The sequence below is a fragment of the Xanthomonas albilineans genome (assembly GCF_009931595.1).
GTDB classification, from domain to species: Bacteria; Pseudomonadota; Gammaproteobacteria; order Xanthomonadales; family Xanthomonadaceae; genus Xanthomonas_A; species Xanthomonas_A albilineans.
In genome coordinates this window covers 2,391,542-2,449,212 of sequence record NZ_CP046570.1, presented here as the reverse complement: position 1 = coordinate 2,449,212, position 57,671 = coordinate 2,391,542, and the positions used below count along the sequence as shown (strand labels likewise).

General features: G+C 62.4%; 43 protein-coding genes, 1 tRNA gene and 1 pseudogene (2 of these 45 running past the window's edge). 26 read left to right on the top strand and 19 right to left on the bottom strand.

Annotated features, from left to right (window positions below):
- The 8 genes from XaFJ1_RS10240 to XaFJ1_RS10205 form a co-directional block, all read left to right on the top strand.
- Positions 1 to 176: the 3' end of an IPT/TIG domain-containing protein gene (locus XaFJ1_RS10240; RefSeq protein ID WP_012916597.1), read on the top strand. Its footprint begins 3,484 nt before the window's first position; the window shows 176 of its 3,660 coding nt (coding positions 3,485–3,660); its start codon lies beyond the left edge, outside the window; its stop codon occupies positions 174 to 176.
- Positions 112 to 4,821, top strand: coding sequence for a beta strand repeat-containing protein (locus XaFJ1_RS10235; protein WP_155393683.1), 4,710 nt, complete (start codon positions 112 to 114; stop codon positions 4,819 to 4,821). Before XaFJ1_RS10240 ends, XaFJ1_RS10235 begins: the two co-directional genes overlap by 65 nt.
- Entirely contained in the window at positions 4,808 to 10,147 is a 5,340-nt protein-coding gene (locus XaFJ1_RS10230) for an RHS repeat-associated core domain-containing protein (protein WP_012916595.1), read from the top strand. Before XaFJ1_RS10235 ends, XaFJ1_RS10230 begins: the two co-directional genes overlap by 14 nt.
- A gap of 1 nt (position 10,148) precedes the next feature.
- Positions 10,149 to 10,511 (top strand): hypothetical protein, encoded by a 363-nt coding sequence (locus XaFJ1_RS10225; protein WP_012916594.1) that lies wholly within the window; start codon positions 10,149 to 10,151, stop codon positions 10,509 to 10,511.
- 202 nt (positions 10,512 to 10,713) lie between these two features.
- Positions 10,714 to 11,241, top strand: a complete 528-nt coding sequence (locus XaFJ1_RS10220) for a DUF3828 domain-containing protein (protein WP_155393682.1) — start codon at positions 10,714 to 10,716, stop codon at positions 11,239 to 11,241.
- Positions 11,242 to 11,289: 48 nt separating this feature from the next.
- A complete protein-coding gene (locus XaFJ1_RS10215) occupies positions 11,290 to 13,248 on the top strand; it encodes an RHS repeat-associated core domain-containing protein (protein WP_012916592.1) in 1,959 nt (652 codons plus the stop codon).
- Between the two features lie 93 nt (positions 13,249 to 13,341).
- Positions 13,342 to 13,692: a hypothetical protein gene (locus tag XaFJ1_RS10210; RefSeq protein WP_155393680.1), complete on the top strand. Its 351-nt coding sequence runs from the start codon at positions 13,342 to 13,344 to the stop codon at positions 13,690 to 13,692.
- 67 nt (positions 13,693 to 13,759) lie between these two features.
- Entirely contained in the window at positions 13,760 to 13,990 is a 231-nt protein-coding gene (locus XaFJ1_RS10205) for a hypothetical protein (protein WP_012916591.1), read from the top strand.
- On the opposite strand, the gene XaFJ1_RS10200 is transcribed toward XaFJ1_RS10205, so the two are convergent.
- Complete coding sequence (locus XaFJ1_RS10200) at positions 13,939 to 14,925, bottom strand: aspartyl/asparaginyl beta-hydroxylase domain-containing protein (RefSeq protein WP_012916590.1); 987 nt, start codon at positions 14,923 to 14,925, stop codon at positions 13,939 to 13,941. The genes XaFJ1_RS10205 and XaFJ1_RS10200 overlap by 52 nt on opposite strands.
- 145 nt (positions 14,926 to 15,070) lie before the next feature.
- Between XaFJ1_RS10200 and XaFJ1_RS16205 the strand changes: the two are divergent.
- From XaFJ1_RS16205 to XaFJ1_RS10160, 8 genes and pseudogenes are all read left to right on the top strand, one after another.
- A pseudogene (locus tag XaFJ1_RS16205) lies at positions 15,071 to 15,356 on the top strand (transposase); the annotation flags it as partial.
- 221 nt (positions 15,357 to 15,577) lie between these two features.
- Positions 15,578 to 17,080 carry an aldehyde dehydrogenase gene (locus XaFJ1_RS10190; protein WP_012916588.1) on the top strand — a complete coding sequence of 501 codons (1,503 nt, stop codon included), beginning with the start codon at positions 15,578 to 15,580 and terminating at the stop codon, positions 17,078 to 17,080.
- 402 nt (positions 17,081 to 17,482) lie between these two features.
- A complete protein-coding gene (gene fdhD / locus XaFJ1_RS10185; RefSeq protein ID WP_012916587.1) occupies positions 17,483 to 18,322 on the top strand; it encodes a formate dehydrogenase accessory sulfurtransferase FdhD in 840 nt (279 codons plus the stop codon).
- Positions 18,319 to 20,664, top strand: a complete 2,346-nt coding sequence (locus XaFJ1_RS10180; RefSeq protein WP_012916586.1) for an FdhF/YdeP family oxidoreductase — start codon at positions 18,319 to 18,321, stop codon at positions 20,662 to 20,664. Before fdhD ends, XaFJ1_RS10180 begins: the two co-directional genes overlap by 4 nt.
- A complete protein-coding gene (locus XaFJ1_RS10175; protein ID WP_012916585.1) occupies positions 20,654 to 20,926 on the top strand; it encodes a hypothetical protein in 273 nt (90 codons plus the stop codon). Before XaFJ1_RS10180 ends, XaFJ1_RS10175 begins: the two co-directional genes overlap by 11 nt.
- A gap of 286 nt (positions 20,927 to 21,212) precedes the next feature.
- Positions 21,213 to 26,072 (top strand): PAS domain S-box protein, encoded by a 4,860-nt coding sequence (locus XaFJ1_RS10170; RefSeq protein WP_012916584.1) that lies wholly within the window; start codon positions 21,213 to 21,215, stop codon positions 26,070 to 26,072.
- Positions 26,069 to 27,004, top strand: coding sequence for a diguanylate cyclase domain-containing protein (locus XaFJ1_RS10165; RefSeq protein WP_012916583.1), 936 nt, complete (start codon positions 26,069 to 26,071; stop codon positions 27,002 to 27,004). Before XaFJ1_RS10170 ends, XaFJ1_RS10165 begins: the two co-directional genes overlap by 4 nt.
- Positions 27,005 to 27,119: 115 nt before the next feature.
- Positions 27,120 to 28,373, top strand: coding sequence for an MFS transporter (locus XaFJ1_RS10160; RefSeq protein ID WP_230596787.1), 1,254 nt, complete (start codon positions 27,120 to 27,122; stop codon positions 28,371 to 28,373).
- Here XaFJ1_RS10160 and XaFJ1_RS10155 read toward each other — a convergent pair.
- The 3 genes from XaFJ1_RS10155 to XaFJ1_RS10145 all read right to left on the bottom strand — a co-directional run bounded on the left by XaFJ1_RS10155 (position 28,312) and on the right by XaFJ1_RS10145 (position 32,785).
- Complete coding sequence (locus tag XaFJ1_RS10155; RefSeq protein WP_161525219.1) at positions 28,312 to 29,685, bottom strand: diguanylate cyclase; 1,374 nt, start codon at positions 29,683 to 29,685, stop codon at positions 28,312 to 28,314. The genes XaFJ1_RS10160 and XaFJ1_RS10155 overlap by 62 nt on opposite strands.
- Before the next feature lie 315 nt (positions 29,686 to 30,000).
- Positions 30,001 to 31,323 (bottom strand): NAD(P)/FAD-dependent oxidoreductase, encoded by a 1,323-nt coding sequence (locus tag XaFJ1_RS10150; protein WP_012916580.1) that lies wholly within the window; start codon positions 31,321 to 31,323, stop codon positions 30,001 to 30,003.
- Between the two features lie 94 nt (positions 31,324 to 31,417).
- A complete protein-coding gene (locus XaFJ1_RS10145) occupies positions 31,418 to 32,785 on the bottom strand; it encodes a glutamine synthetase family protein (RefSeq protein ID WP_012916579.1) in 1,368 nt (455 codons plus the stop codon).
- A gap of 230 nt (positions 32,786 to 33,015) precedes the next feature.
- Between XaFJ1_RS10145 and XaFJ1_RS10140 the strand changes: the two genes are divergently transcribed.
- The 7 genes from XaFJ1_RS10140 (at position 33,016) to XaFJ1_RS10110 (ending at position 41,402) form a co-directional block, all read left to right on the top strand.
- Positions 33,016 to 33,774: a gamma-glutamyl-gamma-aminobutyrate hydrolase family protein gene (locus tag XaFJ1_RS10140; RefSeq protein ID WP_012916578.1), complete on the top strand. Its 759-nt coding sequence runs from the start codon at positions 33,016 to 33,018 to the stop codon at positions 33,772 to 33,774.
- Positions 33,775 to 33,778: 4 nt separating this feature from the next.
- A complete protein-coding gene (locus tag XaFJ1_RS10135) occupies positions 33,779 to 35,161 on the top strand; it encodes a glutamine synthetase family protein (RefSeq protein WP_012916577.1) in 1,383 nt (460 codons plus the stop codon).
- 275 nt (positions 35,162 to 35,436) lie between these two features.
- Positions 35,437 to 36,570 (top strand): polyamine ABC transporter substrate-binding protein, encoded by a 1,134-nt coding sequence (locus XaFJ1_RS10130; RefSeq protein WP_012916576.1) that lies wholly within the window; start codon positions 35,437 to 35,439, stop codon positions 36,568 to 36,570.
- A gap of 368 nt (positions 36,571 to 36,938) precedes the next feature.
- Positions 36,939 to 38,087, top strand: a complete 1,149-nt coding sequence (locus tag XaFJ1_RS10125; RefSeq protein ID WP_012916575.1) for an ABC transporter ATP-binding protein — start codon at positions 36,939 to 36,941, stop codon at positions 38,085 to 38,087.
- A complete protein-coding gene (locus XaFJ1_RS10120; RefSeq protein WP_012916574.1) occupies positions 38,084 to 39,049 on the top strand; it encodes an ABC transporter permease subunit in 966 nt (321 codons plus the stop codon). The genes XaFJ1_RS10125 and XaFJ1_RS10120 overlap by 4 nt, the downstream gene beginning before the upstream one ends.
- Complete coding sequence (locus tag XaFJ1_RS10115; protein WP_012916573.1) at positions 39,046 to 39,897, top strand: ABC transporter permease subunit; 852 nt, start codon at positions 39,046 to 39,048, stop codon at positions 39,895 to 39,897. The genes XaFJ1_RS10120 and XaFJ1_RS10115 overlap by 4 nt, the downstream gene beginning before the upstream one ends.
- Before the next feature lie 140 nt (positions 39,898 to 40,037).
- A complete protein-coding gene (locus XaFJ1_RS10110; RefSeq protein WP_012916572.1) occupies positions 40,038 to 41,402 on the top strand; it encodes an NAD-dependent succinate-semialdehyde dehydrogenase in 1,365 nt (454 codons plus the stop codon).
- A gap of 96 nt (positions 41,403 to 41,498) precedes the next feature.
- On the opposite strand, the gene XaFJ1_RS10105 is transcribed toward XaFJ1_RS10110, so the two are convergent.
- From XaFJ1_RS10105 to XaFJ1_RS10080, 6 genes are all read right to left on the bottom strand, one after another.
- Positions 41,499 to 42,491 (bottom strand): magnesium and cobalt transport protein CorA, encoded by a 993-nt coding sequence (locus XaFJ1_RS10105; RefSeq protein ID WP_012916571.1) that lies wholly within the window; start codon positions 42,489 to 42,491, stop codon positions 41,499 to 41,501.
- Positions 42,492 to 42,528: 37 nt separating this feature from the next.
- The gene (locus XaFJ1_RS10100) at positions 42,529 to 43,800 is read right to left on the bottom strand and encodes a lipoprotein N-acyltransferase Lnb domain-containing protein (RefSeq protein WP_012916570.1); all 1,272 of its coding nucleotides are present in this window, start codon (positions 43,798 to 43,800) and stop codon (positions 42,529 to 42,531) included.
- Positions 43,797 to 44,678 (bottom strand): CorC family transporter, encoded by an 882-nt coding sequence (locus XaFJ1_RS10095; protein WP_012916569.1) that lies wholly within the window; start codon positions 44,676 to 44,678, stop codon positions 43,797 to 43,799. The genes XaFJ1_RS10100 and XaFJ1_RS10095 overlap by 4 nt, the downstream gene beginning before the upstream one ends.
- A 112-nt stretch (positions 44,679 to 44,790) precedes the next feature.
- Positions 44,791 to 45,375: a hypothetical protein gene (locus tag XaFJ1_RS10090; protein ID WP_012916568.1), complete on the bottom strand. Its 585-nt coding sequence runs from the start codon at positions 45,373 to 45,375 to the stop codon at positions 44,791 to 44,793.
- Positions 45,376 to 45,560: 185 nt separating this feature from the next.
- Positions 45,561 to 46,046 carry an rRNA maturation RNase YbeY gene (gene ybeY, locus XaFJ1_RS10085; protein ID WP_012916567.1) on the bottom strand — a complete coding sequence of 162 codons (486 nt, stop codon included), beginning with the start codon at positions 46,044 to 46,046 and terminating at the stop codon, positions 45,561 to 45,563.
- 382 nt (positions 46,047 to 46,428) lie between these two features.
- Positions 46,429 to 46,504, bottom strand: a tRNA-Ala gene (locus tag XaFJ1_RS10080).
- A 268-nt stretch (positions 46,505 to 46,772) separates the two neighbouring features.
- Here XaFJ1_RS10080 and XaFJ1_RS10075 point away from each other — a divergent pair.
- Complete coding sequence (locus tag XaFJ1_RS10075; RefSeq protein WP_012916566.1) at positions 46,773 to 47,180, top strand: H-NS histone family protein; 408 nt, start codon at positions 46,773 to 46,775, stop codon at positions 47,178 to 47,180.
- A gap of 102 nt (positions 47,181 to 47,282) precedes the next feature.
- Here XaFJ1_RS10075 and rnd read toward each other — a convergent pair whose 3' ends face one another.
- Complete coding sequence (gene rnd / locus XaFJ1_RS10070; protein ID WP_012916565.1) at positions 47,283 to 48,368, bottom strand: ribonuclease D; 1,086 nt, start codon at positions 48,366 to 48,368, stop codon at positions 47,283 to 47,285.
- A 118-nt stretch (positions 48,369 to 48,486) separates the two neighbouring features.
- On the opposite strand from rnd, the gene XaFJ1_RS10065 reads away from it, so the two are divergent.
- Entirely contained in the window at positions 48,487 to 50,346 is a 1,860-nt protein-coding gene (locus tag XaFJ1_RS10065; RefSeq protein ID WP_012916564.1) for a formylglycine-generating enzyme family protein, read from the top strand.
- 63 nt (positions 50,347 to 50,409) lie between these two features.
- The gene (locus XaFJ1_RS10060) at positions 50,410 to 50,661 is read left to right on the top strand and encodes a DUF6491 family protein (protein WP_012916563.1); all 252 of its coding nucleotides are present in this window, start codon (positions 50,410 to 50,412) and stop codon (positions 50,659 to 50,661) included.
- A gap of 75 nt (positions 50,662 to 50,736) precedes the next feature.
- On the opposite strand, the gene XaFJ1_RS10055 is transcribed toward XaFJ1_RS10060, so the two are convergent.
- The 8 genes from XaFJ1_RS10055 to XaFJ1_RS10025 form a co-directional block, all read right to left on the bottom strand.
- Positions 50,737 to 51,015, bottom strand: a complete 279-nt coding sequence (locus XaFJ1_RS10055) for an oxidative damage protection protein (RefSeq protein WP_012916562.1) — start codon at positions 51,013 to 51,015, stop codon at positions 50,737 to 50,739.
- A gap of 53 nt (positions 51,016 to 51,068) precedes the next feature.
- Positions 51,069 to 52,130 carry an A/G-specific adenine glycosylase gene (gene mutY, locus XaFJ1_RS10050; protein WP_045757336.1) on the bottom strand — a complete coding sequence of 354 codons (1,062 nt, stop codon included), beginning with the start codon at positions 52,128 to 52,130 and terminating at the stop codon, positions 51,069 to 51,071.
- A gap of 172 nt (positions 52,131 to 52,302) precedes the next feature.
- Complete coding sequence (gene ftsY, locus XaFJ1_RS10045; protein ID WP_012916560.1) at positions 52,303 to 53,568, bottom strand: signal recognition particle-docking protein FtsY; 1,266 nt, start codon at positions 53,566 to 53,568, stop codon at positions 52,303 to 52,305.
- 208 nt (positions 53,569 to 53,776) lie between these two features.
- Positions 53,777 to 55,717 carry a hypothetical protein gene (locus XaFJ1_RS10040; RefSeq protein ID WP_012916559.1) on the bottom strand — a complete coding sequence of 647 codons (1,941 nt, stop codon included), beginning with the start codon at positions 55,715 to 55,717 and terminating at the stop codon, positions 53,777 to 53,779.
- Positions 55,714 to 56,217, bottom strand: a complete 504-nt coding sequence (locus XaFJ1_RS16200) for a Tle-like phospholipase domain-containing protein (RefSeq protein WP_012916558.1) — start codon at positions 56,215 to 56,217, stop codon at positions 55,714 to 55,716. Before XaFJ1_RS16200 ends, XaFJ1_RS10040 begins: the two co-directional genes overlap by 4 nt.
- On the bottom strand, positions 56,214 to 57,071 hold the full coding sequence (locus XaFJ1_RS15905) for a hypothetical protein (protein WP_012916557.1): 858 nt from the start codon (positions 57,069 to 57,071) through the stop codon (positions 56,214 to 56,216). Before XaFJ1_RS15905 ends, XaFJ1_RS16200 begins: the two co-directional genes overlap by 4 nt.
- A 245-nt stretch (positions 57,072 to 57,316) precedes the next feature.
- Positions 57,317 to 57,541, bottom strand: a complete 225-nt coding sequence (locus XaFJ1_RS10030) for a YbdD/YjiX family protein (RefSeq protein ID WP_012916556.1) — start codon at positions 57,539 to 57,541, stop codon at positions 57,317 to 57,319.
- Positions 57,541 to 57,671: the final stretch of a carbon starvation CstA family protein gene (locus XaFJ1_RS10025; RefSeq protein ID WP_012916555.1), read on the bottom strand. Its footprint extends 1,942 nt past the window's final position; 131 of the gene's 2,073 nt are visible here — the last part of the coding sequence; its start codon lies off the right edge, out of view; it ends in the stop codon at positions 57,541 to 57,543. Before XaFJ1_RS10025 ends, XaFJ1_RS10030 begins: the two co-directional genes overlap by 1 nt.

Sequence of the window (57,671 nt, the reverse complement as noted above, 5' to 3'; positions counted from 1 at the left end):
TGCAAGTTTCGGGGCAGAGTACGGCGCCGGCCAATGCCAATGTCTACTACACCGTGTATGCGCCGGATGGGTCGCAGGTGAACAGCTATGGTGGTGACGGGAGGAGGAACCTTGAACCTGTCCAAGTTGCCAGCGGACGGGACGTATACGGTTTTCGTCGATCCGTATTACGGTGAGACGGCCAATGCGACGGTATTGCTTTCGGCACCCATCAATGGCACCACGCCAGTTGACGGCACCCCGGGTAACTATGCCACCACTGTGCCTGGGCAGAACGTATATCTGAGTTTCACCGCCACGGCGGGGCAGAACCTTGGATTTGCGCTGAGCGACATCGTGACACCGAATGCGGCCTCGCCCATCTATTTGCAAGTGAGCGATTCCGCCGGCACTTTTGTGGCAGGCAAGTATTGCTATGCTGCCAACAACGGCTGCCAAGTGAACCTGTCCAACCTGGCGTTAGGCGCCTATACCGCGTTGGTGTCGCCGCCATCGGATGGCGATCAAACGATGCAGTTCAAGGCCACGCTTTCGTCTGATCTCACAGATAGTTTGACCTTGGGCACGGCCAAGGTCGTAGGTATTACGCGACGAGGCCAGAATGCCCGCTTGAGCTTCAGTGGCACAGCAGGACAGCAGGGGCTTGCGCTGAGCGTCTCGGGGCAGAGTACGGTACCAGCCAATGGGCATGTCGACTACACCGTTTACGCGCCGGATGGGTCGCAAGTGAGCAGCACGGTGAACAACACGGTGATCAGTACGAGTGGCATCTTGAATTTGCCAAAGCTGCAGATGACAGGCACTTACACGGTTTTCGTCGATCCTGCCTCCGGTGAGACGGCCAATACGACCGTGCAGCTCTCCTCGCCGATGACCGGCACCATGCCCGTCGACGGGACGACTGGCATATACGCCACCACCGTGCCTGGGCAGAATGTCTACCTGAGTTTTACAGCTACGGCTGGGCAGAGCCTGGGATTGGGGCTGAGCGATATCGTGACGCCGAACGCGGTGACGTCCATGTCTCTGAAAGTCTTCGATCCTGCGGGCAACATGCTATACAGTCAGCCCTGCTACGCAACCGATAATGGTTGTCAGGTGAACCTATCCAACTTGGCAGGAGGAACCTATACCGCGTTAGTTTCGCCGCCGTGGGATGGCGACCAAACGATGCAGTTCAAGGCCACACTCTCGACCGATCTCACCGATCAACTGACGCCAGGCACAGCCAAAGCTGTGAATATTACGCGTCGTGGTCAGAACGCTCGTCTGAGTTTCAATGGTACGGCGGGACAGCCGGCAGTGACGCTTGGCATCTCGGGGCAGACCACAGGGCCGGCCAATAGTGTTGTTTACTATGTTGTCTACGGTCCAGATGGGTCGCAATTGAATAGCATAACGTTGCGCACGGATGGGAAGTTGAATCTGGGCACGCTGCCTGCCACAGGGACGTATACGGTGTTTGTCGATCCTAGTTACGGTGAGACGGCCAGCGCGACGATACTGCTCTCCTCGGCGATCACTGGTACGTTGCCGGTCGACGGTACGCCGGGCAGTTATGTCACCACGGTGCCAGGGCAGAAGGTGTATCTGAGTTTCAACGCGACGGCCGGGCAGAACCTGGGGTTTGCGCTGAGCGACATCGTGACATCGAGCACGACGTCAGATTTGGATTTGAATTTGTTCGATCCCTCTGGCAACAGCGTGGACAGCCAAGGGTGTATGGCAGTCAAGGACGGTTGTGCAGTGAATCTCCGCAGTCTGGTGGGAGGAACCTATACGGTGGTGGTGTCGCCGCCGTTGGACGGTGATCGGAAAATGAAATTCACCGCCACGCTGTCTACGGATCTCACCGACAGCTTGACGCCCGGCACAGCCAAAGCGGTGAGTCTGACGCGTCGTGGCCAAAATGCACGTTTGAGCTTCAATGGCAAGGTAGGCCAGACATTGGCGTTGCGCGTTTCGGGGGAGACCACTGCGCCAGTTGGGCGCGATGTCCATTACATCGTCTACGCGCCGGATGGGTCGCAAGTGAACGACATGTGGGTCAGTAGTACGAGTGGCAGTGGCGCCATGAACCTGCCTACGCTGCCGTCGGATGGGACGTACATGGTCTTCGTCGATCCTTTTTACGGTGAGACAGCCAATGCGACGGTGCTGCTTTCGTCGGTGATCACCGGCACGGCGTCGGTCGACGGTACGCCAGGCAGCTATTCCACCACGGTGCCTGGACAGAGTGTCTATCTGAGTTTTGACGTCACTAGCAACGGACAGAACCTGGGGTTTGCGCTGAGCGACATCGTGACGCCGAATTCGACGTCGAACCTGTCACTGCAAGTCATCGATTTCGTCGGCAATACGATGATCAGCCAATCTTGCTTCGCAGCCAATAACGGCTGCCAAGTGAATTTGCCTAACCTGCTTGGGGGTACGTATAGCGTGGTGGTGTCCCCACCATCGGACGGCGACCAAACGATGAAGTTCACCTCCACGCTCTCCAGCGACCTCGCCGACAGTCTGACGCTGGGCACAGCCAAATCAGTGAGCCTGACGCGGCGCGGCCAGAACGCTCGTCTGAGCTTCAACGGTACGGCGGGACAGCAATCACTGGTGCTCAATGTGTCCGGGCAAAGCACGGTGCCGGCGGCACGCGGTGTCTATTACACGGTCTATGCCCCGGATGGATCGCAATTGAACAGCGCGTCGATCACGGCCAGTGGCAGCGTGAATCTGCCCAAGCTGCCGGCCACCGGCACGTACATGGTCTTTGTCGATCCTGGTTACGGCGAAACCGCCAGCGCCAGCTTGTTGCTCTCGTCCTCCTCGGCCATCACCGGCACGGTGCCGGTCGACGGTACGTCGGGGAACTACACCACCACTATGTCCGGGCAGAAGGTGGCGCTGAGTTTCACCGCCACCGCCGGGCAGAATCTAGGCTTTGCGCTGAGCGACATCGCCACGCCGAACACGACGTCGAATCTGTCCCTGCAAATCGCCGATTCCGTCGGCAACGTGGTGGGCAGCCAGACCTGCGCGGCGGCCAATAACGGCTGTCAGGTAAATCTGTCCAGCCTGAAGGCGGGCACTTACAGCGCCGTGGTATCGCCGCCGACAAACGGCAACCAAACGATGAAGTTCACCGCCACGCTCTCCAACGATCTCGCCGACAGTCTGACGCTTGGCACGGCCAAGGCGGTAAGCCTGACGCGCCGTGGCCAGAACGCACGTCTGAGCTTCAGTGGTACGGCGGGGCAACAGGGATTGACGCTGCAGGTTTCCGGACAAAGCACGGTGCCGACGGCGCGCGGTGTCTATTACACGGTCTATGCGCCGGATGGGTCGCAATTGAACAGCGCGTCGATCACGGCCAGTGGCAGCGTGAACCTGTCCAAGCTGCCGACGACGGGCACGTACATGGTCTTTGTCGATCCGGGTTACGGCGAAACCGCCAGCGCCAGCCTGTTGCTCTCCTCCGCCGCGGCCATTACCGGCACGGTGCCGGTCAATGGCACGCCGGGGAGCTATGCCACCACGGCGCCGGGGCAGAAGGTGGCGCTGAGTTTCACCGCCACCGCCGGGCAGAACCTGGGCTTTGCACTGAGCGATATCGTCACGTCGAACACGACATCGACCATCGCCCTGCAAATTACCGATTCCGCAGGTAATGCGGTGGGTAGCCAGACCTGCGCGGCGGCCAATAACGGTTGCCAGGTGAACCTGTCCAACTTGAAGGCGAGCACGTACAGCGCGGTGGTGTCGCCGCCGTCAGCCGGCGACCAGACGATGAAGTTCACCGCCACGCTGTCCAGCGACCTCACCGATAGTCTGGTGCCAGGTACGGCCAAGGCAGTGAGCTTGACGCGTCGCGGCCAGAACAGCCGCTTGAGCTTCAGCGGCACGGCGGGTCAGCAGGGGTTGGCGCTGCGGGTGTCGGGGCAGAGCACGGTGCCGGCCAGTCGCACGGTCGATTACACGGTCTACGCGCCGGATGGATCGCAATTGAACACCCAGTCGGTGGCGACGAGCGGAACCTTGAACCTGTCCAAATTGCCAGCAACCGGCACGTATACGGTCTTCGTCGATCCGCATTATGGCGAGACGGCCAGCGCCAGCGTGCTGCTTGCGTCGGCCATCACCGGCACGGTGGCGGTCAATGGCACGCCGGGCAGCTCCGCCACCACGGTGCCTGGGCAGAAGGTGTATCTGAGTTTCACCGCCACTGCCGGGCAGAACCTGGGCTTTGCGCTGAGCGACGTGGTGACGTCGAACACGACGTCGACCATGTCCCTGCAAATCGCCGATCCCACCGGCAACGCGGTGGTCAGCCAGACCTGCGCGGCGGCCAATAACGGTTGCCAGGTGAACCTGTCCAACTTGAAGGCGGGGACGTACAGCGTGGTGCTCTCGCCCCCGCCGGACGGCGACCAGACCATGAAGTTCACCTCGACCTTGTCCACCGACCTCACCGATCGCTTGGTACTGGGGACGGCCAAGGCGGTGAGCCTGACGCGTCGTGGTCAGAACACCCGCCTGAGCTTCAGTGGCACGGCCGGTCAACAAGGGCTGGTGCTGCGGGTCTCGGCGCAGAGCACGGTGCCGGCCAGTCGCGCGGTCGATTACACGGTCTATGCGCCAGATGGATCGCTCTTGAACACGGTCTCGGTGAGTGCGAGCGGGTCGTTGAACCTGACGAAATTGCCGACCACCGGAACCTACACAGTCTTCGTCGATCCGCACTACGGTGAGACGGTCAGTTCGCAACTGCTGGTGGGCACCAGCACTCGCTCTCAAGCCAAGGACATCTCCCATGCCAACCCCTAAGATCGCATTGACAGGATGGATATGCAGCATCGGCCTGGGGATGGTCGCTGCCTTGGCGAGCGTGCCTGCTGGCTGGGCACAGCAGGGGTCCGGTGTGCCGAGTGCCGCCTCGGTGCCAGCGTTCGCTGCACCGGGCATGGCGTCCACACCGCCGCGCTTGGTGCTGGAAGGCGGTGGTGTCCTGCGCCTGGAGGCGTCGGGCCAAACGCTCGTGTTGACGGCGGCGGACAGCCCGCATCCCCTGCGCACCTGGTCGCTGCTGGAACCGCGCCAAGGCGCCAGCCTGACCCGTCTGGCCGATGGGCGGGTGTTGCTGTGGGGCGGTGCTGGCAAGGATGGAGCGCTGCGCAAGACCGGCGTGCTGCTCGATCCGCAGCAGGACGGGTGGGTGCCGACGGCGCTGGACGGCGTGCAGCCGCGTGCCGGCCATAGCGCCACGCTGTTGAGCGATGGCCGCCTGCTGGTGGCCGGGGGCAAGGGCGCTCCTGCTCAGGCGCAGCTATGGGACCCGCGCACGCAGCAGGTGACGGAGATCGCCATGCCGGCGCGGGTGGGGCAAACCGCCACGCTCCAGGCCGATGGCAAGGTGCGCCTGTCCGGAGGCACGGATGGCCGTGGCCAGCCGGCGTCGCAGGACTTGGTGTTCGATCCGGCCACGGGCACATTCGCTTCGGCGGGGCCGGTGGGCGCGGCGTTCGGCACGTCGTTGGCGGTGGCCGCGGCCTCGCCGAAGGATCAGGACGCGGGGGTCGATCCGGCCACGCGGATCGCGCTGCGTTTCACGCGCCCAGTGCGCGGCAGCGAGGTGAACGGTTCCACCGTGGCCCTGATGGGGCCGGCGGGTGCGGTCGAGGCGCGGGTGACGACGGCCGAAGGCGGGCGCCTGGTGTTCGTGCAACCCGAGGTGTTGCTGTTCCCAGGCACGGACTACACGGTGTTGGTGGACGGCCTGCATGGGCTGGATGGTGCCGCGCTGCCGCTGTCGGTGATCGAGTGGAAGACCGCCGCGAGCGCGGCGACGCCCACCGTGCAGGCGCCTGGCGTGGCCGCACGGCCATCGGCGACGCTGTTGGGCTGCGGCCAGTCGCACCCGTTGCCGTGCCGCGCGCATGCGCTGCTGGCCGATGGCACCTGGCGTCCCGGCCAGGACAACACCGATGCGCGCTGGCGGGCGCCCGGCGCCCAACCGGCGCAGCCGGCGCTGAGCGCGTTGGAGGCGGTGGCGATGGCCAGCCAGCGCACCAGCGTCAGCGGCCAAGTGCTGTTGGTGGACGGCCAGCCCATCGCCGGGGTGGCGGTCAGCGTGGGCACGCAGCTCACCCACACCGATCCGAGCGGTCGCTTCGTCCTGTCCGGCCTGCCTGTCGGCCACCAGGAACTTTACGTGGATGGCAGCGCGGCCAATGCGGCCGGGCGTGAGTACGGCGAGTTCGTGGTCGGCGTCGAGTTGCAGGCCGGTCAGCTCACACGGCTGCCCTACACGATGTACCTGCCGCGTATCAGCGCCCGCGACACCACCGCCATCGCCTCGCCACTGAAGCAGGATGTGGTGCTCACCCATCCGGATATGCCGGGCCTGCAGATCCACATTCCTGCCGGCACGGTGATCCGTGACCGCAAGGGGGCGCTGGTGCATCACCTCTCCATCGTGCCGACGCCGGTCAACCGGGCGCCGTTCCCGGTGGCGAGCAACTACCCGATGTACTTCACCCTGGAACCGGGTGGGGCGACGGTGCAGGCGCTGACGCCGCAGGCGGCGCAGGGGATCAAGATCCTGTATCCGAACTACGACACGCTGGCCACCGGCACGCGGGCCAACTTCTGGATCTATGACCCGTCCGAGGGCTGGCGGGTGTACGGGCAGGGGCGGGTGACCAGCGACGGCACGCGCATCGCCCCGGAAGGCGGGGTGGCGCTGTACAAGACCATGGGCGCCAGCTACAGCATCGACAGCAGCAAGCCGCCGCCGGACCCGGACACGCCGCACTGCAGCGATGGTTGCGGCAAGGAGGCCGGTGGCGGTGGCGCCACCGCGGGTGATCCGATCGACCTGTACACCGGGGAATTTTCCTATACCGAGACCGACGCGGTAGTGCCGGGCCTGTCGCCGTTGGTGGTGACGCGCTCCTATCGCCCGGGCGATCCCAACAAGCAGGACTTCGGGATTGGCACAGCGGCCAATTTCCGCTACACGCTCTACGCGCCTCCGACCAATTTGCAGCATGGGTGTCCTGGCGGCGGTCAGTGCTCTACCACGGTCGATTACAACCAACTGCAACTGGTGCTGCCTGGCGGCATGCCGGTGACGTTCGCCCGTGTCTACGGTAGCGGCCCGGGCGGGCAATGGCAGCAAACCGGCTCGGTCTCCGGGTATGCGGGTGCGACCATCACCCAGGGCAGCCCGCGCGGCCACGGCTACCTGCTGACGCTGCGCGACGGCAGCATGATGTATTTCTACAACTATGCCCCCAACCAGCTGATGTGGACCATTGACCGCTTCGGTAACCGGGTGGACTACACCTACGATGCTGGTCTGCTCAGCCACATCGTCTCGGCCACGGGACGTGCGCTGAGCATCGGCTACGACAGCAACAACCGCATCAATACGCTGAGCGATTCGCTGGGCAATACCTGGTCCTATGCCTACAACGATGACGGCTACCTGTCGCAGGTGACCCGCCCGGATGGCAGCACGCGCAGTTATCACTACAAGATCCGCCAGGCCGCCGGGATCCGTGAAGGCGCCGACACGCTGCCCTATCAGGCGCGCTTGGAGTCCATCACCGACAGCAAACAGCAGCGGGTGGTGTTCAACGAGTTCGAGAGCGCCAACGGCACCTGGACGGGGCGGGTGGTCAAACAGACCCAGGCCGATGGCGGGGTGTTGACGATCAACTACGCGCACGTGGATGGCAGCACCACCGGGGTGCTGGTGACCAAGCCCGACGGCAGCCAACGCCGGGTGGTGTTCGACCCGGTCAGCCATTACCCGAGCAGCGACACGCTGGCCTACGGCACGCCCCTGGCGCAGACCATCACCTACGAGCGCACCGCAAGCGGCCAGACCACCGCACGCACCGACGCCTTAGGCCGGCGTACCGAATACGCCTACGATAGCGCCGGACGTCCGCTCCAGATCACCCAACTGGCCGGCACCGCGCAGGCACGCACCACCACGCTCGCCTACAACGGCGATGGCGATTTGGCCTCGATCACCGATGCCTTGGGCCGCACTACCAGCTTCGGCTACACCAACCGCTGCCTGACCTCGGTGACCACGCCGCTGGGCCAGACCAGCACCGCCACCTGCAACGGGGTCGGGCAACGCCTGAGCGTGACCGACCCACTGGGCCACACGACCAATTTCACCTGGAGCAACGACGACCTGACCGCGATCACCGACGCGCTGGGCCGACAGACGCAATTGCGCTACGACGCGCTGGGTCGCTTGATCGGCGTACAGGACGCGCAAGGCAACGTCTCGCGTTTCGAATACGACGCCCTGGGCCGTCAAACCAAGGCAGTCGATCCGTTGGGCAACAGCGTGGCAACGGGTTTCGATGGCAATGGCAACGTGTCGGCGATCCTGCTGCCGCACGGTGCAGGTGTCACCTATGCCTACGATGCACGCGACCGCCGCATCAGCCGCACCGACGCGCTGGGCCAGGCGGAGAGCTGGACCTACGACAGCATGGACCGTGTCGCCACGCACACCGACCGCCGCAACCGCACCACCACGTACAGCTACGACGCCTTAGGCCGCCCGAGCACGGCCACGCTGCCCGGCGCAGGCGGCACGTTGACGGCCAGCTACGACGCCGGCAACCGGCTGATGGTGCTGTCCGACAGCCTGTCGGGCACGCTGAACTGGAGCTACGACGGCTTCGACCAGGTGACCCAGGCCAACGGCCCGCAAGGCAGCATCGTGTACGGCTACGATGCCGTGGGCCGGCGGACCAGCATGCAGGCGGCCACGCAGACGAAAGTTAACTATGCCTATGATGACGGCGACCGCCTGACCGGCATCGCCCAGGGCACCGACACGGTGAGCTTCGCCTACGACAACGCCAACCGGCTGAGCAGCAAAACGCTGCCGAACCAGGTGCAGACGGTGTACGTGTACAACGACGCCAATCAAGTGACGGGCCTCGCTTGGGGCAAGACTGGACAAGCAGCGCTGGGCAGCCTGGGCTATGGCTACGACAGCCGGGGGCAACTGGTCGCGCAGACCGGTAGCCACGCGCCGCAGGCGTTGCCACCAGCCAGCACCAACAATACCTTCGACGACAACAACCGGCAGACGCAGGCCAACGGCAACGCCCGCAGCTACGACGCCGACGGCCACCTGCTCAGCGATGGCACGCGAACCTACACCTGGGACGACCGCGACCACCTGAGCCAGATCACGCAGGGTGGCACTGTCATCGCCAGCTACAGCTACGACGCCCTGGGCCGACGCAGCGCCAAGACCGAGAGTGGCGCGACCACGCAATACCTGTACGACGGTCTGAATACCGTGCAGGAGATGCAAGGAACAACGATCAACCCGATCCTGACGGGTCCGGGCATCGACGAACGTTACGCGCGCGACGATAACGGCGGACGCACCTACTTCCTGACCGATCTGTTGGGCAGCACAAGGCTACTGACGGATACGAACGGCAACGCGGTACAGCGTTACGACTACGATCCGTATGGAACCACCACGCAGAGCAGCACGAGCTACAACAACCCGTATCAATACACCGGTCGCGAGCACGACCAGAGCGGGTTGTATTACTACCGTGCGCGGTACTACATGCCGGAGTTGGGGCGGTTTATTAGTGAGGATCCAATTAAGTTGGCTGGCGGGGTGAATGGTTATGCGTATGTGGGCGAAAATCCTATCAGTTATTTTGATCCAATCGGATTGCAGTCTTATACTCCGGGAAAGATGCCTCCATCCAATATTCCGGGTGGTCCTTGGACGCCCGACCCTTCTCGGCCGCCTGGTAATTTTCTGGGTCCACCTAATGGTGCTAATAGACAAATGTGCAGTTACGTGCCGGATGCAAAAAACGGAGGTCCGGCGTCTGCAACGAACGGTGCATATTGGAAAGAGAAGGTTTCTGGAGAGAAGGGTTGGTTTAGATACAATCTAGATGGCGTTCCGATTACGCCAGAAATGGCTCATCCAGGTGCTCAGTCGACACCCGATTGGCTTGATATTATGAGGATCTCAAGTGCTTGGGGGGTGGTTACTTTTTTCGCGACTTACTCTGTGCCGCTCGGTGAAAGTGAGCAGCAGATAATTGATAGTCGGAATGAGAATTCAGGGTCTCCGTAAAATGGAAAATAAAAATCAACGAGTAGTCGGTGATTCCATATTAATGGATGATGCCCTTTCATCATGTTTGCTTTTTTTTGAAGATGCAGTTAGGTCATTATCAAAGTCGCCAGAAGAAATTTTTGATGATTTTGATTCACATCTTGGTGTTGCATGGGAAATACGGCAGGAAATTCTTGCAGGGAAGGCGTTGCTTGAGTGGGATAAAATATCGAATTGTCGAAAGGAGAAAATTAGAGAATTGATCCTTGCTGCGGAAGAAATGCCAGATAATGCTTATGCGGGTTCAGGAATGGATGACTTTAATGACCCGATATGGGGAGTCCTCCGGAAAATGGCTTCAGATTTTCTCGATAAGTCCTGAGGTGAAGAGTCAGCCGTGCCCACGTGGTAATCCATCCGGTCACATAGAAAATCATGATGGCCATGGCTGGATTTGTGATTTTTTTCAGAGTGAATTTTTTCCTGGTCCTGGATGTAATAATTCACAGTATAATATTTATCGGGCGCCTTCTCCTTGATGATTTGAATATTTGTTTGATTCAACTGGGGGTCGGAAGTTGGTGATGCGATTAATTGGTGATTTTCTTGGTGAGCTATGTGCAAGATGGTCGTTGCTTGTGTTGCTTTCTTTAAATTGCACTGCTCAGGCTAATAATAATCCTAGCTCCACGGTGTGTCGTCTATATCGAGACTATGGTTGGCCTGCTCTTTTTCAGTCAGATGATGAGGCTCGGCGATATTTGGGTAAGCCCATTGCGGAGCAGTCAAAAGAGATTTTGAGTAAATATTTCGATCCTCATTTGACGCAATTAATTCTGAATGAAGCTGATTGCAATGCTAGAAGCAGAGGTGAGTTGTGCAAGTTGGATTTTGATCCAATATTTGCATCTCAGGATGATGCTGCAATCAATCTCGTTGTAAAGGATGCTGGTGGTGGAAATGTTGATGTGCAATATACATATCCTTCAAGCGGTCAGAAAATTTCTCTGGATTTTAAATTGAAGAATTTGTCAGTTGGCTGGAGGATTTATGATATTATTTACTTAAGCGATGAAAATAGCTCCTTGAGGGGTATTTTGGAGGGGAAGTAAATCTCTAGTGCGCTGCCGCGCGCATGCGCTGATGGGCAACGCCTGAGCGTGACCGACCCACTTGGCCACACGACCAATTTCACCTGGAGCAACGACGACCTGACCGCGATCACCGACGCGCTGGGCCGGCAGACGCAATTGCGCTACGACGCGCTGGGCCGCTTGATCGGCGTACAGGACGCGCAAGGCAACATCTCGCGCTTCGAATACGACGCACTGGGCCGGCAAACCAAGGCAGTCGATCCGTTGGGCAACAGCGTGGCAACGGGCTTCGATGGCAATGGCAACGTGTCGGCGATCCTGCTGCCGCACGGTGCAGGTGTCACCTATGCCTACGATGCACGCGACCGCCGCATCAGCCGCACCGACGCGCTGGGCCAGGCGGAGAGCTGGACCTACGACAGCATGGACCGTGTCGCCACGCACACCGACCGACGCAACCGCACCACCACGTACAGCTACGACGCCTTAGGCCGGCCGAGCACGGCCACGCTGCCCGGCGCGGGCGGCACGCTGACCGCCAGCTACGACGCCGGCAACCGACTGATGGTGCTGTCCGACAGCCTGTCGGGCACGTTGAACTGGAGCTACGACGGCTTCGACCAGGTGACCCAGGCCAACGGCCCGCAAGGCAGCATCGTGTACGGCTACGATGCCGTGGGCCGGCGGACCAGCATGCAGGCGGCCACGCAGACGAAAGTGAACTATGCCTATGATGACGGCGACCGCCTGACCGGCATCGCCCAGGGTAGCGACACGGTGAGCTTCGCCTACGACAACGCCAACCGGCTGAGCAGCAAGACGCTGCCGAACCAGGTGCAGACGGTGTACGTTTACAACGACGCCAATCAAGTGACGGGCCTGGCTTGGGGCAAGGCGGGGCAAGCGGCACTGGGAAGCCTGGGTTATGGCTACGACAGCCGGGGGCAACTGGTCGCGCAGACCGGTAGCCACGCGCCGCAGGCGTTGCCACCAGCCAGCACCAACAATACCTTCGACGACAACAACCGGCAGACGCAGGCCAACGGCAACGCCCGCAGCTACGACGCCGACGGCCACCTGCTCAGCGATGGCACGCGAACCTACACCTGGGACGACCGCGACCACCTGAGCCAGATCACGCAGGGCGGGACTGTCATCGCCAGCTACAGCTACGACGCACTGGGCCGACGCAGCGCCAGGACGGAGAATGGCGCGACCACGCAATACCTGTACGACGGTCTGAATACCGTGCAGGAGACGCAAGGAACAACGATCAACCCGATCCTGACGGGCCCAGGCATCGACGAACGTTACGCGCGCGACGATAACGGCGGACGCACCTACTTCCTGACCGATCTGTTGGGCAGCACAAGGCTACTGACGGATACGAACGGCAATGCGGTGCAGCGTTACGACTACGATCCGTATGGAACCACCACGCAAAGCAGCACGAGCTACAACAACCCGTATCAATACACCGGTCGCGAGCACGACCAGAGCGGGTTGTATTACTACCGTGCGCGGTATTACACGCCGGAGTTGGGGCGGTTCATTAGTGAGGATCCGATTAAGTTGATGGCAGGTCCGAATGTCTATCTATATGCTCGGGCCAACCCAGTTGGTTATAGGGATCCATCTGGTTTATGGTCGGTGACGTTTACCGCTATCGACATTATTGGCGGAGCTATTGTGTTTGGCAAGGATCCAGATGATGGTAAATGGTTTTTTGGTGGAAGAATTGGGTTTGGAGTTGAGGATGGTTTGAGTTTTGATCCTTACGGGAAACGTTCAGGTAGGGATAAAACGCCTTGCAGTGGAACCACTGTCGGGACATATATTAGTACTGGTGTCACTGTTGGGCCGTGGTCTTGGAGTCCTGCCCAGGGTGCAGCAGGCATAGACATAGAATCAGGCGATGACTATCACGAAGGGCCTGAATCTGCTGATACACCCGCAATGAATCGTTCTCCGAAATATGGTTTGGGCTTCGGTGGATCAATGGGTTTTGAAGTCATAGGCCATTAATATTTTTAAGAGGGGCTGAATGTGTTTAAAAATTTTTTCAGTATGCCGCGATTTCTGCGATTAATAACTGTCTGTGGATTTTTTTCTCTAATAATGGCTGTTGCATATCCTTTGTTTGGGTCTGGAGTATCCGGTGTGGTGGTTGATCAATCATTTTGGCGGAGTGGTGGTAATGTAGTCATTTTTGTGTTGTCTGCCATTATTTTGGGCATGGCTTCATTGTTGATTTTTCTTAAAATAAAATATGGCCGAATCCTTTTCTCTGTTGGGTGGATTGTGATTAACTTGGGTTCTTATGTTGTCAGGAATTCTGGCGCTTCTAATAATTCTGTGAAAATTCCGGATCTCGTTTTTTGTTTGACATTAATTGTGATTGTTGTATTTTATTTATATTTTTCTCCTTCGGTGCGGAGGTATTTTTCCGCGACAGAGTCGCTTGGGTAAAGGGTGCTCTCGAACAATCTCGCCGATGCGTTTCGATGAATTTTTTCAGGCCGCCACGCAGTAGCCGGTGCGTTATGCCTATGATGACGGCGACCGCCTGCTCAGCGATGGCACGAGAACCTACACCTGGGACGACCGCGACCACCTGAGCCAGATCACGCAGGGCGGCACTGTCATCGCCAGCTACAGCTACGACGCACTGGGCCGACGCAGCGCCAGGACGGAGAACGGCACCACCACGCAATTTCATGTGAAGGCAGCAGATATGGCTATTTCTAAGGACCGCATTGCCAGGTAGGTGACGTATAGAAGTAATCCAAGTAATCCAAAATTAAGCGTGTGCTTGATGAATTTATAGATGATCCTTTTGCGTCTTTTGAGTTCGGTGCCGGCCTGTCGAACGGGATCAATAAGTTCGAACAGGCGACTTATCGCACCCTTCTCGTCTTCGGAGGTGTTAGGAACCAGCATTCCACGTGCGATCAGCATATAGAGATGGTTTATCAGACGGCCGGTCAGATGCATCGGTCGTTCAACGTCGCACATCAGGATGACCCTGTCTTGGTCGCTGGCGTTGATTGCGGAATGGGGGTAAGTCTCGTCAAAAACGAAGTCTTGGCCGTCCCGCCATGCCATGGTGCGTCCATCTATAATTATTTTGCAATTATCAGAGTTTGGAGTTTTGAGTCCAAGATGGTATCGAAGTGAGCAGGCGAGTGGGTCGGAGTGGAGACTTAGCTCGGCTCCTGGAGGAAGTATCGAAAACATGGCCCCGTGAATCCAGGGCAGTTGTTCTAAGATTCGAGTTGTTTCAGGACAGAGGCGAATAGCGGATCGATGCGTTTTTCCATACCACTTCAGATAGAATTTCATCCAGCCGTGTTTGTAGAACGTGCGAAATCCAAGATCATGAAAGCCTGCCGATCCGGGCTGAGAGGTTTCTCTCAGTTGTCCGCTCTGGTGCAGTGAAATCGCCTCTGCGCGGATTACATGCCACTGACTACGCAGTAGTGCTATATTCTTGAGATAAGACGCGTCGATAACCGGACCTTTGGCATGCTTTCGGGTCGCCATGTAAAGCAAGCAATTGAAAGGAGCGAAGATAGGCCAGCTTTTTCGCATGTATTGTGAAAAAGTGGAATAGCGCTTTTTCCCGCGGAAAGCGAATACGTAGGAAATCGAGCCTGCGGCATAAAGTATCAGCAAGAAGCCTGCGATAAGGCTTATGTTCATCGCTAGCATCCCATAGGTTAAGTCGAATATGATGCAGATGCAGCGTCGAAATTCTGTTGGCTATGGTGACCCCACCTAAAAACAGGCGTATCGTAAAGTAGAGACTTCGCCGGCATGGGCCCCCGTCATCACGAGGAGTCAAACGATGAAGAAGTCACGTTTTACTGGAGAACAGATTGCTTACGCGCTCAAGCAGGCCGAGCCGGGGGGGCGGTCGGTGAAATCTGCCGGATGATGGGCATAGCCGTGGCCACGTTCTACGTATGGCGCAAGAAGTACGGTTGGCTGGGTCTATCTGAGCTCAAGCGCCTGTGGCTGCTGGAGGAGGAAAATCGCAAACTTAAACAGCGAGTGGCCGACCTGAGCATGGACAAGGCGATGCTGCAGGAGATGGTCACAGAAAAGCTCTGAGGCCTGTCCAGAAGCGCGACTGGGTCGGTCGGCTGAAGGAGCGTTTTGGGGTGAGCGAGCGGCATGCGCTGCGGATCGTGGCAATGTCGCGCTCGGCGTTCTCCTACAAGCCCAAGGCGCGAGATTGCAGCGCCATCCGTCGCGGATGCGCGAGATCACGCAGACACGTGTGTGCTACGGGGGGAGCGCGTGTTCGTTGTGCATGCGCCATGCTATTCCTTTTTGCGATCCGGAGTGTCCGATGACCGTACCCCGTCCCCATGACGCCTGGCAGGCAATGGCTATGTCGCTGTGCTTGCGCACTCAAGCTTTCATCGATGGACGTTACGTCGATGCGGCCAGCGGCGAGACTTTCGACTGCATCAGCCCCATCGACGGTCGTTTGTTGGGGCGGGTCGCCGCGGGCGAGGCGGAAGACATCGCTCGGGCGGTTGCCGCAGCGCGGCGCAGCTTCGATCTCGGACACTGGTCGCAGGCCAGGCCGGTGCAGCGCAAGAAGACCCTGCTGGCGCTGGCGCAATTGGTCGAACGGCATGCCGACGAACTGGCGCTGCTGGAATCGCTGGACATGGGCAAGCCGGTACGCGATGCGCGGCGTGTGGACTTGCTGGCGACGGTGCGCTGCCTAGCCTGGAGCGCCGAGGCGGTGGACAAGATCTATGGCGAGGTGGCGCCGACGGGGCAGGACGAACTGGGCCTGATCACGCGCGAACCATTGGGGGTGATCGGCGCGATCGTGCCGTGGAATTTTCCGTTGTTGATGGCGGCATGGAAGATCGCTCCGGCATTGGCGGCCGGCAATTCGGTGGTACTCAAACCGTCGGAGAAATCGCCCTTAAGTGCACTGCGCCTAGCCGAACTGGTCGCCGAGGCGGGTATTCCCGATGGCGTGTTCAATGTGGTGCCCGGCTTCGGCAAGCGTGCCGGTGAACCGCTGGCATTGCACATGGATGTGGACGGATTGGTATTCACCGGCTCCACTCCGGTCGGCCGACATCTGCTGCAGTGTGCCGGGCAATCGAATATGAAGCGTGCTTACGTGGAGTGCGGCGGCAAGAGCCCGAGTCTGGTGTTCGCCGATGCACCGGACTTGGAGCAGGCCGCGCAGGCGATGGCCTATGCGATCTTCTACAATCAGGGCGAGGTCTGTACGGCGGCCTCGCGCCTGCTGGTGGAGCGTTCGATCAAGGATAGCTTCGTCGCCCGCGTGGTCGCGGCTGCTAGGGTGCTGCAACCCGCACATCCGTTCGATGAGACGGCGTCGATGGGCGCGCTGGTCGACGAGGCGCAGACCCGGCGGGTACTCGACTATATCGCCCGCGGCAGCGAAGAAGGCGCGCGATTGCTGCTTGGCGGCAAACGCGTGGAGGTGGTGCCAGGCGGTTGTTATGTCGAGCCAACTATCTTTGACGAGGTCGGCCACGATCACACCATCGCCCGCGAGGAGATCTTCGGGCCGGTGCTGTCGGTGATCGCTTTCGACGACGAAGCACACGCTTTGCGCATGGCTAACGACAGCGTCTACGGTCTGGCCGCCGGTGTGTGGACCCGCGACATCGGTCGCGCCCATCGCGTGGCGCGGCGGCTGCGTGCCGGCAGTGTGTGGGTGAACTATTGGGACGGCGGCGACATGACCGCACCGTTCGGCGGCTACAAGCAATCCGGTAACGGCCGCGACAAGTCGTTGCATGCCTTCGATAAGTACACGGAGATGAAGGCGACTTGGATCAATTTGCGGACGTAAGAGCAGTTAAAAAACGTCGCCAGTCGCTGTCCGGCGGGTGCGGACAGCACGCAGGAACGGCATGAGGGGCTGATTCCGAGCAGTACAAGTACCGCTCCGGCGGCGACGCAGTTGTGTTGTTCGCTGCTCTAGTGCGTCGGCGTTTCCCGTCTGGACACGGTATGTTGCTGTGCCGGATCGGCGGTTTTGGTCGTTCAACATAGACCCGAGTCTTGGTTAGCTCGCAGCAGGCCGTGCAATGCCTGCCGTGCCGAGGCCTGATGCAGGCCTGGTCTTGCTTCGCCGTCGTCACAGGTCTACAACATCCTTCTGAGGACCCTATTCGGCGTAGCGGTGCCGTGCCGGCGTCCAGCCTACCCGTGTGAGCGGTGTTCCTATTCGATTGATCGGTGGAGGCGTCCCATGGAATCGCGTGTCTTTTCCAGACCGGGTGCCGTGGCGCGCACGGTGCGTCGCCATTGTGGCGGGCACATCGCGCAGGCCCATGATCTGGTGGCGGCGGAGGTGCCGGTGGCGTTCGCCTACAACGATGCGCCTTTTGTGGTGATGATGGCCACGCCTGAAGATCTGCAGGATTTCGCCCTGGGGTTCTCGCTCAGCGAGGGCATCGTCGCAATGTCGGCGCAATTGCGCATTGTCGCGATCGATACCCACCTGGAAGGGGTGTCGCTGCGTTTGCAGATTCCGCCGGAATACGCCGTGGCGCTGCAGGCACGCCAGCGCAACCTGGATGGGCGCAGCGGTTGTGGCATCTGCGGCAACGCCTCGTTGGAGGCAGTGTTGCGTGCGCCGCGGCGGCTGTCTGCCGGCACCCTGGTCGCCGCGCCGGCACTGGCGCGCGCGTTGCGCGAATTGCGCGAACAACAGACGCTCAATGCGTCCACCGGCGCCACCCATGCCGCAGCCTGGGCCGACGCGCATGGCGAGGTCCGCCTGATGCGCGAGGACGTTGGTCGGCATAACGCCTTGGACAAGCTGATCGGGGCGTTGGCCACGGCGGGCATCGATCCGGCCTGCGGCTTCGCGGTGGTGACCAGCCGCGCCAGCTACGAAATGGCACTGAAGGCTGCGCAGGCCGGTATCCCGTTGTTGGCCGCGATGTCCGCGCCGACGGCGCTGGCGATCGCGCTGGCCGATAGCGCCGGCCTGACCTTGATCGGCTTCGCCCGCGGCGACGATTGCGTTGTCTATAGCCACCCACAGCGCCTTGTCTCGCCCGAGTATCTAGGAGAAACCGCATGAGCAAGAAGACCATCCAGCCTTACACGCAACCGGCGGGCGGTTGGGGCGCGTTGCGCTCGGTTGCAAAGCATTTGTTGGAACAGGATGTGGCCGTACAGGGTGCGAAAACGCTGCTGCATGCCAATCAACCCGATGGGTTCGATTGTCCCGGCTGCGCTTGGCCCGACCGCGACCATACCTCGACCTTCGAATTCTGCGAGAACGGCGCCAAGGCCGTGGCTGCCGAATCCACCGCACGCCGCGCCACCCCGGCGCTGTTCGCGCAGTACAGCGTGGCGCAGTTGGCCAAGTACAGCGACTATTGGCTGGAAGGACAGGGCCGGCTGACCCATCCGCTGCGCTACGACAGCGCCAGCGACCACTACGTGCCGGTGGAATGGGATGCCGCGTTCGCGCTGATCGCCGAGCATCTCAACGGCCTTGCTTCGCCCGATGAAGCGATTTTCTATACATCAGGGCGCACCAGTAACGAAACCGCGTTTCTGTACCAATTGTTCGGGCGCCAGTTCGGCACCAACAATTTTCCCGACTGCTCGAACATGTGCCATGAGCCTTCGGGTACGGCGCTGGGTGCGCAGATCGGCGTCGGCAAGGGGACGGTGTCGTTGCACGATTTCGAGCTGGCCGACGCGATCTTCATCTTCGGCCAGAATCCCGGCACCAACCATCCGCGCATGCTCGGCGAACTGCGCCAGGCTGCCAAGCGTGGTGCGTCGATCGTCGCGTTCAATCCGTTGCGCGAACGCGGGCTGGAGAAATTCGCCGATCCCCAGGACAAACTGGAGATGCTGTACAACGGCTCCACGCGGATCGCATCGGACTACTTTCAGCTGAAGATCGGTGGCGATCTTGCTGCGGTCAAGGGCATCATCAAGTATGTGCTCGAACGCGATGCCGAGGCGGCGCGCGCGGGGCAACCGCGGTTGTTGGATGTGACGTTTATCACTCAGCACACCGCCAACTTCGATGCGTTCGCTGCCGACGTGGTCGCCGAGCCGTGGAGCGTCATCGTCGAAGAGTCCGGGTTGAGCGAGGCCGAATTGCGCCACGCCGGCGAGATTTACCTGAAATCGGAGCGGTTGATCGCTTGTTGGGGAATGGGCATCACTCAGCACAAGCATTCGGTGGCGACGATCCAGATGATCGTCAACCTGCTCTTGCTGCGCGGGCATCTGGGGCGGCCCGGGGCCGGCGTGTGTCCGGTCCGTGGTCACAGCAACGTGCAGGGCGATCGCACGATGATGATTTACGAAAAGCCCCCGGTCGAGTTCCTGGACCGGCTGCAGACGGTGTTCGGTTTCGATCCGCCGCGCGCTCATGGTTACGATACGATCGCGGCGATCGAAGCCATGGCCGATGGCCGCGGCAAGGTGTTCTTCGGCATGGGCGGCAACTTCGCCACCGCCACGCCCGACACCGAGGTCACCCATCGCGCGTTGCAACGCTGCGATCTGACCGTCCACGTGGCGACCAAACTCAACCGAAGCCATCTGGTGCATGGCCGCGACGCACTGATCCTGCCGTGCCTGGGGCGCACCGAAATCGACATCCAGGATGCCGAGCCGCAGCATGTCAGCGTCGAGGATTCGATGAGCATGGTGCACCTGTCGGCGGGGATCAATCCGCCGGCCTCGCCGCACTTGTTGTCCGAGGTGGCGATCGTGGCACGTCTGGCCGAGGCCACCCTTGGCGCGCGCAGTACCATCCGTTGGCGCTGGTTGGCCGCCGACTACGATCGCATCCGCGATCTGATCGCCCAGGTATTCGATGACTTCGCCGACTTCAACGTGCGGGTCCGCGTGCCCGGTGGCTTTTGCCTGTCCAATACCGCCGGCGACCGCGTGTGGGAGACGCCGGAGCGCCGCGCGGTGTTCAAGGTGCAGGCGGTACCGACCGACCATCCGATCCACCGTGCGCGTCGCGCACGTTCGGGGCAACCGGTGTTCACCCTGGCCACGACACGCTCGCACGATCAGTACAACACCACGATTTACGGCTTGGACGACCGCTATCGCGGTGTGTTCGGCGAGCGCCGGGTAGTGTTCATCCATGCCGCCGACATCGCCGAGCTGGGCTTGCAGGCCGGGGACTGGGTGGATCTGGAGAGCCTGTGCGAGGACGGCGTGCGCCGCCAGGCCAAGCGCTTCATGCTGGTCGCGTACAACATCCCGCGTGGTTGCCTGGCGGCGTACTATCCGGAGAGCAACCCGCTGGTGCCGCTGTCCAGCTTCGCCGACGAGGCGCGCACGCCGACATCCAAGTCGATCCCGGTGGTGGTGACACCGCATGTGCCCGAGTCGGCCGCCGCGCCCCGCGATATCGGAGTGGCGCTTGTCCGCTGATCCGCTGCTGACCGCGCGCGTGCTGCAGGTTCTGGCGGAATCGCCGCAGGGGCTGGCGCTGCCACGCTTGTGCAAGCGCCTGGAGGTGCGCATGAGCGTGCTGCTGCGCACCCTCGCGTGGCTCGGTGACGCCGAGCTGGATGGGCGTCCGGGGCCAGGATGGGTGCTGTTGTGTCGTCACGACGCGCGCGAGTTGGCGCTGCTCAGCGAGGCGGGGCGGATGGCTGCCGCACAGGCACGGATGCAGGCCGCCGTGCCATGAGACGCTGTCGATCAGCGTCGTGCGTTGGATCCTCATGCCCACACGATGGGTCAAGGCGGGATACGCCCGTCCCGGCTGAAAGCGCTGGCATTGCGTCGTATGACGCATGAATTTTGTGGTTTATTTCACATAATAGTGAAGATTGACATCAAGTTTTCCGCCGCTATGCCGATCTCGCGCTGAGCAATAGCGGATGTTCCGCCATACCAACGGAACATGACGCGATGCCATGGTGGTGGGGCGAGTGTCGACCTGCCGGGGAACGGGCTCTGGGGAGTGCCTGACGATGCTGAAGCTGCGCGCCAATCGTATGCCGTTGTATTTGGCGCTGACGATTCTATTGGTGGGAACGGCGCTGACGTTGGTTGTGGCGTTGCAATTGCAGCGGGACAACGTGCAGCACGTGCAGGTTCAATTGAACGCCAAGGCCAATGCCACCTTCGACCATATCGAAGACGTGCTCTACCGCTATCAATACGGCTTGCGCGGCCTGCGCGGCGCGGTGCTGATTGCCGGCGCTGATCTACGCAGTGACCAGCTACGGCATTACCTCCAGAGCCGTGACCTGCCACGCGAGTTCCCCGGTGCCGGTGGCTTTGGCTTCATTCGCCGAGTGGTACAGGCTGACGAGGCACGCTTCCTCGCCGCCCAGTACGCAACAGGGCGCCAGGATTCCCGTATCCCGCTGGCGCCGCATGCTGGCGACCGCTTCGTCATCGAGTACATCGATTCCAGCGGCAATAGTGCCGTGCAGCTAGGGCAGGACATCGCCTCGGACCCTTCCTGGCGCGCGGTGGCTTGGGCGGCGGCGTTGAGCGGAGAGCCGCGCCTGAGCGGCCCGGTTACCTTGGCACAAGCCAGTGCGCAAGGTGCGCAGGCCTTCCTGATGCTGTTGCCGGTGTACCGCAGCGGCCTGACCCCGTCGACCGTGGCGTTGCGTCAGCGCGAATTGGTGGGGTGGACGTATGTGCCATTGCTGATGCCAAAGGTGATGCAGGCGCTTAATCTGGATGCCAAGCGGATCGAACTGGCCTTGAGCGATGCCAATGCCGCCGGTACGGCGATTCCGTTCTACCGCAATGCGCCGCATGCTCCACTTGCGCAGGCACCGCACGCGTTCTTGGGGCGCACCGTGATGGGGCGGCACTGGTACATGCACATGGCCGCAGGTGGAGATTTCGTCGCCGCCAACGCCCTGTGGTCGGTAGGCCCTGCCATGATCACGGGAATGTTGCTCAGTGCACTGGCCGCCGCGCTGGCATTTGCTCTTGGCAACAATCTTTTGCGCCGTCAGCAGATTGCCCGCAATCATGCAAACCTGATCGCAGTCTTGCAAAGCTCCACCGATGCCATCATCGGCAAGACCTTGGATGGCGTGGTGACCAGTTGGAACCGTGCCGCCGAACAGTTGTTCGGCTACAGCCAGGCGCAAGCGGTCGGCCAGCGCTTGTGTGATTTGATCGTGTCGCCTGAATTGATGGACGAGGAGCAGTCTCTATTGGCGCGCATCGCGCGGGGCGAGCATGTGCCGCATTTCGAGACTCTCCGCCGCCATGCCGATGGCCGCCTGCTGGATGTGCTGGTCAGCGCATCGCCGATCTATAACGCTGCCGGCAAGCCGGTCGGTGCGTCCATGACGTTGCGCGATGTGTCCGATCAGAAGGCGGCGCGCGCACAAATTCTGGCGCTCAATGCGACCCTGGAGAGTCAGGTTGCGGTGCGGACAGCTGAACTGAGCAGCAGCACCGCGATGCTGGAAGGTGTACTCGGCGCCGCCTCCGAAGTGTCGATCATTGTCACTGCGCACGATGGCCTGGTCACGCTGTTCAATACCGGAGCAGAACGTCTGCTCGGCTACCGTCGGGAGGAGGTCGTGGGGCGATTGAACGCCGAGGCTTTCCATTTGCCCGAGGAGGTCAGCACGCGCGGTAAGGCACTCAGTCTGGAGCTGGGCATGCCAGTGCAAGGTTTCCGGGTATTCGTCGAAAAAGCCGAGCGCGACGGCGCCGAAACCCGCGAATGGACCTATGTGTGCCGCAACGGCGATACGCGCCAAGTCAGTCTGGTCGTTACCGCGATTCGTACCGATCAAGGTAACGTCACCGGGTATTTGGGCATGGCCCTGGACATCAGCGAACGCCAGGCTGCCGAGCGCTTACTCGCGCGTAGCACGGCGCTGACTCAGGCGATTCTCGACACCGCGGTCAATCCCATCATCACCTTCGATGCGCATGGCAAGGTACGCTCGTTCAATCGTGCCGGCGAACGCGTGTTCGGCTACAACGCCGGCGAGATCGTCGGCCAGAGTGTGGGCATGCTGATGCCCGAGGCACATGCCAGCCTGCATGAGGCGATGCTGACAGATGTCTGGCAGGTCGGTCCGGAATGGCCCGAAGGCGTAGATAACGGTCGCGAAATGCAGGCGCTGCGCAAGAACGGCGATGCGTTTCCGGTCGAGATCTGCCTGGGGACGATGTGGATGGATGGGGAGTGCCTGATGGTGGGAATGATCGCCGACATCACCGAGCGGCATCGGCAGCGCATGGCGCTCACTGCGGCGCGGGACCAACTGAAGATGGCGACGGCCGCCGCCGAACTCGGAATCTGGTCCTGGACGCTGAACGACGGTGCGCTGGAATGGAACGAGCGCATGTTCGAGATCTACGGTTGGCCGGTGGAGTTGCGCGAGCAAAGTCCGCGCTATGAGGATTGGCAGCGCATGGTGCATCCGGACGATCTCGGCTTCACCGAGGCGAGCCTGCACAAAGCGTTGGAGGGCAGCGGCGTCTACGACCCTGTATTCCGCATCCTGCGTGAAGACGGAACGCAGCGGCATATCCAAGGTGGCGCACACACCGAGCGCGATGCGCACGGTCAGGTCATCCGGGTGATCGGCATCAATCGCGATATCACTGAGCAGTTGCAGGCCGAACAGGAACTGCGCCAGGCGAAGGCGCTTGCCGACGAGGCCAGCCAGGCCAAGTCCTCGTTTCTGGCCAACATGAGCCATGAGATCCGCACGCCGATGAATGCGGTGTTGGGGATGTTGCAACTGCTGCGCCGCACCGCGCTGGATGCGCGCCAGGCCGATTATGTCGGCAAGGCACAGAAGGCTGGAACGTCGTTATTGAGCTTGCTCAACGACATCCTCGACTATTCCAAGATCGAAGCCGGAAAGCTGCAACTCGACCTGCATCCTTTCAGCATGGAGGAACTGTTGCGCGACCTTTCGGTGGTGCTGTCCGGTAACCATCAGCGGCCGGAGGTCGAGATCGTATACCGCCTCGGCCGAGACATCCCCGATTGCTTGATCGGTGACAGTTTGCGCTTGCAGCAGGTGCTGATCAATCTTGCCGGCAATGCACTCAAGTTCACCGAACACGGACATGTGCTGTTGAACGTGGATCTGTTGCATCGGCAGCCGCAGGCGGTGACGCTGCGCGTGACGGTGGAGGATAGCGGGATCGGCATCAGCGCCGAGCAGCAGCAGCGCATTTTCCATAGTTTCACCCAGGCCGAGGCGTCGACTAGCCGGCGTTTCGGTGGTAGCGGCCTCGGTTTGGTGATCAGTCGGCGCCTAGTCGGCATGATGGGCGGCCAATTGCAGTTGCACAGCGTGCTGGGCGAGGGGAGTCGGTTTTGGTTCGACCTGCCGCTGGCGCTGGACGCGAACGATAGTGCAATTTCCAGCCGTTGCCCCGGCCCTCCCCGCCATGTGCTGGTGGTGGACGACAGCGCCTTGGTGCGCGAGTCGTTAATCGATGCGTTGAGCGCCTTGGGTTGGGATATGGCTGGCGTGGGCAGCGGCGAAGAGGCGATCGTGCAAGTGGTTCAGGCGCATGCACAGGGTAAGCGCTTCGATGCGGTGCTGATGGACTGGCGCTTGCCGGGCATCGACGGCGTCGCTGCCGCGGCCGCGATACGAGCCGCCTGCGCCATGCCCCCAATGGTGTTGATGTTAACCGCCTACCAAAGCGATGTGTTCGGCGTGGTGCAGCGTCGCACGGAGGTGCCGTTCGAGGATTATCTGGTCAAGCCGGTGACGCCGTGGCAGGTGGTGGAGACGCTGGAAAAGATGTTGTGCGATGAGATGGCACCGTCCACCTCGCCCTCGGCATTGGAGGCGCTGGCGCATATTCCGCGTCTGCCCGGATTGCGTGTGCTGGTCGTGGAGGACAACGCCTTGAACCGGCAAATCGCCGATGAGTTGCTGCGAGCAGAGGGAGCGGTCGTGGCGCTGGCCGAAGATGGTCTCAAGGGGGTGCAGTGCGTGTGCGAGAGCGGTGAGTGTTTCGATGTCGTGGTGATGGACATGCAGATGCCGCAAGTGGACGGCCTGGAGGCCACCCGGCGCATCCGCGCCGATGCGCGTTTCGTGGGGTTGCCGATTCTGGCGATGACCGCCAATGTGGCGCAAGACGATGTCGCGGCCTGCCTGCAGGCGGGGATGGACGCGCACATCGGCAAGCCAATCGATCTGGAACAGATGGTGGATGCGCTGTTGCGATTGAGCGGTCGAATGACTGCTCCGTCAGCGGCGGCGACGGTAGCGCAGTCGCTGCCGCGTCCAACAGTGGCACTCGATGCGATCCTGGCCCGCTTCGGCAACAATGTGGACCTGTTCATACGTATGCTCGATGCGTTCGCCGACGAGCATCCTGCGTTGTTAAAACAGGTACACGATGCGCTTGCGCGACACGATGCGCTTGCCGCTGCGGATGCGGCGCATGCCGTGAAGGGCAGTGCCGCGACGCTGGGTGCCGTGGCGCTGGCGCAGTCGGCGGCGGAGCTGGAGCAGGTGTCGCGCGCAGGCCGTTTGGTCGATGCCGATGCCGCGCTGGCCGACTTGCTGGTTGCGGTTGAACAGGATCTCGATACGCTTTCTGTCGCTGTGGCACCACTGCGCGCCGTGCAGCAGCCCCGTGCCGTGGCATCGCTCGATGTCCTGCGGCCCTGGTTGCTTGAGTTGGAGCCGTTGCTGCGCCGATCGGATATGGCGGCGCTGGCGGTGCTGGAGCAGGCACCGTCTGGCGTTGCTGGCGTGTGCGAGACGGACTATCTGCGGATGTGCCAGCAGGTACAGGCACTGCATTTTGATGCCGCGCTGACGAGCTTGCACGGTTTGCTAGAGCCTGCCCTCGCATGAGCAAGTTTGCCGCCTACCGTCGTCTTGCTCCGGATGGCAGGCGACCGCGTGTTCTGATCGTGGACGATCAGCCGATCAATATTCGTGCATTGCACGAGCTACTGCGCGATGCGTGCGAGGTCAGCATGGCCTTGGACGGCCATCGCGCATTGGCCTTGTGCCGGGAGCAACCGCCGGACCTTGTTCTGTTGGACGTGATGATGTCGGACTTGGATGGCTTGCAGGTCTGCCGCCGTCTCAAAGCCGATCCGGCGACTGCGGACATCCCGGTCGTCTTCGTCACCGGACAGAACGCGCCGGAAGACGAAGTGGCGGCGCTGGAAGCAGGTGGAGCGGATTTCATCACCAAACCCGTGCAGCCGGTGGTGGTGCGGGCAAGGGTGCAGAATCAGTTGATCATGAAGCTGCAAAGCGACATGTTGCGCGAGGTCGCGCTGCTGGATGGGTTGACCGGTATCGCCAACCGGCGCCGTTTCGACGCGACGCTCAGCACGCACTGGCAGGCATGCGGGCGCGAGGGTAAGCCTTGTGGGGTGTTGATGATCGACGTGGACTACTTCAAGCGCTACAACGATCACTACGGCCACCTGCTTGGCGATGCCTGTCTGCGTCTGCTTGCGCAGACATTGGCCGGTTGTTTGCTGCGTCCATACGACCTAATCGCCCGTTACGGCGGAGAAGAGTTCGTTGCGTTGCTTCCCGAGAGCGACGCCGAGGGCGTGCGCGATGTGGCCGAGCGCATGTTGCAGCGGATCGCGCAATTGCAGCATCCGCATGCCGCATCGCCGCTTGGGCCATGGCTGAGCATCAGTATGGGGGGGGCGGCGATGGTGCCTGGCGTGGAGGCGATGGCTGCGCCATTGCTGGAACTAGCCGATGCGCAACTGTATCTGGCCAAGCAGGGAGGGCGTGCGCGGGCCTGCGTGGTCTGAGCCGGCCTGCATCCTGTTGTCGTTGCTGTTGCAACCATTGCGTGGCGGCCGCGCGAATCTGCCAGAATCAGGGCTGTTCTCTGTCGGTCGTTTGCCGATGCCCCATTTTCTTCCCATGCGTAACTCTCCACGTCGTGTGTTGTTGGCCAGTCTGGTCGGCACCACCATCGAGTTCTTCGACTTTTACATCTATGCCACCGCTGCCGTGCTGGTGTTTCCAGCGCTATTTTTCCGCGATGGCGATCACGATGCAGCGCGATTGCAATCGTTGGCGACCTTTGCCGTGGCGTTCGTCGCGCGTCCACTGGGGTCGGCGCTATTCGGTCATTTTGGCGACCGGATTGGACGCAAGGCAACCTTGGTGGCGGCGCTGTTGACCATGGGATTGTCGACGGTGCTGATCGGTCTGTTGCCCAGTCAGGCCCGTATCGGAGTGTGGGCGCCAGCGTTGCTGGTACTGTGCCGGTTCGGTCAGGGGCTGGGGCTGGGCGGCGAGTGGGGTGGGGCCGTGTTGCTGGCCACGGAGAACGCGCCGCCGGGCAAGCGTGCCTGGTACGGCATGTTTCCGCAGTTGGGCGCGCCGCTGGGTTTCATGTTGTGCTCGGGTATTTTTCTGCTGCTGGGTGCGCTGCTGGACGAGACGCAATTCATGCGCTGGGGCTGGCGGATCCCGTTTCTGGCCAGCGGGCTGTTGGTCGTTATCGGGCTGTGGGTACGTCTGCGCATCCATGAGACACCGGATTTCCAGCGGACGCTGGATCGTAACGAACGGGTGCGCTTGCCCATGCTGACCGTGCTGTCGCAGCATGTCGTGGCGATGCTCATGGGCATGCTGGCGTTGCTGGCGACCTTCGTCCTGTTCTACCTGATGACGGTGTTCGCGCTTGGCTATGGCACCACGACGTTACATTACAGTCGTGAACAATTCCTGTTGTTGCAGATGTTCGGCATCGTGTGTTTCGCCGTCGCCATCCCGCTGTCGGCGTGGTTTGGCGAACGCCGCGGAACGCGCTTGGCGATGATCGTGGCCAGTGTCGCCATCGTGCTGTTCGGTCTGCTGTTCGCGCCGTTGTTCCATGGCGGCCAGCCCTGGCAAGTGCTTGGATTTCTATCGCTGGGATTTTTCTGCATCGGCCTGAGTTACGGTCCATGCGGTACCTTGCTGGCCGAACTGTATCCGCCTCCGGTGCGCTATACCGGCGCGTCGCTGTCGTTCAACCTGGCCGGTATTCTTGGTGCCGCGCCCGCGCCGTATGCGGCGTCATGGTTGGCCTCGCACTACGGCCTGCCGTGGGTAGGCTATTACATCAGTGCTGCTGCACTGCTGACCTTGTTGACATTGCTGGCGATGCCTCTGCTCCGCCGTTGAATGCTTGTCCGTGCGGGGCGTGTTCGACTCGGTTGCGGCCAGCGGCTTTGGCCAGATAGAGGTACTTGTCCGCTTCGATCAGAAACGGATGCAGAGCCTGATTTTGAATCTGGCTGCTGCAGACGCCGATGCTGATGGTAAGGCGTAGCGTTTTTTCGCCGACGTTCACCTGGAGTTCGGCGATGCGCGCGCGTAGTTTTTCGAAGTAATCGGTGGTGGCCGCCTCATCGAGACCGGGCACCAGCATGCAGAATTCTTCACCGCCAAAACGTGCGATCAGGTCTTGCGGCCGTGCGTACGCGGTCAGCACCGAGGCGACCGCACGCAGCGCTTCATCGCCGGCGTCGTGGCCCAGGGTGTCGTTGACGTGCTTGAAGTGATCCAGATCGAGCATTGCCACGCTGACCGATTGCTGGTCGGTAAGACATTGCGGCAACACGCGTTGGCTTTGCTCCAGAAAATGCCGGCGATTGGGCAGGCCGGTGAGGAAATCGCGGGTCGCCAGATCCTGCAGGGTGCCGATCAGTTCCAGTTGGTCCACGTTCTGCGAGACCCGGCAGAAGAACTCTTCGCGCGAAAACGGTTTGCGCAGGAAGTCGTTGGCGCCGTTTTTGAGGAAGCGCGGAACCAATGATGCGTCGCTGGTGCCGGAGAGACCAATGACCGCCAGCTTGTCGCGCGCGCGCAGGGCGCGCAGCCGGCGGGTGAATTCCACGCCCTCCATCCCTGGCATTTCCTGGTCCACCACCGCCAGGCGGATTGAAGGATTGGCTTCCACCGCCTTCAGCCCGGCGGCACCGTCGGCCGCTTCTACGACCTGGTAGCCATACATGGCCAGCAGGGACGCCGCATAAGCCCGTGCCGACGCCGAATCGTCCACCACTAGCGCGGCGATGCGGCGATTGCGCACCAGTCGCTGCACCAACCAGGCCAGATAGTCGATGGTGCCTGGTGCGTTCTTCAGTACAAAATCGATGATCTGCTGGGTCAGGATGCGTTTGCGCAGCCCTTCGTCGTACACGCCGCTGACCACGACGGTTGGCACGCCGCGGGCGACGAAGAAGTCCACCACGCTGTCGTGGTTGCCGTCTGCGAGCACCAGCCCGGTGAGCACCAGAAACCAGGGGCCGCCATCGTCCAGCGCGCTACCCGCCTCGGCCAGGGTAGACACGACAGTAACCTGCACCTCAACGCGTTGCTCGATCGCCGCGCGTAGCAGGTCGGTGAAGGAACGCGAATTCTCTACCAGCAAGATGCGCTGCTTCTCTGAACCGCTAACGCGATCGTTTATGATGGTAGAGGCCGACAACATGTGCGGCATGTAAGCCTCGCAGAGTGACGTTTTCTGTGTGGAACCGATTTAACGGCCGTATCCGCGACAACTTTAGAGCGTGTGATTCGCTTCGATAGTCAGGTACATCAGGCGTCAGTGCTGCGAATGATGCGCTGGCGCCAAGGCAAAACGCCGGGCCCCAACGCCATGCTTTTGACGGCTAATCGGGGTGGGATACACGTTGGCCGCTTGTCCGGGCCCCAGCGGCAGAACAGATGCTCTATCGGCTTCGCATTCACTTCACATCAGATCGCATGTTCTGGGCCGATATAGGTGAGTCCGCACAGCTGGGTCTCACCACAGCGCGTCGCGTAGTTTGTACCAGGACATCGCCGCCGCCAGCAGCGGGGTACGCAACAGGCGTCCGCCCGGAAAAGGGCGGTGCGGGATCCGGGCGAACACATCCAGGCGCTGCGACTGCCCGGCGATCGCCAGGGCGATGACCTCCCCGGCTAGACCGGTCGCGGCTACGCCATGGCCGCAGAAGCCCTGAGCGAAGTAGATGTTCGGGGTCAGGCGGCCCCAATGGGGCGCGCGGTTGCGTGTGATGTCGACGTAGCCTCCCCAGACGTAATCCAGTTGCACCTTGTTCAGTTGCGGGAACACCTTGCGCATGCGTTGGGTCATGAAACCGCGCAGGCCTGGTGGCGGTAGCGCCGAATAGCTTGCGCCGCCACCGAACAGCAGGCGGTGGTCGCGGCTGAGACGAAAGTAGTCCAATGCCAGGTTCACATCGGCCACGGCCATGTCATTGCCGATCAGCTCGTGCGCCAGTTCCGCGCCGAGCGGCGCGCTGGCACCGATGTAAGTGCCTACGGGCATGATGCGCGTTTCCAGTTCCGGGGCGATGCCTTGCAACCAGGCATTGCCGGCGAGGATGGCGAAATCGCCTTGGACCTCGCCGTGCGCGCTACGCAAGATCGGCCGCTCGCCGCGGATCAGTGTAGTCACCGGGCTCTGCTCGTAGATGCGCACGCCGGCGGTCAGTGCCGCGCACGCCAGGCCACGGGCATATTCCAGTGGGTGCAGGTGGCCACTGGCCTGGTCGTACATCGCTCCGCAATAGCGCGGACTGCGTAGCTGCGCCTGCAGTTGTTGCCGGTCCCACCATTGCAGTGGGTAATCGTAACGTTGCGCCATCGCGACGATGCTGGCGCGCAGCGCACGCTCGTGGCGCGACGTGATTGCCACGTGAGCATGGCCGTCGCGCCAATCGCAGGCGATGGCATGGCGTCGGATCCGCTCGCGCAGCAGGCGCATGCCATCGCGGGAGAAATCGAACAGCAGGCGCGCATCGTTCTGGCCGAGCAGTGCTTCCAGCGTGTGTTGCTCGCAGCCGTAGCCGACGATGGCCTGGCCGCCATTGCGCCCGGACGCGCCCCAGCCCACCCGCTGTGCTTCTACGACTGCGACCTGATACCCGGCCTCGGCCAGCGTCAGCGCTGCATTTAGACCGGTGTAGCCTGCGCCGAGAATGCACACGTCCGCCCGTATCTGCCCGCGCAGGGTGGGCTGCTCAGGCAGGGGCGTCGCGCTGTCGAGGTACCAGGAGCCGGGACCTGGGGACGGCTCGGCGCCCGTGTCCCGGTGCAGGGGGGGCAGGGCGGTTCGGGTCATGCGAGCTGACGACGCATAAATGTCATATCGATCGCGTTCCGAGGGATTGTGGTCCGGTTCCTGCGTGTGGCCGTTCCTGGATCATCCCGGTTCCTCATACTGTTCGCAGGTACCAGCGATAGTCCACGTCGCTTACCTGCGCATGGAAATCCAGCATCTCGCGGTGCTTTTGCTGGCCGTAGATGTGGCGGAAGCGCGTACCGAAGCGTTCGGTGACGAAGTCGCTGGCCAGGAAACGTGCGATTGCGCTACGCCAGTGGGGGTGGCGCGGCGCGCTCTGCACGTAGGCATTGCCTTGGGTCGGCGGTCCCGGATCGATGTGGTGCTGCAAGCCGTATTCGATGCCGGCCAGCACCGCGGCGGCGACCAGATAGGGGTTGGCGTCGGCACCGGCGATGCGGTGTTCGATACGGATGTTGGCTGGGTCGCTATGCGGTATCCGCATCGCCACGGTGCGATTGTTGAAGCCCCAGCTATCGTTGAGTGGCACGAAGGCATTGGCAACGAACCGGCGATAGCTGTTCGCGTGTGGGGCGAACAGCAGCAAGCAATCCTCGGCGCTGTGTTGCAGCCCGCCGATGGCGTGCCGTAGCGCCGCGGCCGGGGCCTGTGGTGTGCAGGCGAAGACATTGTGGCCTGCAGCATCGAGCAGGCTCACGTGCAGATGCAGACCACTGCCGGATTGCCCTGCCAATGGCTTGGCCATGAAGCTGGCGAGTAGCCCGTGTTGCTGCGCGATCGCCTTGATCGCGCGCTTGAGCAGGACTGCATCGTCGCAGGCCGCCAGCGCGTCGGTGCGATGTGTGAGGTTGATCTCGAATTGGCCGGGGGCGTACTCGGCGACCGCAGTGTCGGCCGGAATACCCTGCGCTTGGCAGGCCTTTGCCACCGCGTCGATGAACTCGCGCTGCTCGTCCAGGTCCTGCATCGAATAGACCTGCGTACTGTCGTTGCGCCGCCCACTGTGCGGTTGCGGCGGTGGCTGCGGGCGTCCGTGCGCGTCTGCGCATGGATCGAACAGGTAGAACTCCAGTTCCACCGCGATCACTGCAGTCAGCCCAAGCGTCTGTAATCGTGTCAGCACTTGCGCCAAGACCTGGCGCGGGGCGAAATCGAGTGCGTTGCCCGCGTCCTGCATTGCCAGCAGCAGTTGCGCCGAGGGCACTGGCGCCCATGGTACCGGCCGCAAAGTACCGGGTATCGGAAAGCACAATCGGTCCTCGTCGCCGATGGCGTAGCCAAGGCCTGTTTCTTCCACCGTGTTCCCCGTGATATCGGTGGCGATCAGCGACATCGGCAGGCACACCCCGTTGCGGTAGACCTTTTCCAGCGCGTCGCGGGTAATACGCTTGCCGCGTAGCAGGCCATTGCAGTCCGGGAGCAGCAGATCGATCTGCGCGCAGTCGTTGATGCGTTGCAGGGTATGGGCATCGTCCGGGGGCAGCAGCGGAGTGTCGTGCATGCAGGTTATCGCGGCGGACTGTGGTAACCCGGTAAGCCTAACAGAGCGCCGTGGCGTCAAGAATGCGTGGCGGTCGATCCGAGTGCATGTGCTGCCATGGCTGCCATGGGTCACATTATTGATTTCCCGGCCTTGCGTGAGGCGCGCGGAAGTCGCACGCGCCTGTTGTATTGTGTTGTAAAAATATAACGTGCACTGTAACTTGCAGCGACGCCACACGAGTTTTTCGCATGGCTGTATCGCCTCTGGTCGGTTTGCCGACCGACTGCAAGCTTATTGGCCAGCAATCGTTTATGGCCGCCGGGGAAAAATACGCTCGCGCCGCCATTGACGGTGCGGGTGTGACCCCATTACTGCTGCCTTTGCTACAGCCGCCGATCGATGCACGTGCGTGGCTGTCGCGGCTCGACGGGCTGTTGCTGACTGGCGCAGTCAGTAACATCGAGCCACATCATTACAGCGACGAGCCTAGCTGGCCTGGCAATCCGCATGACCCGGTACGGGATGCGAACATGCTGGATCTTATCCCGCAGGCGATCTCCATGGGGCTGCCAATTTTGGCCATCTGCCGTGGTTTTCAGGAAGTCAACGTGGCGCTGGGAGGTACCTTGCACCAGAAAGTGCATGCGCAGCCTGGGCTGTTGGATCACCGCGAGAACCCGCAGTTGCCGCTGGAGACGCAGTTCGCGTCGGCGCACGAGGTGACCTTCAGCGAAGGGGGCTGGCTTGAGGAGATCGCCGGTGGTGCGCGGGCGCGTGTCAACTCCCTGCATGGCCAGGGCGTGGCTCGGCTCGGCGGCGATCTGATTGTCGAGGCGCTGGCGCCAGATGGCCTGATCGAAGCGTTTCGCGGTGTAGGCCCAGGATTCCTGTTGGGTGTGCAGTGGCACCCGGAATGGCGTGTCCTTGACGATGCGTTCTATCTCGGCATCTTCCAATTTTTCGGCGACGCGTGTCGCCACTATGCGGCCACCCGCAGTAAGGACTGATCCAATGGCTAGCCGATCGCGCGCGCGCAAGCACACCTCCGAACAGCAGGAAAGCTCGCTGCGGCGCTGGCTAAAGGAGCGCCACATCACCGAGGTCGAATGCCTGGTGCCGGACATCACCGGCAATGCGCGCGGCAAGATCATTCCTGCCGCCAAGTTTTCGCACGATTACGGTACGCGGTTGCCCGAGGGCATTTTCGCCACCACTGTCACCGGCGATTATCCTGACGATTACGACGAACTGATCTCGCCCTCGGATTCGGACATGCAGTTGCGTCCGGATCCGGACACGGTACGCATGGTGCCGTGGGCGACCGATCCCACCGCACAGGTCATCCATGACTGCTACACCAAGGAGGGACTGCCGCACGATCTAGCACCGCGCAACGTGCTGCGCGGCGTGCTCGCGGCATATGCGGCGATCGACTGCAAGCCGGTGGTAGCGCCGGAGTTGGAATTCTTCTTGGTACAGAAGAACACCGATCCGGATTTCCCGCTGTTGCCGCCGGCGGGTCGCTCCGGTCGTCCGGAAACAGCGCGGCAGTCGTACTCGATCGATGCGGTCAACGAGTTCGACCCGATTCTGGATCTGATGTACGACTACTGCGATGCGATGGAACTGGACGTGGACACCTTGATCCATGAATCCGGTGCGGCGCAGTTGGAAGTCAACTTCACCCACGACGATGCGTTGTCGCGGGCGGACCAGGTGTTCCTGTTCAAGCGCACCATGCGCGAGGCTGCATTGCGCCATGGCGTCTACGCCACGTTCCTGGCCAAGCCGATGGAGAACGAGCCGGGCAGTGCGATGCACATCCACCAGAGCCTGTTGGACAAACACGGCAAGAACGTCTTCAGTGGCCGTCGTACCGGCGAGTACAGTCGTACCTTTGCGCATTATCTGGCGGGCTTGCAGAAGTACGTGCCGATGGCGATGGCGTTCTTGGCGCCCAATGTCAATTCTTACCGTCGTCTGATGTTCGGCGAGGTATCGCCCAGCAATGTACTGTGGGGATTCGATAACCGCACCTGTGGCCTGCGCGTGCCGATTGATACGGTCGAAAACATGCGTGTGGAAAGTCGTTTCGCCGGTTCCGATGCCAATCCATACCTGGCGATGGCGGCGACGCTGGCCTGTGGGTTGTTGGGTATACGCGAGCAGTTGGAGCCGACCGCACCGACTACCGGCAGTGGACAGGTAACCGGTTACCAACTGCCACGCTCGCTCGGCGAGGCGTTGGATGGCTTGGAGCATTGCGAACCGCTGCAGGAATTATTGGGGGCAAGGTTCGTGCGGGCGTACATTTCGGTCAAGCGTAAAGAATACGAGACGTTTTTCCGGGTGATCAGTTCCTGGGAGCGGGAGTTTTTGTTGTTGAACGTATGAGTCGCGCAGTGTGGCCCGCATCGGCTAGCGCATGATGGATGGTCGTCTTCATCGATGAATCGATCATGAGCGCGATTGGCGTGTACATTCCTCGGCGCAGTGACTTGACGCAGATCGAATGCATCTACCGCTATTGCCACGCAGGGCGCCGCGCAGGTGCTGGGCAAATAGCCTGAGTCTGGCTAGTCTTGGTGTGCTGGGATGCTGTCCGTCTGGTGTGTGTCGCGTCCGGCCTGATGCTTCACGATTTTCCCATGGAACCGAGGAGACATGTCATGACGCTGCGGCGGCGCATTCTTTGCGTGCTTTCCTTTTCGGCGACGTTGCTGGCCTCTTGCGACGGATTCGGCGGCAGCGAGGGTCGCGCGCCGGGCGCGGACGCAGCAAAGGTGCTGAATGTTTACAACTACTCGGACTACATCGCTGAGAGCACCATTCCCGATTTTGAAAAAAAGACCGGCATCCAGGTCACCTATGATGTGTTCGACAGTGATGAGATGGTGGAAGCCAAACTGTTGGCCGGCGGCAGCGGCTACGATGTGGTGGTGCCTACGTTGAATTTCTTCGGCCGGCAAATCCAGGCTGGCCTGTTCCTGCCGCTTGACAAGCGCAAGATCCCCAATCTTGCCAACCTTGACCCGCAGATCATGCAGCGCATCGCGCAGCAGGACCCAGGCAACACCTATGGTGTGCCATACATGATCGGTACCACCGGCATCGGTTACAACGTCGACAAGGTCAAGGCGGCCTTCGGCAGCACCGACGTCGCCAATAGTTGGGATCTGGTATTCAAGCCGGGTAATCTGGCCAGGCTCAAGGACTGCGGCGTGACCCTGTTGGACACGCCCGCGGACATGATCCCGATTGCGCTGCATTATCTGGGTGAGGACCCGCATACCACCGATGCGGCCAAAATCGAGCAGGCCGCCGCGTTGCTCAAACGCATCCGCCCGTACGTGCAGAACTTCCACTCCTCTCAGTATGTGACCTCCCTGGCCAACGGCAGTACCTGCCTGGTGGTGGGGTGGTCCGGTGACATCATCCAGGCGCGCGATCGCGCCGAGGAAGCCAAGAACGGCGTGCACCTGGCCTATTCGATTCCGAAGGAGGGCGCGCCGCAGTGGTTCGACATGCTAGCCATCCCCAAGGATGCCAAACATCCGCAGAACGCTTATGCCTTGATCAATGACCTGCTGACACCGGAAGTGGCTGCGGCCAATACCAATGTCATCCATTACGCCAATCCGGTACCGAAGGCGACACCGCTGGTGAACTCGGCGATCCGTAATGATCCGACTATCTATCCACCGCCGGCGGTGGCAGCGAAGATGTTCACCTATGCGATCAACCCGCCCGAGGTGGACAAGCTGTACACCCGCTTGTGGACGCAGATTAAGACCGGCCGTTGAACCACGGGCGTCAGCGCCTTCAGTGTTCACTGATCGCGAGCCACGCGGGTGGCGCGGTAGAAGATGAGTCATACGCGCCCCGTACAGTGGCCATCGCGCGGTGCTGCGGGGTCGTTGATCGACACGCTGGATGTGCGGCACAGGCATCTGTGCTGTAAAGTTATAGTGCAGGCACATGCAGATTTGCTGACGCGCGCCGTAATGTCCGGGGTCAGGTCAGGCTGGGTAGCGGTGATACCGCTGTCGAAGTGATAGCACTGCTGCGGTATCGCCGAGATGGCAGCCGCGGCTACACTGGGAGCTAGTGTGCTGCGCTCGTCAGCATCATCGGCGACATATCTCGATGGCGTTTTCATGAGCAACAACCGATGGCGTTGAGCGAAGTCAGACCGCACCCCATGCTGGAGCCGCGCACGCCGCCGACCAAGGGCAGTGGTTATCTGTCCATTGCGGGTGTGTGCAAGGACTTCGATGGTGTCGTTGCGCTGGACGCAATCGATCTGGATATCGGCAAAGGCGAGATCTTCGCCTTGCTCGGCGGTTCCGGCAGCGGCAAGTCCACGTTGCTGCGCTGTCTGGGCGGGTTCGAACAGCCCAGCCGTGGCCGCATCGTGCTCGACGGACAGCTGCTGGATGGCCTGCCGCCATATCAGCGTCCGCTCAACATGATGTTTCAGTCCTATGCACTGTTTCCACACATGACGGTGGAGCAGAACATCGCATTCGGTCTGAAGCTCGATGGCCTGTCACGTACCGCCATCGTTGCTCGCGTCGGCGAGATGCTGGAACTGGTGCGGCTGCAGACCTTGGGCAAGCGTAAGCCGCACCAGCTCTCCGGTGGTCAGCAGCAGCGCGTGGCGCTGGCGCGCGCGTTGGCCAAGCGGCCAAAGCTGTTGCTGCTTGACGAACCGATGGCGGCGCTGGACAAGCAACTGCGCGCACAGATGCAATTGGAGTTGGGCGCGATCATCCAGGCCTCCGCTGTCACCTGCGTGATGGTCACCCATGACCAGGAGGAGGCGATCACCATGGCCACGCGCATTGCGCTGATGGATGCGGGCGTTATCCGCCAGATCGGCACACCGGAAGCAATCTACGAGCAGCCGGCCAATCGCTTCGCCGCCGAGTTCATCGGCTCGGTCAACCTGATCGACGCCACCATCGACGCAGACGAACCAGATGGCACGTGCTTGCACAGCGCGATGTTCCCTGATCGCATCATCGTCGGTCATGGCCTCCCTGGTTGTGCCGGACAGCCGGTGTTTTTCGCGATCCGTCCGGAAAAACTGCGCATTGGCAAGCAGGCCCCGGCCCAGACGCATAACAAGGCTCTTGGCACGATCGAGGACATCACTTATTTCGGTAGCCATTCGGTCTACCATGTGCGCTTGCCTGGCGGCTTTACGCTGATGGCCAACTTCACCAACCAGCAGCGTTATGCCAGCCAGAGCCTGAGCCGTGGCGATACGGTTTGGCTGCGGTGGGGCGAGCACGATGGCGTGGTGCTGCGCGCATGAGCATGCCCGTCGCTGCGGGCGTGTCCGCTGCGTTGTCTGCGTCATGGCGGATGCTGCGCACGCGGCTGGGGCGGCGTCTGCCTGATGCGCGCTGGGCGGTGATCGCGGCGCCATACCTGTGGATGTTGCTGTTCCTCGCGATCCCGTTCCTGGTCGTGCTGCGTATCTCCTTCGCCGAGCAGGCGATCCGCAGTCCACCGTATAGCCCGTTGCTGGATGACCGCGACGGCGTACGGACCTTGATCCTGACCTTGCAGAATTATCTGGCGTTGTTGCGCGATCATCAGTACATCCAGGCTTACTGGGGCTCGCTCAAGATCGCCGGGATCTCCACCGTCCTCACCCTGCTGATCGGTTATCCGTTGGCCTATGCGATCACCCGCCTGTCGGCGTCGGCGCGCAACATGGCAATGATGCTGGTGGTGCTGCCATCGTGTATCTCGTTCTTGATCCGCGTCTACGCCTGGATCGGCATTCTCGACAGCAACGGCCTGCTCAACCGCATGTTGTTGGGGCTAGGGCTGATCGATGCGCCGTTGCACATCTTGTACACGCCGCTGGCCGCCTACATCGGCATCGTGTATTGCTATCTGCCGTTCATGGTACTGCCGCTGTACGCGACCCTGGTCAAACGCGACCGGCGTCTGCTCGAGGCCGCCTACGACCTGGGGGCGACGCCGTGGAAGGCGTTCCTCGCCGTCACCCTGCCGATGTCGCGGCCGGGCATCATCGCTGGCTGCATGCTGGTGATGATTCCGGCGGTGGGTGAATTCGTCATCCCGGAAATGCTGGGTGGACCGGACACGCTGATGATCGGCCGAGTGCTGTGGGGGACGTTTTTCAATAATCGTGATTGGCCCATGGCGTCGGCGCTGGCGATCGCGCTGCTGGCGTTGCTCATGCTGCCGCTCCTGATCTTGCATCGTCAACAGCAGCGCCAGTTCGACGGTGGTCCGGCATGAGGGGCGCGTCCCTGCTGCGCAGACGGGCGGGGATTGCGCTGCACTGGGCCGTGCTCGGGGCCGGCTTCGCCTTTTTGTATCTGCCGATCCTGCTGCTGATGGCGTATTCGTTCAATGCCTCCAAGCTGGCGACGGTCTGGGCCGGGTTTTCCACGCGCTGGTATGGCGCGTTGCTGCGTGACCGACAGATCCTGCGCGCGGCGTGGATCAGCCTCAAGGTCGCGTTATGCACCGCGACCGCGTCGCTGGTGCTCGGTACGCTTGCGGCGCTGGCGCTGACCCGCTTGCGGCGCTTTCCTGGCAAGCGCCTGTTCGCGGCGTTGGTGACCGCACCGCTGGTCATGCCGGAAGTGATGATTGGTCTGTCGATCCTACTGCTGCTGGTGTCGATCGGTGGGGTGATCGGTGTCGCGCCCAAGGGTGTCATTGCGATATGGGGCGCGCACGTCACCTTCACCCTGTCTTTCGTCACGGTGGTGGTGTCTTCGCGTCTGCAGGCATTGGACCACGCGTTGGAGGAGGCGGCGATGGACCTGGGCGCCAATCGGCCTACGGTGTTTTGCCTGATTACCGTGCCGATCATCGCACCGGCGCTGGTGGCGGGCTGGCTGCTGGCGTTCACCCTGTCGCTGGACGACGTGGTGGTTGCCAACTTTCTCGCCGGCCCGGACACGACCACTTTGCCGATGATCGTGTTCTCGTCGGTGCGGATGGGCCTGACGCCCAAGATCAATGCCTTGGCAACGCTGATGGTGCTGCTGGTATCGCTTATCGCCTGCGTCGGCGGTTGGTGGATGGCGCGCAGCGAGAAGCGGCGTCGGCGCGACATGCAACTGCCGCTGCGGTAGGCCGGCTAGCGCGTGTGATGATCGCTTGCCTGGCGCGCTTGCGTTGCGGCCGCGTGTCGCCGCACGCAGCCAGGTGACCACGACATGCCCGCAACCTGCGCCGCGCTAAGCTTGGGGCCATTTTTTCATGAGCCATTGCAATGTTTTACGACACCGTCAATCCCGCCACGGGGCGGGTCGAATACCGCGTCGTGCTGATGGATGCCGCCGCCATCGAACAGCGTCTGGCCGCCGCGGCGCAGACGTTCCCCGCCTGGGCGGCGACCTCGTTGACGCAGCGTGGCACCTTGTTGCGTGCGGTCGGCGCGCAACTGCGCGCGCAGCGCGACTCTTTGCAGCGACTGATGACCGCGGAGATGGGCAAGTTGCGCCAGGAAGCGTTGGCCGAAGTCGACAAGTGCGCGGCGGCTTGCGATTACTATGCCGAACATGCGGCCGACTATCTGCGCGAGCAGCTGATCGCCACCGACGCCCGGCGCAGCTACGTGCGCTACGAGCCGTTGGGTTGCGTGCTGGCAGTGATGCCATGGAATTTCCCGCTCTGGCAGGTATTCCGTTTCCTTGCGCCAGCGCTGATGGCCGGGAATGTGGCCTTGCTCAAGCACGCCGACAACGTACCGCGCTGTGCCGATGCGATCCATGCGCTGTTGCAGGCGGCCGGTGTTCCGAGCGGGGTGTTCGACGTGTTGCACATCGATAACGACCAGGCCGCCGAGGTGGTGCGCGATGCGCGGGTGGTCGCAGTCACGCTCACCGGCAGCGAACGCGCTGGCCGTTCGATCGCCGCCAACGCAGGCGGGCAACTGAAGAAGTGCGTGATGGAGTTGGGCGGCAGCGATGCGTTCGTGGTGTTGGACGATGCCGACGTGGATGCGGCGGTGGCTGCCGCAGTACAGTCGCGTTTCGACAATGCCGGGCAGACCTGTATCGCGGCCAAGCGTTTCGTGGTGGTGCAGGCGGTCGCCGATGCGTTCGTGCGGCGCTTCGTTGCGGCGGCGGGCGCGCGCCGTCTTGGCGATCCGCAGGACCCTGCGGCCACGCTCGCGCCGATGGCGCGGCAGGATTTGCGCGATGCGCTACACAACCAAGTACAGGCTAGCATCGCCAAGGGCGCCATGCCGTTGCTCGGTTGCGCGCCGGACCTGGAGACTCATGCTGGTTATCCGGCGTCCATCCTCGATCACGTGGTACCGGGGATGCCAGCCTACGACGAAGAATTGTTCGGCCCAGTCGCCGCGATCCTGCGCGTGGCCGATGAGGCCGAGGCGGTGCGCGTGGCCAACGATACCGTCTTCGGTCTTGGCGGTAGCGTCTGGAGCGCGGACCGCGATCGCGGCGAACGCGTTGCCTGTCAGTTGCATTGCGGCGCGGTTTTCGTCAACGCCAGTGTCAAGAGCGATGTGCGCCTGCCGTTCGGCGGTATCAAGCGTTCCGGTTTCGGCCGCGAACTGGCGGCACATGGCATCCATGAGTTCATGAACATCAAGTCGGTCTATGTGGGATGAAACCCCATGGCTGCGGCTCGCTCGGGCAACACCAAATCCGCTCGGACATCAGGGGCGAGAGGCGCCGCATCGGCCGGCGTTTGCGCGCCCGGGCCGCTACAGCCATTTCGCCCGCTTGAAGGCTAAATACAACCCCAGGCACACCGCGCCTACTCCCCCGACCATCAGCGGATAGGCCAGTGGCCAGTTCAGCTCGGGCATATGCTGGAAGTTCATGCCGTACCAACTGGTGATCAGCGTCGGCGCGGCGAGTAGGGCGGCCCATGCGCCGAGACGCTTGACCGTCTCGCCCTGGGCCAAGGTGACCAGCGATAGGTTCACGCTCAAAGCAGTGCCCAGCATCTCGCGCAGGGTGTCGATGGCCTCGTTGGTACGCACCGCGTGGTCGAGCACATCGCGCAGGTAGAGCCGCACTTCGTCGGGGATCAATGGCCCGGGATTGCGCTTGAGATGGGCGAGCACATCCTGCAACGGGGCCACGCCCAGCCGCATCTGGTTGAGTTCGCGCTTGAGTTCGTACAGGCGGATCGCGGTGTCGCGGCGATACGATTCGGCGAAGATGTCGCTTTCCAGGCGTTCCAGACTGTGCCGGAACGCGTCCAGGATCGGTTGGTAGTTGTCCACGATGTAGTCCAGTACCGCGTACAGCGCGTAGGACGGCCCCAACTGTAACAGCGTGGATTCGCGCTCCAGCCGTTCGCGCACCGGCGCATACGGCAGCGAGGCACCGTGGCGCACAGTCAGCAGAAAACGTGCGCCGAGAAAGGCGTGGGTCTCGCCGTAGACGATGCGTTCGTCGATCACCTGTGCCGTGTGCACTGCCAGGAAGAGCGAATTGCCGAACGCCTCGACCTTCGGGCGCTGGTGCGCCTTGCGCGTGTCTTCGATTGCCAGATCGTGTAATTGGAACTCGTCCTGCAATTGCTCCAGCACAGCGTCGTCGGGTTCGTACATGCCGACCCACACGAATCCATCGTCGCCGGCCAGCACGTCGCTGATCTGCGCCAGGGCGATGTCGTGGCGACGACTTTGGCCGTCGTAGTGCACGCAGTTGATGACGCAGGCGGGATTGCTGGGGACCGAAGCCATTAGGTGGGACCGTGCTTGGCGGAATCGTGCGGAAGGGTCAGGGCAACGCGCGCTGTCGGGTCAGCGCCCAGGCCAATGCCGTGTGGACTGGTAGCAGCAGTGCGATCCATTGCAGGTTGAATTGCGGCTGCAACATCGACAACCAGTGGATCAGCAGCGCGGCGCCGGCCAGTGCCGTCACCGTCCACAGCAGCACGGCGAACCAGCGCCCAGGACGACGGCCGCGCAGCAGACTCAGAGCGCCGAACAGCAGCGGCAGACACAGCGGATCCAGCAGCAGCAGATTGCGGTTACCCCACGCCGCGCGGTGTGCGCTGAAGCCCCACAAGTACAGCAACACGCCGCCGCCGAGCGCGCAGAGCAGCCAGAACGGCATGGCCAGCGTCGCCAACCAGCGCGGGCGTCGCCCCAGTGCCAGCACGCCCGCCGCAGCGGCCAGGCCGAGCAGCAGCCACGGCCACCAATGCCGTGCCTGTTCCGGTGGTTCCGGTGCCAGCCGTTGCGGGAGGAGCCGTTGGCGCGCCTGTACCAGTGGGCGGCCAGCATTGTTGTGGACCTCGTTCAAACTATCGGCCAGCCGCATCGGCACGAACGCCTCTTCCCAACGCGACAGCGGTTTATCTGCGAATGGTCCTAAACCCAGGTCGAACCCCAGCCACATCCATGGCGCCGGCGAGGCCAGTCGCACCGACTCGCTGCGGTAGGTGTTGCCGCGCGAGCGGCTGGCCAGTTGCGCGTGCAACGCGCCGCCCATGGCCTTGTCCAAGGTGTCGCGCACCATGGTGGCGCAGTTGGCGGTGTAGTAGTCGTAGCGGTAGCGCGCGTTCTCTGGTCGTGCCCGCCAGGCCAGCGCCTGTGCGAGCGCGCGTGCCTGCGCGGGAGGCAGGTCCAGCCACTGGATGTCCACCCCGCGGCCGGCCTCGCGGTACTGTGCCAGATCCTCCCGCAGCGGCAGCGCCATCAGGTAGTAGCGCATGTCGCCAGCGGCGAAGCGGCTGACGAAGTCCGGTTCGCTGGGGTCGAAAAAGCCGAAGTTGTATGAGGTGGCTTGGCCGGTATGCGGGTCCTGCACCACGAGTGCGTCGTGGCCGAAACGCTCGAAGAACACCTCGCCCGGCTGCATGGTGGCCACGCCGATGCGTGGTGTCGTGGTATCTGCGTTGGACGTCATCGGCGCGGCCCGGGGGGGCGATGGCGTCAGCGCGCTGGTCTGTGCGAACGTGAATGCAGAGCAGAGCGTCAGCAGTACGCTCAGACACACGTGCGGCCAGCCGCGTCGGTGCGCGCAAGGCGAGCGGAGCGTGTTCAAGCGGCTTCCTGTGGGTCGTGTGGCAGGATGGTGACGTGGAACGCCTGTACCCGGCGCGCGTCGGCGCGCGCCACGCGGAATACGAAGCGTCCCAGGGTCAGCTCCTCGCCGGTTTCGGGCAGGTGGCCGATCGCATCGGTGATCAGTCCGCCGATGGTGTCGTAGTCGTTGTCGGAGAAATCGGCGCCGAAGCGCTCGTTGAAATCCTCGATCGGCGTCAGCGCATCCACCACGTACTGGCCGTCGGCCTGTGCCGCGATCAGCGACGCCTCGTCCTCGGCATCGTCGTGCTCGTCGTCGATCTCGCCGACGATCTGTTCCAGCACGTCCTCGATGGTCACCAGCCCAGCCACGCCGCCGTATTCGTCGACCACGATCGCCATGTGGTTGCGCGAGAGCCGGAACTCCTTGAGCAGCACGTTGAGTTTTTTTGACTCGGGGATCAGCACCGCCGGACGTAGCAACTCGCGCACTGTGCCGGGGCCATCGTCGGCGACCACGCCGCGCAGCAGGTCCTTGGCCAGCAGGATGCCGAGGATCTCGTCCTTGTTCTCGCCATGTACGGGGAAGCGGGAATGGCCGGATTCGACCACTTGCTTCATTAGATCCAGGAAGCGTGCCTCCGCCGGTAACGACACCATCTGCGAACGCGACACCATCACATCGCCGACGGTCAATTCCGAAACTGACAGCGCGCCTTCCATCATGCGTAGTGTGTCGCTGGCGATCAGGCCATCGTGCTGGGCGTCGCGCAGGACTTCGACCAGCTCCTCGCGGGTGTGCGGATCGCCGGAGAACACCGAGGTCAGGCGTTCCAGCCAGCCGCGGCGTTTTTCGTGGGGTTCGGGAGAGGAGCTACTCGGGCCGTCTTCGGACATGTTCTGTTGGTATTCGCCTGATCGAACCGGCGTTGGACGGAAGTCTAACAGGGCCATCGCGAGCGCATTGCGACACGGATCGGCAGGCGCGCCAGCGCCTGGCGATTGGGGTTCAGCCCCCGCTGGGCGGCGTGTGCAGTACGTCCGGCGCCGGCGGCGCGCCCGGCACGTCGGGCAGATCCAGGCTGTAGCTGCACCCGGCCAGGGTCTTGCCCGGATGCGACTTCACCGTGGAGACGCTTAGGATGATCGACTCGATCATCGGCTCGCCGGTTTTGGGATCGTGGACGTCGCGGCTGAGCACTTCGCGGCCGAACATGGCCTTTTCCGGTGTATCCACCGCCGCTTCCAGTTTCAGTTGCTTGGCCAATGCTCGTGGATCGGGCAGGTCCAGGATCGCCATCACGCTGGCGCCGGAAAAGGCAATGCGGTCGGTGCTGTAGCCGTACACGTGGATCGGCCGTGCCAGGGCGTATTCGCTCATGAACAGGTTGGTCTGCGGCAATGGCCGCCATCCATGCGCCACGGCTTTCAGCGGATCGTCCAGCAGTGGCTTCAACGCCTCGAAATCGGCGACGTGCTTGTGGCATTCCAGCAGCGCCGGCAGGTCGATTGCAGCGCTGAACGTGGTGTCGGCGGCGGTGGCTGGCATTGCGCAACTGAGCGCGAGCAAAAGTAACGAGGAACGGATCGACATTGGGGATCTCGGGCGGCGAACAGTGAGCGACAGCGCCGCCGTCACGCTACCATCCATGCCGGTGGCTGACCAGCGCGCCGACATGGTGGCGTTGCTGGCAGGATGTCAGCGGATGTGCCGCCAGCTTGCACTGGCAGCCTTCGAACAAGCGCGGTGGTCTTGCCGCAACGCAATGGGGTGTCGGATCAACGCTCGCCGGCGTAGGGATCGGACAGGCCAAGTTCGCCCAGGATTTGGCGTTCCAGTTGCTCCATCGCCTCGGCCTCCTTGTCGTCCTCGTGATCCCAGCCGAGCAGGTGCAGCACCCCATGCACGGTCAGGTGCGCGTAGTGGGCATTGAGCGGTTTGCCCTGTTCGGCGGCTTCCCGTGCTACCACAGGTGCGCAGATCACCAGATCGCCGAGTAGCGGCAGCCTGATTCCCTTGGGTAGCCCATCGGGTAGTTCGGCTGGAAAGCTGAGTACATTTGTGGCGTAGTCCTTGCCACGGTAGTGCTGATTCAGAGCGCGGCCTTCGCGTTGGTCGACCAGACGGATCGCCAGATCCGCTTCGCGGATGCGTCCCTTCAGCGCCACCGCGACCCACTTGCGGAAGCTGGTCGCCGCCGGCAGCCCCACACGCGGCAGGGCGTAGCTGACGCCGACATCGAGACGGAGGGGGCCTTTGGTCATGGCGGAACGGCTGAGCAGCATGGACAGGAGACGACAGTATCGCGCCTGGGTTGTCGTGTCGCGACATTGGTGAACCGGGACATGAGCGATGAGCTGCGCTTTGGGGCGATGTTGAACTGCTCTGGGAAGTCGGGAGGCTGTTTGGTTTGAGTCATGCCGCGTTGGCGTAACGGCTTGTTGTCGAAACTAAGCTGCTTGTGCTGGCGGAATGCTCCCGATCAGTCTGGCAATGGGAAATTTCGGGGAATTTCACTAAGACAGATGCACTGGTTACCGCCAGATTTGGCTGGTCCAGGTTGGATTGCGATTGATACGAAAAAGGCCGGAAAGCCTGTAATTTCAGGACTTTCCAGCCTTGATCGCAACGTTCAGCACGTGAATATGGTGGAGCGGAAGGGGATCGAACCCTCGACCTTCGCATTGCGAACGCGACGCTCTCCCAGCTGAGCTACCGCCCCACATCAAGGCCATAGTCTAACTGGAGCCAAGGCCGCATGCCAAGGGGGAGGCGGCATCGCCTACAACGGTAGCGGGGCGGCCCAGGCGCTACGCATCGCGCTAACGGCATCTGCTTTGCTGGTGCTCTTTGTTTGCTAGAACTCCATGCATTTTATCGGCCGATGCCGATATACTGTCGTACTGAAATCTCCACGTGTGATTTCACCTTGACGGACGCCATTATTCCGTCCGTTCCAAACACTCATGACAGAAACAGGTATTTTCAAAATGACGGAAGTTCGCAACTTGCAACAAATCGCCGAAGCCAAGGCCAAGCTGCAAGAAGAAATGCGCAAGTTAGAAGAGCAGGAGAAACAGGCGCGCGAGAGTCAGACCAATGCTGCCCACGCCAACGTGTTGTCGCTGCTGGAGCAGTTCGCCGAGTTCTTCAACACGAAACAGCGCAACGAAATCGCTTCTTACGTCACCATTCCGGCGCCCAAGGTCACCAAGGCTGCCAAGGCTGCCAGTGGCCGTAGTGATGTCAAGCCGAAGTATCAGCTGCCGCATACCGGCGAAACCTGGTCCGGCCGTGGTCGCACGCCGAAGCCATTCGCCGCCTGGGAGGGTACCGCCGCGTATAACGAATGGAAGGCCCGCCACCCGGAGTTGAAGTTTCCGCTGTTCAAATATTGAGCTAGCCGCACAGGCCAGGGATGCCTGGCCTTATTATGCGCGGTCTTGATTTTCCGCAGGATCGACCGGGTGCGCCGGTCGGGTCGGGTCGGGTCGGTGCGGCTAGCGAGCGCCATCTAGCAGTGGTTGCAGCCGTGGTTCCAATTCGCGCCGACGCCAGCCGGCTAGGGGCAGCGGCCACTGGGCGCTCTCCAGTAGGGCTTCCAGATGTTTGCGCGAGGCGAGCAGGCCGTCGGGCAGGCCGAGTTCGGCGCTGCGTGTGGCGACCGCATCCTGGAGGCGCTTCAACGTCGCCTTGTGCCCGTCGCTGGAGGCCTGCGCCAGCGGCGCGTCCGCCTCGTCCGGCAATGGCGTGGTCAATGCTTGCCATAACGCATCGCCCAGCTTGCGTGGTGCTTGCGGATGTTTGTCGAGTAGTGCTTGCAGGCCCTGGCGATCGTCCGGTGGAAACCGTGCCAGCGTGGTGGCCAGTTCGTTGTCCAGGATCCAGCTGCGTGGCCTGTCGCTATGCCGGGCCTGCGCATCGCGCCAGCGTAGCAGGCGTAGCAGGCGCAGTTGCGCCGGACGTTCCATGAACTGTGCAGCGCGCATGCTCAGGTGCGGCCAGCGTTCGCCCTCCTCCTGCTCCACCGTGCCAAGCAGGCGTTCGCCGTCTTCTTGTAACCAGGTGCTGCGATCCAGCGCCTGCAGCCGTGCGTGCAATGTGTCGTGCAGCGCGAACAAGTGACGCACGTCGTCGGCGGCATATTCCAGTTGTGCGGGCGAAAGCGGGCGGCGCAGCCAGTCCGAGCGCGTCTCGCCCTTGGTCAGGTGGATGCCGGTGATGTCCAGAACCAGCTTCTGGTAGCCCATGCCGGCGCCAATGCCGGCCAAGCCGGCTGCGATCTGGGTGTCGAACAGCGGCCGCGGTAGCGTGCCGCAGGCACACTTGAACGTGACCAGGTCCTCGCTGGCGCTGTGCATGATCTTGAGGATGCCGGGGTCGCTCAGCCATGGCGCCAGCGCCTGCGGCATGCCGGGAATCAGCGGATCGATCAGCAGGATCTCCTCGGCTACCGCCATTTGCACCAGCGCCAGTTGCGGCCAGTAGGTGCGTTCGCGGACGAATTCGGTATCCAGTCCGATCCTGGCCGGTCGTTGCGCCAGACGCTCGGCCAGCTCGTTGGGATGCTTGATCCAATAAGGCACGTGATTTCCCGTTGAATGCAGGGTTTGCTCAGGCAGGCGAGAATAGCCTAACGTCGTCCCGCCGGTCGCACATGCGCCGGAGGCTTGCGTCACGAGGCCAATCTGTTCGGAGGATAAGGTGCGCACGAGCGGCGTGGTGATGGTCTGGATCCTGCTGGTGGGGATACTTGTGGGCTGTGCACGACAGACGTCCACGCCGATGCCTGCCGCTGCGTCGGCAGCACCGGCCAGGACAGTGCGTGCACCCAGTGTCACCGTCGGTGGCGAAGACGCCGCGCAGATCGTGGCGCAATGGCAACCACCGTTGCCGACGTTAGCACGCAGCGGCCTGGACCAGGCGCGGCGCGATGCCGCGCGTGCGTTGGCTGAGGACCATCTGTTCGAGGATGCGCAGGCGGCGATTCCGCTGTATCTGGCAATCCGGACGTTAGTGCCGAAGGATCGCGTCGCACGGGATGGCCTACGCAAGGCGCGACGGCGGTTGTTGCAACTCGGTGAGGACGCGCTGCGCGACCCGGAGCGCTCGGAGCCGGTGCTGGAACGCGTTGACCGCATCGCGATGGTGGCGCGCTGGTTGGATGCGGAGGATCCGGCGGTGTGGCGTCTGCAGCAGCGGTTCGAGACCGCATCGCGGGTGTTGGCCGATAACCGTGCAGGCGAGGACGACCTGCGCGCCGGTCGGCTCGGCGAGGACGGCAGTAGCGGGGCGCTTGCCAATTTTCGCGAGGCCCTGGAACTGGATGCCGATGACGCGCGTGCGCGGCAAGGCGTGGCAGCGGTGGAAAGCGCGTTGATCCGGCGTGCCGAGGTGGCCGCCATGGCATCGAATTTCGCCGCTGCCGATATTTGGTTGGCGCAGGCCGGGCGCGTGCGCGATGACGCCGTTACCGTTCACGATGCGCGCGAGCGAGTGGAACAGATGCGGATTGCGCGGATCACCGCGTTACGCGATGCCGCTCTGCGCGATCTGGTCACGCCGGCAGGCTTGAAAGCCGCGCGTGCGCGGCTCGAGGAAATGTTGCGCATCGCCGATCCTGGCGATCCGGTTGCCGCCATGCTGCGCGAACGCATCGATCTGGTTGCGCATTACGGTAGCTTTCGCCCTGGTCAGGTGTTCACCGACGCCATGCGCGGTGGCACGCGCGGCCCGCAGATGATCGTGGTGCCTCACGGTGGCTTTCGCATGGGTGCCGGCGAGACCGAGCCGGATGCCGCACCGAGCGAGATGCCGCAGCACTACGTGCGCTTCGAACGGGGGTTCGCCATGGCGATCACCGAGGTCACGGTGGCCGAGTTTCGCCGCTTTGTCGAGGCCACGCAGGTGCGACCACGCGCGACCCGGCGTGGCCACTCCACGGTGTACGACGAACGCAGCGGCAACTTTATGCGTCGCAGTGGAGTGGACTGGCAATCGGACTACAAGGGAGCGCGCGCGGCACCGAACAGCCCGGTGATCCACGTCAGCGTGCGCGATGCCGAGGCCTACGCGGCCTGGCTGTCGCAGCAGACCGGGCGCCACTATCGGCTGCCCAGCGAGGCCGAGTTCGAATATGCCTTGCGCGCCGGTAGCCAAGGTCGTTATCCCTGGGGCAATGCCGGCACGCCGCCGCGCGATAGCGGTAATTTCACCGGCATTGGCGATGTCTCTTCCAGTGGCCGACATTGGAAGAACGCTTTCGTCGGTTACACCGATGGATTCTGGGGGCCGGCCCCGGTTGGTAGTTTTGCAGCCAATGCTTGGGGGCTGCACGACATGGCGGGTAACGTCAGCGAGTGGGTTGCCGATTGCTGGCATGCTAGCTATCGTCGCGCGCCCGCCGATGGCGCGGCCTGGTACAACCCCGGTTGCCGCTCGCGGGTGGTGCGCGGCGGCAATTGGGCCAACGCCCCGGAGCAGACCCGTGCCGCGTGGCGCTGGATGCGGGATTCGGATAGCACCAGTGCCCGCGTGGGCTTTCGCTTGGTACGCGGTATTTGATCCTGTCTGACGCCGGTCAAGGGACGGTGTGCCGTCGCTTGGTGCCCGTCGCTGGCGGCTGCTTTGCGGCTGAAGTTCGCCGGTCGCTGCAAGGATCTGGATTTCGCTCCGAGCATCGCCATCACCCATTTTGGCAGCGAGATCTCGACACGGTTCGATGATGTGCTGGTGCTCGGTGGCGGTCCCACGACGATCCGTCTGCCCTGTCGGATCGAGCGCATCCGTCCGCTCGACGTCAAGGCGCTGCGGGCCTCAGAAAAGGCATTGCGCGAGGCCAATATGCAAGAGCGCACGCGTCCGGCTTCCGGGGGCTGAGCCACGGCGGAGGGGTGGACACACGGCGACTGCGGCGACCAGGGCGTTTGCCTCAGCCTTGCCTTGCTGCGGCGCTCAGGATTCCGGTCCCGGCGCGACATAACCTTCGGGCTTGGCGGCCCCGCCCTGGAACAGGAATTTTTCCAACTCCGCCTCCAGAAAGGCGCGATGTTTGGGGTCGCGCGGCGACAGGCGGTTCTCGTTGATCAGCATGGTCTGGTGTGCCAGCCATGCCTGCCAGCCGGCCTTGCCGATCTGCGCGAACACGCGCTTGCCGAGTTCGCCGGGGTAGGGCACGTAGTCGAGGCCCTCGGTGTCGCGTTGTTGGTATTGGCAGAAAACGGTGCGGGACATAGCGGTTCCTGGGGGTGCGTCGTGGCGTTGGTGCGTGGAGTGCATCACACGCGCTAGAGACCGTCGAGCAGTTTGCGGATCGGTGCTGGCAGGCCGAGCGCCGATAGCGCGGTACGTGCGACCCAGCGCAGGTCGTCATTGTCGCGCAGCGCATCGCGCAGGGCGACCTTGCGCAGGCGGAGTGGCTGCAGGTGCAGGCGGTAATGGCTGAAGGTATGAACGATGGGCGACAGCGGCTCGGCCGCGTCGAAGGCGCGGCCGCTGGCATGGCGGGCGAACCAGTCGCGCAATGCGCTTTCGGTCTCGGCCTGTGGCAACGTCCATAGCCCGGCCCAGATGCCGGTCGGCGGTCGCCGCTGCAGTAGCAAGTCGCCAGCGGCGTTCTCCAGCAGCAGGGCCACCGCCTCGCGTTCGGGCAGCGTCTTACCCGGCTTGGGCGTGGGCAGCGCATCGACCAAGCCATCGCGGCGCGCCACGCAGTCGTCCTGCAGCGGGCACAGCACGCAGGCCGGGTTGGCGCGAGTGCACAGGGTGGCACCGAAATCCATCTGCGCCTGGGTGTAGTCAGCCATGCGCCCATCGGGAACGGCACCGACATGGGCATGCGCCATCGCCCATAGCGGCTTCTCCACCGCTGGCAGACCCGGATAGCCAGCGATGCCGTGGTAGCGCGTCAGCACGCGCTTGACGTTGCCGTCGAGGATCGGAAAGCGGTCGTTCCAGGCCTGGCTGAGAATCGCGCCGGCGGTGCTGCGGCCGATCCCAGGCAGCGCGTTTAGCGCTTCGAAATCGCGCGGCAGCTCGCCGTCGTGAAGCGCTACGCAATGCTTGGCTGCGGCATGCAGATTGCGCGCGCGCGCGTAGTAGCCCAGCCCTGCCCATTGTGCCATCACCGCGTCGTTGTCGGCGGCGGCCAGTGCGGACAACGTGGGGAAGTGCGTCAGGAAACGCAGGAAATACGGAATCACCACCGCCACCTGGGTCTGCTGCAGCATGATCTCCGATAACCACACCCGGTAGGGGCTGCGTGGATGCTGCCACGGCAGGTCGTGGCGCCCATGGCGGTCGAACCAGGCGAGCAGGTGGGCGGCAAAGTGGTCTGCGGGCTGGTGCATCAGTGCGGGAGTGCTCTTTTTTCTCATCGGCAGAGGCTGCTGGCCGGTGCGCATGAGGCGCCAGGCAGCATGACGGGATTGCAATGGTGTCTGTATGGGCAGGGTGTTCTTGTTACAGGAGCGGTTCTCTGTAATCCAGCTCCGTGCAGCACAGCAGCGGCCAGCCGCCGGATCAGCCGCCCAGCGCCTCGGGCAGCAACGCGTCGACGAACGCCTCGGCGTCGAACACGCGCAAATCCTCGGGACGTTCGCCGATGCCGGCAAAGCGGATCGGGATGCCGAACTCGCGCGCCAGCGCGAACACCACGCCGCCCTTGGCTGTGCCGTCGAGCTTGGTCACTACTAGTCCGGTCACGCCGACCGCGGCATGGAACTGGCGTAACTGCGACAGCGCGTTCTGTCCGGTGGTGCCATCGATGACCATCAGGACTTCGTGCGGTGCGCTTGCATCCAACTTGCCGATGACTCGACGGATCTTGCCTAGTTCGTTCATCAAGCCGGTCTGGGTGTGCAGGCGGCCGGCGGTGTCGGCGATCAGGATATCGGTGCCGCGCGCCTTGCCGGCTTGCAGTGCGTCGAACGCCACCGAAGCGGCATCGGCGTTTTGGCCCTGCGCGATGACGCTCACGCCGTTGCGCTCGCCCCAAATCTGCAATTGCGCCACCGCCGCAGCGCGGAAGGTATCGCCGGCGGCGAGCATCAGGCTATGGCCTTCGTCCTTGAAGCGCTTGGCCAATTTGCCGATGGTGGTGGTCTTGCCGACGCCATTGACGCCGACGGTCAGCACCACGAATGGTTTAGCGTTGGGGTCGATCTGCAATGGCTTGGCCACGGGGTGCAGGATTGCCAGTAGATCGGCGCGCAGCGCGCGCTGCAGCGCCGTGGCGTCGGCGAATTCGCGCGCCTTCATGCGCTTGCGCAACTGCTCGATCAGTGCGGTGGTGGCGGGGATGCCCACATCTGCGGTGATCAGCGCGGTCTCGATTGCGTCGAGTAGGTCGTCGTCGAGTTTTGGATTGCGCGAGAACAAACTCCCCACGCTACGCGCGAAACTGCTGTTGCGCAGACGCTCGCGCCAGCCCGGCTTGCCCGCTGGCGCGGCGGGCAGGGCATCGCTGCGCACCAGACCATGGTCGGCTGTTGCTGCGGTGGTCGCTACAGGAGGTATCGGCGTAGTGGCTGGCGGGGGCGCGTCAGCGTGTGCTGGCGGAGCCGATGTCTGCGGTGGTTCGGCAGGCGGGGGAGCGATGGCGGCGGCCGTTATCGGCGCCGCCTGTTCCGTCGGGTTGGGTGTTGGCGCAGATGGTTCGGCGCCGGCGGCAGGTGCCGCGCCAGCGGGCTTCGGGAAGGCGGCAGCCAATTCCTCGGTACTGTAACGTGGCGTGCGGCTTTCGCCAGCGTTGTCCTGGGGCTTGTTGCGGCGGAATAGGCTGACCATGGATGACGCGTTGGGCGGAAACGGCTCATGCTACCACTTGCAGCCGATAGGCCTTGCGCGGCGCTGCGTCGGCGCATGGTGGCACGTTGGGTTTTCCCTGGGCGTGCGGTATTTCTGGTCTTGCGTGGTTGCGGTGTTCCTTGTGCATTGCGGTCGAGCACGGCCCGCAATTTCATGCTCAACGTCCTCGGGCATCTCCCACTACCACCTACAGCCTCATGACCAGCCCCTGCCCTTGCATCTGCGCCGCGCGCTGGGCCTGCATCGCCTGCTCGGCGAGCCGCTGCTGCTCCACGCTCTGCAATTGCTGGCTAGCCTGGGCCACGTCCGGCGCTTGCGTCAGTTGCGGCGCATCGATGCGCGCCCATAGCTGTCCGTGGGATTTCGCCAGGTAATTCGGCGTCTGAGTCGTATGGCCTTGCGGCATGTCCAGATAGATCTTCTCAACTTCGGTATGACCAAACTTGCGCGTCTCCACGACGACTTGTGCCGCATGGCCGTCCAACTGCTCCGCATCCGGCACGGGACGGCCCCAGCGTTCGTGCGCATCGGCGATGGCATCACGCGCCTGTTCGAACAGCGCATGACTCGCGTGCGCTGGATGGCGCATATCCTCGGCGGTGATCGCCACGGGGGCGATGGCACGGCTTGGCGGCGCCGGTGCATGGGTCGCTTCCCGTACCCGCCAGGTGGTGGCGGCATGCTGCTCGGGCGATTGCGCTAACGCTTGCTGCGGATCGATCCGCAGCACCTTGCTCTTCTCGTACACCGAGAACGGATTTTCGTAGGCCAGCAATGCGAGGCGGTGTTGTTGCTCGCGCGCTGCCTGCGCTTGCTGTTCCTGCTGCTGCAGTTGCGCGATCCGCGCCTGCTCATGCATGTCCACGGTGGCCGGTTTTTCATGGGCCGGGTTGCTGTGAGCCGGTGGCTGTTGTGTCTGCCGGTGTGCTTGCGCCAGGTGCGCCGCCTGCTGCTGCGCCTGCCGTATGTGTTCCTGGCGCTGCTGGAAGGCGTGGTCTTCCTGCTGGCCCGTGTGCCTGTCCATGGCCGGCGGCGGCATGGACGCGGCAGCAGCGGATGATGATGAAGAGGAGGAAGACGTATCCGCGTTCGTCGATGTGGGAGGGATCGACGCTGCTGGCGCGCTGTGCTGGAACCACTGCCCCGGATGCATCAGCGTGTCGTAGGCTTGCCCGGCGGCGTGCTCGACCGCGTCGATGCCGGGCGAGACGATGTATTTGATCCCGTCGTATGCTTGCCCAACGGCCTGTCCGGCGGACGAATGTGCGGCGGACTGCGCGCCATGATAGAGATCGACCGCCTGATTCACGACATTGGTCCCTGCCGCCTGGACGTCAGGATCATGGATGGCCCGCTGTGCCGCTTCGGCAACATGGTGCGCCCCCTGTTCGACGGCGTTTTTCGCCCACTCGAATTGATCGCCGACATAGCGGCCCGCAGCATCTGCAACTCGCCCGTGCAGATGCGCTGCTTCGCCCGCCGCCAAGCCGACCAGCGACGCCGTGGGGTTCAATGGGAAAGCCGCGACGCCCGCCCGATGCGCCGCCGAGGCCATGCGCTCGTCCACGTCGTGTACCGCATGGCCAACCGAACGCGCGGCATCGCCGGCATCGTGCAAACTGTGTGCTGTACTCTGCACGTGCGCGTTATGTTCGATGGCCTCGCGCAGCGGCGTGTCCAAGTTCAACGCCAGGTATTCGTTCACCTGCCGCTGGATATCCGCTGGCAGGTGGGTTTGGTCAGGGTGCGCGCGCATCTGGCGTAGCGCCTGGGACAGTTCGGCACGTTCGTGCGACACATCCCAGGTGAAATGCTCGAAGGCCGCTTGGTGGTCGGCGTAACGCTGCGACGCTTCGCTGAAATGATGCGGGGCCAGGACGTTGTCCGGACTTTGGCTGCCGAAGTGCTGGGCACCGCCGTGGTCGCCCAATCGCATCGCCAGCAGGACATTCGGGGGCGGCGCACCGACGGGCGCATCCAGATACCGGCCAGCGCGCAGGCTCTGCACATCGTCATGACTGGCCAACGGCACCATGCTGCCGACGTGAGGACTGGCCGCGCTCACCACATCGCCGGCCATGCGGTAATTGGTGACGTGGCAGCCGGGCTGCGGCGCGCCATCGGTCACCCCCTCGCGCCGTAGGCGTTGTAGGTGGAGCCGGCCAGGCCGTATTTGGCCGCCTCGATCTGCGCCAGCGCGCCGCCGAGAGAATGGCCGGCGACGGTCACGTGGTCTTTGGGGATACCTCGTGCGGCGGCCTTGGCGAGCATCTTTGCCGTGAACGCATCGGCGGCGGCTTTTTGCGGATTGACGGCGTCGCGCACCATCGTGGCATCGACAGCGATGTCCTGGAGGGTGGTGAGCGCATGCTGCGCTTTTTCCGCCTTGGTCTCGCCTGAAAATAGACCTGGGTCGGTGCCGCGATAGGCGATGATGATCCGATATGGCTTCTCCGCAGTCTGATATGCCGTCGCGTGGAAACCGCTGATAGGATCGTTCGCGTAGCCGAAGATGGTATATTTCGCATTACTTAGATATATATAATCTTGACTGTCGACATCGCTCTTCGAACGATTGATATACGAATTAACAGCAGCGTCAGCACGCGCTTGATCAGTAGGCTTCATGGCCTGGCTTCCTTGACAGAGATGGTGACTTGGAAGTGAGCATCTGGATGCTGAAGAACCTCATCGTCGTCTCCCACAAGGGTTTGAGCACCATACTCAACGAGATGCCGATCCCCATATGAGCTTTTCTTGAAGTAGTAGACCTCCTGACTTTCTCGCAGCAGTTCCACCAACATACCGCCCCAACCGAACGTTACGCCTTGCCCTTTTGCGCTGACACCTACACTCGTGACATCCCAGTGGCACACGCCAAGCTTGAAGTAGTCCTCATCGAGCAAGGCGTCGCGATAGAAATACCCCTTCCACGTGTGATCGTCCACCTGTGTCATGGGAACATCGAGTCCAGTATTAGGCGTCTGCCGCACACCAACGAACGGCATCATCGGCACGCATTTTTCATTGATGACGTCATACCCGATGTACCCCTTGATCGAATCCCACGGCCCCGGAGCATGTGAGGTGGCAATCACTTCGTAGCGTTTGACCGGGTGCGGATTGAGGTGACCGGTGGCGCCGTCATTGCCGACATCGATGCCTTTGGAGCAACCCGCAGCGGTCAGGGCCAGGGGCATGATGGCGGTGGCGGCAAGGTGGTGCAGTTTCATCGGATCGTCCTCGGGGGGATGGGGCGCGGATGCGGCGGCAGGCCGGTACGGCCACGGCGCGGGTTTACGCTTGGGTTCCACCGGCAATCCGCCGGGTGGCAGCGGCCCCAGCTCGGCGCGCACCCGCGCATTGATGATCGCCATATCGCGCAGCAGCTGCAGATCGTGCAGCGGATCGCGCACCTTGAGTTTGCGCGGACGATAGGGATTGTCGCTGTGATCGTCTTGATCGTCGGTGTCCTGGCTCATCGCGCGTGACCTCTCCTTTTGATTTTGACCAAGCCTCCCCACTGCACTTGCGATCTTACGCCACAGGGCCGATGCCGCCACGGCCTGACCTGCCCATGGGGTCGGCGAGGCCATGGCAGGCGGTACTCATGGTCTGGCGCCCTCCCGGCCAGTGGCGCGACAGGGTTCATGAGCGCGACTACGGCGCCCGCCCGCTGCGCCGCCGAGGCCATGCGCTCGTGCATGGCCTGCACGGTACGGACGACTCAGCAACAACGAAACCCGTTCTTGCCGCCGTAGCGCGCTTCCTGGCGCTCGCGAAAGAAGGTCTTGTAATCCATCGGTTGCTGCTCTGGATGTTTCTCCAGCATGTGCCGCACGTAATTGTCGTAGTCGGGAATGCCGCAGCACAGTCGTGCGGTCTGCACCAGTCGCCGCCACAGTCGGCGGTGTGCTTGGTAGTGGCCGACGGGAACTAGATCAGTACGCATCACATATCCGCCATTTGGTGTGGTTGTAGTGCAACGTAGGGAGTTTCGCGGTCGCTGCGCTGCGGGTTGCGGCGTGCGGCGAGGATGGTCTTGATCGAGTAAATCAGGATCGCGAACACCACGCACAGAA

Bases quoted from the DNA above. Each gene is read 5' to 3' on its own strand.
- XaFJ1_RS10210 (WP_155393680.1), top strand. From the start codon at position 13,342: ATGGCTGTTGCATATCCTTTGTTTGGGTCTGGAGTATCCGGTGTGGTG.
- XaFJ1_RS10160 (WP_230596787.1), top strand. From the start codon at position 27,120: ATGCGTAACTCTCCACGTCGTGTGTTGTTGGCCAGTCTGGTCGGCACC.
- XaFJ1_RS10220 (WP_155393682.1), top strand. From the start codon at position 10,714: ATGCGATTAATTGGTGATTTTCTTGGTGAGCTATGTGCAAGATGGTCG.
- XaFJ1_RS15905 (WP_012916557.1), bottom strand. From the start codon at position 57,071: ATGAGCCAGGACACCGACGATCAAGACGATCACAGCGACAATCCCTAT.
- XaFJ1_RS10170 (WP_012916584.1), top strand. From the start codon at position 21,213: ATGCTGAAGCTGCGCGCCAATCGTATGCCGTTGTATTTGGCGCTGACG.
- ybeY (WP_012916567.1), bottom strand. From the start codon at position 46,046: ATGACCAAAGGCCCCCTCCGTCTCGATGTCGGCGTCAGCTACGCCCTG.
- XaFJ1_RS10180 (WP_012916586.1), top strand. From the start codon at position 18,319: ATGAGCAAGAAGACCATCCAGCCTTACACGCAACCGGCGGGCGGTTGG.
- XaFJ1_RS10130 (WP_012916576.1), top strand. From the start codon at position 35,437: ATGACGCTGCGGCGGCGCATTCTTTGCGTGCTTTCCTTTTCGGCGACG.
- XaFJ1_RS10190 (WP_012916588.1), top strand. From the start codon at position 15,578: ATGACCGTACCCCGTCCCCATGACGCCTGGCAGGCAATGGCTATGTCG.
- XaFJ1_RS10095 (WP_012916569.1), bottom strand. From the start codon at position 44,678: ATGTCCGAAGACGGCCCGAGTAGCTCCTCTCCCGAACCCCACGAAAAA.
- XaFJ1_RS10075 (WP_012916566.1), top strand. From the start codon at position 46,773: ATGACGGAAGTTCGCAACTTGCAACAAATCGCCGAAGCCAAGGCCAAG.
- XaFJ1_RS10150 (WP_012916580.1), bottom strand. From the start codon at position 31,323: ATGACCCGAACCGCCCTGCCCCCCCTGCACCGGGACACGGGCGCCGAG.
- XaFJ1_RS10155 (WP_161525219.1), bottom strand. From the start codon at position 29,685: ATGTTGTCGGCCTCTACCATCATAAACGATCGCGTTAGCGGTTCAGAG.
- mutY (WP_045757336.1), bottom strand. From the start codon at position 52,130: ATGCACCAGCCCGCAGACCACTTTGCCGCCCACCTGCTCGCCTGGTTC.
- XaFJ1_RS10225 (WP_012916594.1), top strand. From the start codon at position 10,149: ATGGAAAATAAAAATCAACGAGTAGTCGGTGATTCCATATTAATGGAT.
- XaFJ1_RS10110 (WP_012916572.1), top strand. From the start codon at position 40,038: ATGTTTTACGACACCGTCAATCCCGCCACGGGGCGGGTCGAATACCGC.
- XaFJ1_RS10030 (WP_012916556.1), bottom strand. From the start codon at position 57,541: ATGCGTACTGATCTAGTTCCCGTCGGCCACTACCAAGCACACCGCCGA.
- fdhD (WP_012916587.1), top strand. From the start codon at position 17,483: ATGGAATCGCGTGTCTTTTCCAGACCGGGTGCCGTGGCGCGCACGGTG.
- XaFJ1_RS10135 (WP_012916577.1), top strand. From the start codon at position 33,779: ATGGCTAGCCGATCGCGCGCGCGCAAGCACACCTCCGAACAGCAGGAA.
- XaFJ1_RS10145 (WP_012916579.1), bottom strand. From the start codon at position 32,785: ATGCACGACACTCCGCTGCTGCCCCCGGACGATGCCCATACCCTGCAA.
- XaFJ1_RS10125 (WP_012916575.1), top strand. From the start codon at position 36,939: ATGGCGTTGAGCGAAGTCAGACCGCACCCCATGCTGGAGCCGCGCACG.
- XaFJ1_RS10120 (WP_012916574.1), top strand. From the start codon at position 38,084: ATGAGCATGCCCGTCGCTGCGGGCGTGTCCGCTGCGTTGTCTGCGTCA.
- XaFJ1_RS10230 (WP_012916595.1), top strand. From the start codon at position 4,808: ATGCCAACCCCTAAGATCGCATTGACAGGATGGATATGCAGCATCGGC.
- XaFJ1_RS16200 (WP_012916558.1), bottom strand. From the start codon at position 56,217: ATGAAGCCTACTGATCAAGCGCGTGCTGACGCTGCTGTTAATTCGTAT.
- XaFJ1_RS10115 (WP_012916573.1), top strand. From the start codon at position 39,046: ATGAGGGGCGCGTCCCTGCTGCGCAGACGGGCGGGGATTGCGCTGCAC.
- XaFJ1_RS10090 (WP_012916568.1), bottom strand. From the start codon at position 45,375: ATGTCGATCCGTTCCTCGTTACTTTTGCTCGCGCTCAGTTGCGCAATG.
- XaFJ1_RS10105 (WP_012916571.1), bottom strand. From the start codon at position 42,491: ATGGCTTCGGTCCCCAGCAATCCCGCCTGCGTCATCAACTGCGTGCAC.
- XaFJ1_RS10200 (WP_012916590.1), bottom strand. From the start codon at position 14,925: ATGAACATAAGCCTTATCGCAGGCTTCTTGCTGATACTTTATGCCGCA.
- ftsY (WP_012916560.1), bottom strand. From the start codon at position 53,568: ATGGTCAGCCTATTCCGCCGCAACAAGCCCCAGGACAACGCTGGCGAA.
- XaFJ1_RS10055 (WP_012916562.1), bottom strand. From the start codon at position 51,015: ATGTCCCGCACCGTTTTCTGCCAATACCAACAACGCGACACCGAGGGC.
- XaFJ1_RS10140 (WP_012916578.1), top strand. From the start codon at position 33,016: ATGGCTGTATCGCCTCTGGTCGGTTTGCCGACCGACTGCAAGCTTATT.
- XaFJ1_RS10165 (WP_012916583.1), top strand. From the start codon at position 26,069: ATGAGCAAGTTTGCCGCCTACCGTCGTCTTGCTCCGGATGGCAGGCGA.